The organism is Streptomyces sp. SKN60 (assembly GCF_026236535.1).
Lineage (GTDB): Bacteria > Actinomycetota > Actinomycetes > Streptomycetales > Streptomycetaceae > Streptomyces.
The window spans coordinates 1-57,671 of sequence record NZ_JAHTMW010000001.1 but is presented as its reverse complement, the minus strand read 5'-3'; the positions used below and the strand labels follow the sequence as shown (position 1 = coordinate 57,671).

Annotated in this window: 46 protein-coding genes, 2 tRNA genes, 1 pseudogene and 1 riboswitch (1 of these 50 running past the window's edge); of the genes and pseudogenes, 35 read left to right on the top strand and 14 right to left on the bottom strand. The window is 71.9% G+C overall.

Features of this window, described 5'->3' with window-relative positions; all coding sequences use genetic code 11:
• Positions 1-1,918, top strand: partial view of a DEAD/DEAH box helicase gene (locus tag KV205_RS00245; RefSeq protein WP_265861175.1) — the 3' portion only. The gene continues 293 nt to the left of window position 1, outside the view; 1,918 of the gene's 2,211 nt are visible here — the last part of the coding sequence; its start codon lies beyond the left edge, outside the window; the stop codon is at positions 1,916-1,918.
• Positions 1,919-2,069: 151 nt separating this feature from the next.
• Positions 2,070-2,142: transfer RNA gene (locus KV205_RS00240), tRNA-Lys, on the top strand.
• A gap of 147 nt (positions 2,143-2,289) precedes the next feature.
• On the opposite strand, the gene KV205_RS00235 is transcribed toward KV205_RS00240, so the two are convergent.
• From KV205_RS00235 to KV205_RS00225, 3 genes are all read right to left on the bottom strand, one after another.
• Positions 2,290-2,787, bottom strand: coding sequence for a hypothetical protein (locus KV205_RS00235; protein ID WP_265861174.1), 498 nt, complete (start codon positions 2,785-2,787; stop codon positions 2,290-2,292).
• A 100-nt stretch (positions 2,788-2,887) separates the two neighbouring features.
• Positions 2,888-4,411 carry a tyrosine-type recombinase/integrase gene (gene xerC, locus KV205_RS00230; protein ID WP_265861173.1) on the bottom strand — a complete coding sequence of 508 codons (1,524 nt, stop codon included), beginning with the start codon at positions 4,409-4,411 and terminating at the stop codon, positions 2,888-2,890.
• Positions 4,408-5,082 (bottom strand): helix-turn-helix domain-containing protein, encoded by a 675-nt coding sequence (locus tag KV205_RS00225; RefSeq protein ID WP_265861172.1) that lies wholly within the window; start codon positions 5,080-5,082, stop codon positions 4,408-4,410. Before KV205_RS00225 ends, xerC begins: the two co-directional genes overlap by 4 nt.
• A gap of 131 nt (positions 5,083-5,213) precedes the next feature.
• On the opposite strand from KV205_RS00225, the gene KV205_RS00220 reads away from it, so the two are divergent.
• The 5 genes and pseudogenes from KV205_RS00220 (at position 5,214) to KV205_RS00200 (ending at position 10,368) form a co-directional block, all read left to right on the top strand.
• Positions 5,214-5,408: a hypothetical protein gene (locus KV205_RS00220; RefSeq protein WP_265861869.1), complete on the top strand. Its 195-nt coding sequence runs from the start codon at positions 5,214-5,216 to the stop codon at positions 5,406-5,408.
• Positions 5,409-5,640: 232 nt separating this feature from the next.
• Positions 5,641-6,938, top strand: a pseudogene (locus KV205_RS00215) (DUF3631 domain-containing protein).
• Positions 6,939-7,148: 210 nt separating this feature from the next.
• A complete protein-coding gene (locus KV205_RS00210) occupies positions 7,149-7,994 on the top strand; it encodes a DUF2637 domain-containing protein (RefSeq protein ID WP_374214591.1) in 846 nt (281 codons plus the stop codon).
• A gap of 268 nt (positions 7,995-8,262) precedes the next feature.
• Entirely contained in the window at positions 8,263-8,709 is a 447-nt protein-coding gene (gene mobC, locus KV205_RS00205) for a plasmid mobilization relaxosome protein MobC (RefSeq protein ID WP_308404032.1), read from the top strand.
• Positions 8,710-10,368: a relaxase/mobilization nuclease domain-containing protein gene (locus tag KV205_RS00200; RefSeq protein WP_265861170.1), complete on the top strand. Its 1,659-nt coding sequence runs from the start codon at positions 8,710-8,712 to the stop codon at positions 10,366-10,368. It abuts the gene before it with no gap.
• Here KV205_RS00200 and KV205_RS00195 read toward each other — a convergent pair.
• Positions 10,320-10,556 (bottom strand): hypothetical protein, encoded by a 237-nt coding sequence (locus KV205_RS00195; protein ID WP_265861168.1) that lies wholly within the window; start codon positions 10,554-10,556, stop codon positions 10,320-10,322. The genes KV205_RS00200 and KV205_RS00195 overlap by 49 nt on opposite strands.
• 425 nt (positions 10,557-10,981) lie before the next feature.
• On the opposite strand from KV205_RS00195, the gene KV205_RS00190 reads away from it, so the two are divergent.
• Both KV205_RS00190 and KV205_RS00185 read left to right on the top strand, forming a co-directional pair.
• Positions 10,982-11,776, top strand: a complete 795-nt coding sequence (locus KV205_RS00190) for a hypothetical protein (protein WP_265861167.1) — start codon at positions 10,982-10,984, stop codon at positions 11,774-11,776.
• The gene (locus KV205_RS00185) at positions 11,763-12,932 is read left to right on the top strand and encodes an XRE family transcriptional regulator (protein ID WP_265861166.1); all 1,170 of its coding nucleotides are present in this window, start codon (positions 11,763-11,765) and stop codon (positions 12,930-12,932) included. Before KV205_RS00190 ends, KV205_RS00185 begins: the two co-directional genes overlap by 14 nt.
• 140 nt (positions 12,933-13,072) lie before the next feature.
• On the opposite strand, the gene KV205_RS00180 is transcribed toward KV205_RS00185, so the two are convergent.
• Entirely contained in the window at positions 13,073-13,234 is a 162-nt protein-coding gene (locus tag KV205_RS00180; RefSeq protein WP_265861165.1) for a hypothetical protein, read from the bottom strand.
• A 237-nt stretch (positions 13,235-13,471) separates the two neighbouring features.
• Between KV205_RS00180 and KV205_RS00175 the strand changes: the two genes are divergently transcribed.
• From KV205_RS00175 to KV205_RS00115, 13 genes are all read left to right on the top strand, one after another.
• Positions 13,472-14,608, top strand: coding sequence for a hypothetical protein (locus KV205_RS00175; protein WP_265861164.1), 1,137 nt, complete (start codon positions 13,472-13,474; stop codon positions 14,606-14,608).
• A 491-nt stretch (positions 14,609-15,099) separates the two neighbouring features.
• Complete coding sequence (locus KV205_RS00170; RefSeq protein ID WP_265861163.1) at positions 15,100-16,329, top strand: helix-turn-helix domain-containing protein; 1,230 nt, start codon at positions 15,100-15,102, stop codon at positions 16,327-16,329.
• A gap of 56 nt (positions 16,330-16,385) precedes the next feature.
• A complete protein-coding gene (locus tag KV205_RS00165; RefSeq protein ID WP_265861162.1) occupies positions 16,386-16,832 on the top strand; it encodes a hypothetical protein in 447 nt (148 codons plus the stop codon).
• Positions 16,829-17,044, top strand: coding sequence for a hypothetical protein (locus tag KV205_RS00160; RefSeq protein ID WP_265861161.1), 216 nt, complete (start codon positions 16,829-16,831; stop codon positions 17,042-17,044). Before KV205_RS00165 ends, KV205_RS00160 begins: the two co-directional genes overlap by 4 nt.
• A gap of 123 nt (positions 17,045-17,167) precedes the next feature.
• Positions 17,168-18,484: a UDP-N-acetylglucosamine 1-carboxyvinyltransferase gene (locus KV205_RS00155; protein ID WP_265861160.1), complete on the top strand. Its 1,317-nt coding sequence runs from the start codon at positions 17,168-17,170 to the stop codon at positions 18,482-18,484.
• Complete coding sequence (locus tag KV205_RS00150) at positions 18,481-19,707, top strand: metallophosphoesterase (RefSeq protein ID WP_265861159.1); 1,227 nt, start codon at positions 18,481-18,483, stop codon at positions 19,705-19,707. Before KV205_RS00155 ends, KV205_RS00150 begins: the two co-directional genes overlap by 4 nt.
• On the top strand, positions 19,704-20,243 hold the full coding sequence (dcd, locus tag KV205_RS00145; RefSeq protein WP_265861158.1) for a dCTP deaminase: 540 nt from the start codon (positions 19,704-19,706) through the stop codon (positions 20,241-20,243). The genes KV205_RS00150 and dcd overlap by 4 nt, the downstream gene beginning before the upstream one ends.
• Complete coding sequence (locus KV205_RS00140) at positions 20,240-20,776, top strand: deoxycytidine triphosphate deaminase (RefSeq protein ID WP_265861157.1); 537 nt, start codon at positions 20,240-20,242, stop codon at positions 20,774-20,776. Before dcd ends, KV205_RS00140 begins: the two co-directional genes overlap by 4 nt.
• Positions 20,773-21,894: a glycosyltransferase family 4 protein gene (locus KV205_RS00135; RefSeq protein ID WP_265861156.1), complete on the top strand. Its 1,122-nt coding sequence runs from the start codon at positions 20,773-20,775 to the stop codon at positions 21,892-21,894. The genes KV205_RS00140 and KV205_RS00135 overlap by 4 nt, the downstream gene beginning before the upstream one ends.
• A 107-nt stretch (positions 21,895-22,001) precedes the next feature.
• Complete coding sequence (locus tag KV205_RS00130; protein ID WP_265861867.1) at positions 22,002-23,045, top strand: serine hydrolase; 1,044 nt, start codon at positions 22,002-22,004, stop codon at positions 23,043-23,045.
• 94 nt (positions 23,046-23,139) lie between these two features.
• Positions 23,140-24,162: a hypothetical protein gene (locus KV205_RS00125; RefSeq protein WP_265861154.1), complete on the top strand. Its 1,023-nt coding sequence runs from the start codon at positions 23,140-23,142 to the stop codon at positions 24,160-24,162.
• A gap of 707 nt (positions 24,163-24,869) precedes the next feature.
• On the top strand, positions 24,870-25,178 hold the full coding sequence (locus KV205_RS00120; RefSeq protein WP_265861153.1) for a hypothetical protein: 309 nt from the start codon (positions 24,870-24,872) through the stop codon (positions 25,176-25,178).
• Positions 25,179-26,221: 1,043 nt separating this feature from the next.
• Positions 26,222-27,073 (top strand): HNH endonuclease, encoded by an 852-nt coding sequence (locus KV205_RS00115; RefSeq protein WP_265861151.1) that lies wholly within the window; start codon positions 26,222-26,224, stop codon positions 27,071-27,073.
• A 108-nt stretch (positions 27,074-27,181) separates the two neighbouring features.
• Here KV205_RS00115 and KV205_RS00110 read toward each other — a convergent pair whose 3' ends face one another.
• Positions 27,182-28,048 (bottom strand): hypothetical protein, encoded by an 867-nt coding sequence (locus KV205_RS00110; protein WP_265861150.1) that lies wholly within the window; start codon positions 28,046-28,048, stop codon positions 27,182-27,184.
• Positions 28,049-28,597: 549 nt separating this feature from the next.
• Positions 28,598-29,497: an RNA polymerase sigma factor SigJ gene (sigJ, locus tag KV205_RS00105; protein WP_265861149.1), complete on the bottom strand. Its 900-nt coding sequence runs from the start codon at positions 29,495-29,497 to the stop codon at positions 28,598-28,600.
• Between the two features lie 183 nt (positions 29,498-29,680).
• On the opposite strand from sigJ, the gene KV205_RS00100 reads away from it, so the two are divergent.
• From KV205_RS00100 to KV205_RS00065, 8 genes are all read left to right on the top strand, one after another.
• On the top strand, positions 29,681-30,211 hold the full coding sequence (locus KV205_RS00100) for a rhodanese-like domain-containing protein (RefSeq protein WP_265861148.1): 531 nt from the start codon (positions 29,681-29,683) through the stop codon (positions 30,209-30,211).
• Between the two features lie 64 nt (positions 30,212-30,275).
• Positions 30,276-30,349, top strand: a tRNA-Met gene (locus KV205_RS00095).
• A gap of 162 nt (positions 30,350-30,511) precedes the next feature.
• The gene (locus KV205_RS00090) at positions 30,512-30,937 is read left to right on the top strand and encodes a hypothetical protein (RefSeq protein ID WP_265861147.1); all 426 of its coding nucleotides are present in this window, start codon (positions 30,512-30,514) and stop codon (positions 30,935-30,937) included.
• 113 nt (positions 30,938-31,050) lie between these two features.
• Positions 31,051-32,121, top strand: a complete 1,071-nt coding sequence (locus tag KV205_RS00085) for a PLP-dependent cysteine synthase family protein (RefSeq protein WP_265861145.1) — start codon at positions 31,051-31,053, stop codon at positions 32,119-32,121.
• A complete protein-coding gene (locus tag KV205_RS00080; RefSeq protein WP_265861144.1) occupies positions 32,118-33,464 on the top strand; it encodes an MFS transporter in 1,347 nt (448 codons plus the stop codon). The genes KV205_RS00085 and KV205_RS00080 overlap by 4 nt, the downstream gene beginning before the upstream one ends.
• A 68-nt stretch (positions 33,465-33,532) precedes the next feature.
• Positions 33,533-34,735, top strand: a complete 1,203-nt coding sequence (locus KV205_RS00075; protein WP_374214590.1) for a PP2C family protein-serine/threonine phosphatase — start codon at positions 33,533-33,535, stop codon at positions 34,733-34,735.
• Positions 34,736-34,982: 247 nt separating this feature from the next.
• A riboswitch (cyclic di-AMP (ydaO/yuaA leader) is annotated at positions 34,983-35,128 on the top strand.
• 11 nt (positions 35,129-35,139) lie between these two features.
• Positions 35,140-36,231: a M23 family metallopeptidase gene (locus KV205_RS00070; protein ID WP_265861143.1), complete on the top strand. Its 1,092-nt coding sequence runs from the start codon at positions 35,140-35,142 to the stop codon at positions 36,229-36,231.
• Positions 36,232-36,286: 55 nt separating this feature from the next.
• Complete coding sequence (locus KV205_RS00065; protein WP_265861141.1) at positions 36,287-37,234, top strand: aldo/keto reductase; 948 nt, start codon at positions 36,287-36,289, stop codon at positions 37,232-37,234.
• 66 nt (positions 37,235-37,300) lie between these two features.
• Here KV205_RS00065 and KV205_RS00060 read toward each other — a convergent pair whose 3' ends face one another.
• The 4 genes from KV205_RS00060 to KV205_RS00045 form a co-directional block, all read right to left on the bottom strand.
• Positions 37,301-38,590 (bottom strand): PrsW family intramembrane metalloprotease, encoded by a 1,290-nt coding sequence (locus KV205_RS00060; RefSeq protein ID WP_265861864.1) that lies wholly within the window; start codon positions 38,588-38,590, stop codon positions 37,301-37,303.
• Between the two features lie 255 nt (positions 38,591-38,845).
• Entirely contained in the window at positions 38,846-39,682 is an 837-nt protein-coding gene (gene trmB, locus KV205_RS00055) for a tRNA (guanosine(46)-N7)-methyltransferase TrmB (RefSeq protein WP_265861140.1), read from the bottom strand.
• Positions 39,683-39,784: 102 nt separating this feature from the next.
• Positions 39,785-40,984 carry an L-2-hydroxyglutarate oxidase gene (gene lhgO, locus KV205_RS00050; protein ID WP_265861138.1) on the bottom strand — a complete coding sequence of 400 codons (1,200 nt, stop codon included), beginning with the start codon at positions 40,982-40,984 and terminating at the stop codon, positions 39,785-39,787.
• Between the two features lie 130 nt (positions 40,985-41,114).
• Positions 41,115-42,605 (bottom strand): MFS transporter, encoded by a 1,491-nt coding sequence (locus tag KV205_RS00045; RefSeq protein WP_265861136.1) that lies wholly within the window; start codon positions 42,603-42,605, stop codon positions 41,115-41,117.
• A gap of 543 nt (positions 42,606-43,148) precedes the next feature.
• On the opposite strand from KV205_RS00045, the gene KV205_RS00040 reads away from it, so the two are divergent.
• Together KV205_RS00040 and KV205_RS00035 are read left to right on the top strand one after the other, a co-directional pair.
• Complete coding sequence (locus tag KV205_RS00040) at positions 43,149-45,278, top strand: asparagine synthase-related protein (RefSeq protein ID WP_265861135.1); 2,130 nt, start codon at positions 43,149-43,151, stop codon at positions 45,276-45,278.
• Between the two features lie 248 nt (positions 45,279-45,526).
• Positions 45,527-48,763, top strand: a complete 3,237-nt coding sequence (locus tag KV205_RS00035; RefSeq protein WP_265861133.1) for a BTAD domain-containing putative transcriptional regulator — start codon at positions 45,527-45,529, stop codon at positions 48,761-48,763.
• Here KV205_RS00035 and KV205_RS00030 read toward each other — a convergent pair.
• Both KV205_RS00030 and KV205_RS00025 read right to left on the bottom strand, forming a co-directional pair.
• Positions 48,750-50,741: a sigma-70 family RNA polymerase sigma factor gene (locus tag KV205_RS00030; RefSeq protein WP_265861132.1), complete on the bottom strand. Its 1,992-nt coding sequence runs from the start codon at positions 50,739-50,741 to the stop codon at positions 48,750-48,752. The two genes, KV205_RS00035 and KV205_RS00030, sit on opposite strands and share 14 nt — an antisense overlap.
• Positions 50,742-50,949: 208 nt before the next feature.
• The gene (locus KV205_RS00025; RefSeq protein ID WP_265861131.1) at positions 50,950-51,735 is read right to left on the bottom strand and encodes a TetR/AcrR family transcriptional regulator; all 786 of its coding nucleotides are present in this window, start codon (positions 51,733-51,735) and stop codon (positions 50,950-50,952) included.
• 353 nt (positions 51,736-52,088) lie between these two features.
• On the opposite strand from KV205_RS00025, the gene KV205_RS00020 reads away from it, so the two are divergent.
• A complete protein-coding gene (locus tag KV205_RS00020; RefSeq protein WP_265861130.1) occupies positions 52,089-53,477 on the top strand; it encodes an NAD(P)/FAD-dependent oxidoreductase in 1,389 nt (462 codons plus the stop codon).
• Between the two features lie 106 nt (positions 53,478-53,583).
• Positions 53,584-55,227, top strand: coding sequence for a SpoIIE family protein phosphatase (locus KV205_RS00015; protein ID WP_265861128.1), 1,644 nt, complete (start codon positions 53,584-53,586; stop codon positions 55,225-55,227).
• A 5-nt stretch (positions 55,228-55,232) separates the two neighbouring features.
• Here the strand turns inward: KV205_RS00015 and KV205_RS00010 are convergent, their stop codons facing one another.
• On the bottom strand, positions 55,233-56,510 hold the full coding sequence (locus KV205_RS00010; protein ID WP_265861863.1) for an MFS transporter: 1,278 nt from the start codon (positions 56,508-56,510) through the stop codon (positions 55,233-55,235).
• Positions 56,511-56,652: 142 nt separating this feature from the next.
• On the opposite strand from KV205_RS00010, the gene KV205_RS00005 reads away from it, so the two are divergent.
• The gene (locus KV205_RS00005; protein ID WP_265861127.1) at positions 56,653-57,219 is read left to right on the top strand and encodes a MarR family winged helix-turn-helix transcriptional regulator; all 567 of its coding nucleotides are present in this window, start codon (positions 56,653-56,655) and stop codon (positions 57,217-57,219) included.
• Positions 57,220-57,671 lie beyond the last annotated feature (452 nt).

The following is a 57,671-nucleotide window of genomic DNA, read 5'->3' as shown; positions in this document are numbered from 1 at the left end:
GGCCGGCAAGGACATCCTCGGCCGCGGCCGTACCGGCTCCGGCAAGACCCTCTCCTTCGGCCTCCCGCTGCTCGCCACCCTGGCCGACGGCCAGACCGAGAAGAAGAAGCCCCGCGGCGTCATCCTCACCCCGACCCGTGAGCTCGCGATGCAGGTCGCGGACGCCCTCCAGCCGTACGGCGACGTGCTCGGCCTCCGTATGAAGGTCGTCTGCGGCGGTACGTCGATGGGCAACCAGATCTACGCCCTGGAGCGCGGCGTCGACATCCTCGTCGCCACCCCGGGCCGGCTGCGCGACATCATCAACCGCGGCGCCTGCTCCCTGGAGCAGGTCCAGGTCGCCGTCCTCGATGAGGCCGACCAGATGGCCGACCTGGGCTTCCTGCCCGAGGTCACCGAGCTGCTCGACCAGGTGCCGGCCGGCGGCCAGCGCCTGCTGTTCTCCGCCACGCTGGAGAACGAGATCGACAGCCTGGTCAAGCGCTACCTGGTGAACCCGATCACGCACGAGGTCGACCCGTCCGCCGGCGCCGTCACCACCATGACCCACCACGTCCTGGTCGTGAAGCCGAAGGACAAGGCCCCGGTCACCGCCGCCATCGCCGCCCGCAAGGGCCGCACCATCATCTTCGTCCGCACCCAGCTGGGCGCCGACCGCGTCGCCGAGCAGCTGCGCGAGTCGGGCGTGAAGGCCGACGCGCTGCACGGCGGCATGACCCAGGGTGCGCGTACCCGCACCCTGGCCGACTTCAAGGACGGTTACGTCAACGTCCTCGTCGCCACCGACGTCGCCGCGCGCGGTATCCACGTCGACGGCATCGACCTGGTCCTCAACGTGGACCCGGCCGGCGACCACAAGGACTACCTGCACCGCTCGGGCCGTACCGCCCGCGCCGGCCAGTCCGGCACGGTCGTCTCCCTGGCCCTGCCGCACCAGCGCCGCCAGATCTTCCGTCTGATGGAGGACGCGGGCGTCGACGCCTCGCGCCACATCGTCGGCGGCGCCGGCGCCTTCGACCCCGAGGTCGCCGAGATCACCGGCGCCCGTTCGCTGACCGAGGTCCAGGCCGACTCCGCGAACAACGCCGCCAAGCAGGCCGAGCGCGAGGTCGCCGACCTGACCAAGCAGCTGGAGCGCCTGCAGCGCCGCGCCGTCGAGCTCCGCGAGGAGGCCGACCGTCTGGTCGCCCGCGCCGCCCGCGAGCGCGGCGAGGACCCGGACGCCGCCGTCGCCGAGGTGGCCGAGGCCGCCGAGGCCGAGCTCGCCGCGGCCGCTGCCGCCGCCGAGGCCGAGCGCGCCCGCCAGGAGCGCCGCGACGCGGAGCGCCGCGAGGAGCGTCGCGATGAGCGCCCGCCGTTCCGCCGGGACAACGACCGTCGTGACGACCGTGGCGGCTTCCGCCGGGACAACGACCGTCCGTCGTTCAACCGCGACCGTCGTGACGACCGCGGTGGCGACCGTGGCGGCTTCCGTCGTGACAACGACCGCCCGTCGTTCCGCCGTGACGAGCGCCGGGACAACGACCGCGGTGGCTTCCGTCGCGACAACGACCGTCCGTCGTTCAACCGGGACCGTCGTGACAACGACCGCCCGTCGTTCAACCGCGACCGTCGTGACGACCGCGGTGGCGACCGTGGCGGCTTCCGCCGCGACAACGACCGCCCGTCCTTCAACCGCGACGAGCGCCGCGACTTCGACCGTCGCGACGACCGCGGCGGCTTCCGCCGCGACGACCGCCCCTCCGGCGGCCACCGCGGCAGCGACCGCCCCTTCAACCGCGACCGCCGCGACGAGCGCCCGTCGTTCAACCGCGACCGCCGCGACGAGCGCCCCTTCGGCCGCCGCGACGACCACCGCCGCGACGACCGCAACGGCTTCCGCCGCGACGACAAGCCTCGCTGGAAGCGCAACGGCTGACGCCTCGTAGCCCACGCCCGAACGCCCGCGTCCCCCACGAAGGGGGGACGCGGGCGTTCCGCTCTTCCGGCGCCGCACGGCGCTCCGGGGCCGATACCCGATCGGTTTCGGGAAGCTCTCCGGCTATGCTGCACGGGAGTGCCCGTGCCACGGGCCGTTAGCTCAATTGGCAGAGCAGTGGACTTTTAATCCATTGGTTGTGGGTTCGAGTCCCACACGGCCTACGCGAGGCAGGCGAGGGGATCCCCTCTGACCTGCTACGGAGCGCCCCGACCGGATTCTTCCGGGCGGGGCGCTCCGTCGTTCGGGGGCTCGTGCGTGAGCGATGCGTGAGCGGACGGGCCGGTACTCCGGGCAGAGGCCGAATACGTTCAGGACGTCAGGTCGAACTGCTTGAGCCAGTTCGGGTCCCCGTCGCCGACCGCGGCGACCAGACCGCCGGACAGCAGCACCATGGAGAGGACGAAGGCCATCGGGTCTCCGTAGTGCTCCACCGCCTGGTTCAGGGTCAGGTCGGGGGCGTCCGGGTGGCCGATGAACCCCGACACCTGGAGAAGGTCGGCGTGCTGGATTCCCAGGTTGTCCGACACCCAGAGGACGGTGTCCCGGGCCTGATCCTCGGTGATCTGCTCCCTTGCCCCGACGAGCCAGGCCATGAGGATCGCCATGACCATGGTGGGGTCGGAGGGATGCTCACCTTCGAGGAAGGACCCTCCGGGGCCCTTCGAGGGGTTCTCCATCCAGGTGGCGATGTCCGCCCGCAGGCGCTTCTGGGTTCGGACCCGGGAGATCTCGGAGAGGTCGGGCCTCAGGTCGTGTGCTGCCCGAGCGGCGCGTGCGCTCCGGCGGCGCTGGCTGTTTCTTCCCATGGCCCTGAGCATGCCGCTCGGGATCGTCAGGGGGAGGGAAAACAGCCAATCACCCCACCGCTCTTGGCGGTGAGGTGATTGGGCGCTACAGGAGTCCGATCTACCCTTTAGCGGGCGGCTCTTGGCGCCGACGGGGAATGAGCGCTGCCGCCGCCTCGGCCACCGCGCGGTCGACCTCCGGGAGGAGGCTCGTGTACGTGTCCGAGGTCAGGGTGATCGTGGAGTGGCGGAGGGTCTCCTTGATCGTGTGGATGTCGCCGCCCGCGCCGTGGGTGAGCGTGGCCGAGACGTGGCGGAGGTCCCGCAGGGTGATGGGCGGGAGGTCGGTGGTGGAGAGGATGCGGCGGAAGGTCTCCGAGACCGTCTCCGGATGGAGCCAGGAGCCGTCCTCCTTGGTGAAGACCTTGCCCGTGTCCTGCCAGGCGGCGCCGGCTTTCTTCCGCTCCTTCGCCTGACGGGCCTTCTGGGCGCGCAGGACCTCGATGTTCACGCTGTCGAGCGCGATCGTGCCCGCGCTTCCGTCGGTCTTCGGCTCGGACTCGTACGGGTCCCAGCCGTCGACGACGATCTCCTTGGCCGGGGTGATGAGGCCGGCGTCGAGGTCGGTCTCGTGCCAGTCCTGGCCGACCGCCTCGCCGCGCCGGAGTCCGCGGGTGCCCATGAGATGGAAGACGGCGTAGAGCCGGTCCTCCTCGGCGGCGTCGAGGAAGGCGCCGAACTGCTGCGGTGTCCAGACCATGACGGGCCCGGGAACCTCGCCGGTCTCCCGCCAGCGGCGGACGCGCTCGTCGGTCCAGAGCAGGGGCTTGGGGCGCTTGCCCGACTCCAGCTCGACGTGGGCGGCCGGGTTGAAGGTGATGAGCTGCTGGGCGATGGCGGAGTTCAGGGCCGCGCGGAGGGTGCGGCGTACGGCCTGCCGGGTCGCCGGGCCGGTGATCTTCCGGAACGGCTTCATCTCCGCCAGCTTCGCCCGCTCGGCGGCGATCCGGACACGTTCGGCGGCGACAGGGCGGCCGGGCCTGCGCGGCTTGCAGCGGGCCACCTGCTCGCGCCGGGCCCGGTTCTCGGCGGCGGTCACCTCGTTGTCGTCGGCGATCCCGTCGAACATCTCCACCAGGTGACCGACGTTGAGCCGGTCCAGGCGGATGTGCCCGATGCGGGGCTTCAGATGGACGCGAATGTGCGAGGAGTAGCCGTTGAGGGTGGTCTTGCGACGCTTCTTCGAGGCGAACCACGAGTCCAGCCACTCGCCGACGGTGAGGCTGCCCCGCAGCCCGAGCCCGGCCCGCAGGCGGCGTCGGGTCTCCTCGATCTCGGGCAACGGGGCCTTCTCGGCAGCGATCTCCTCCAAGAGCGCGACCAGACGCTGGAGGCTGTCGGGATCGTCCGCGTCGGCCAGCGCGAGGAGTGAGCGGACGTGGTCGAGGTCGGCCTGGGCTTCCTTGAGGGTCTCGTAGCCGGCGCGGCTGAAGGAGCGGCGGGTGCCGTCCTCGCGGGGCGGGAGCTCCTGACGGATGGAGTACGAGCCGTGCTTCCGGCCAGCGAGCTTGGGGCAGTTCTTGCCGAGCGGCTTCCCGGTGTGGGGGTCGCGGCAGTAACAGCGGCGGTGGGTGGAGCCCTTCAAAGGCGGTCCTCCTGGATGAGGTTGGTTTCCGGCGGGTCGACGTCGCTCAGCGCGGGGGGCAGGTCGGGCGGGACGGCACCCTCTTCGCGAAGCTCGCGGCGAAGGTGGCGGAGCCTGTACTTGGCGGAGATGGCCCGGTCGGCGTAGGCGGTCTGCTTGCGTTCGGCCTCCTCCCGCTGGGCGCGGCTGGTGGCCTGCTTGGCCGCGAAGCGGGCGTTCTCCTCCTCTTCGAGCGCGGCGAGTGCGGTGCGGACGAGGCTGGCGTGGAGCTCGAATTCGGGGACGAGGCCAGCGTCGTGTCCCGGGATTTCCGTCTCGCCGGTGAAGCGGCGCAAGGCGTCCCAGGTGGGCACGAGCATCTGGAAGGGGAGCTCCTGGGTCTCCTCGACATAGCCAACCGGGAAGATCAGGTGAGCCGGGTAGGTCTCCAGGGCGGCGGCCAGGACGATGACGTCCACCAGCGGGAGGACGGCGCGGCGGCCGGACTCCATGTTGGCGATCACGTTCCGCGGGATGGGATGCCCCAGCTCCTCGCAGCGGTCCGCCAGGTCCTGCGCGCTCCACCCCATCTCCTTCCTTCTCCGCCGGACCTCTCCGGCCACGTTGGCCTTCACCCGGTCCACCCACTCGGGGAAGTCGTCCGCTTCATCGTCCACATCGCGTTGTGTCATGCAGACACATTAGCTTCCCCATCATGGTTCTTGCTGGCCTGGAGCCGGACGCGAGAGTCGTGTTCGCCGAGGGCTGTGACGAGAGGGGGCGTCGCGTGCGCGACGACATCGTGGAAACCGGTTCGAAGGGCATGAGCCGGGAGGAGCTGATGGCTCTGCCAGTGGCCATTGACCTGGATACGGGCAATCGCGCGCTGGGTCTCGGGCGGAGCAAGGGCTACGAGCTGGCGAAGCGGGGCGAGTACCCCTGCAGGGTCCTGCGGCTGGGAAAGGCGTACCGCGTGGTGACGGCGGATTTGCTCAGCCTGTTGGGGCTGGCCGCATGAAGGCGGAGAAAGGTAGCAGACGGTTCTGCGCTGAGCTGACACAGAATCGCTGGACTGTTGCCCGACGTGGACGTACGGTCCGTGTTCCCTCGCCGGGCCTGCCGCCCGCGAGAAGGAGACGGGCCCCCGGCGGTGCGACGCCGGAGGCCCGAGCAACCCCGAACGGCCCTGGAAGAACCAACCCGGCGGCACGGGCGTGCGAGCCCGCCACCGCCAGACGAGGAGCTGCCCCGTGGAACACCCCGAAACCCAGACCTATTCCGCCCCCGACAAGCCCGAATGGCCACCGACTGCCGTGCCGGGCAAGCCCGGCGAGCACACCGGCCGGCCTTCTGCGGCCGACGGCATTGAGGACGCTCCGGTAGACGAGCCCGCAGCGGAGGAGGCCCCCGAGCCGACCGTCGGATCGGCCCTCCTGGACGAACTGCGTCGGCAGATAAAGAAGTTCGTGATCCTCCCTCGCCGGAGGCGCTGGACGCCGTCACGCTGTGGGTGGCGGCCACGCACCTGCAGACGGCATGGCAGCACGCCCCGCGTCTCGCGGTGGTCGCCCCGGCGAAGCGGTGCGGGAAGTCGCGGCTCCTGGACGTGGTCACCGAGACCGTCCACGACCCGCTGATCACGGTCAACGCGTCCGCCGCAGCCGTGTTCCGGTCGATCACCGAGAACCCGCCGACCCTGCTGGTCGACGAGGCCGACACCCTCTTCGGGTCCGCCAAGGTCGCGGAGAAGAACGAGGAGATGCGCGGCCTGCTCAACGCCGGCCACCAGCGCAACCGCCCGACCCTGCGGGTCTCAGGCCCGAACCACGAGGTGTCGAAGTTCCCCACCTTCGCGATGGCCGCCCTCGCCGGGATCGGGGACCTGCCCGACACGATCATGGACCGTTCGGTCGTGATCCGGATGCGACGGCGCAGGCCGGGTGAGAACGTCGCCGAGTTCCGGACCGTACGGGACACCACCACCCTGCACGCCGTACGAGACCGGCTCGTGGAGTGGCTGGCACCGCTGCATGCCACCGCGATGGACCTCACCCCGACGATGCCGGTCGAGGACCGCGCCGCCGACACCTGGGAGCCGCTGGTCGCCGTTGCCGACCTCGCCGGCGGTGGCTGGCCCGAGGCCGCCCGCGCCGCCTGCCTGGCGATGACGAAGCACGAGGCCGAGCAGGACCAGGACAACAGCGCCCTGAACCTCCGGCTCCTCGCCGACATCCGCCGCGCCTTCGCCGCCGAGGGCAACCCGCCGGCCATCCGCACCAGTCGTCTGCTCGGGATCCTGAACGAGGACGCGGAGTCCCCGTGGCCCGACTACACCGACAAGGGCCTCACCCCGCGCGGCCTGCAACTCCTGCTGAAGGACTACGGCATCGGCTCGGCCAACCGCCGCTTCCCCGACGGCTGCCAGGCCAAGGGCTTCACCCGCCTGCAGTTCGCCGACGCCTGGGCCCGCTACTGCCCCGAGCTCGCACCGGCCGCTTCCCTGGCTGCCGAGCCGCTGCTCCTGCCGGAACCGGCACCCGGCGCCTGACCCGGCACGACCCGTCCCGACCCGTCGCCGCGCAGGTCAGGGCCGGGACGGGTCACCGGCACGCAACGAGTCGACCCGACATCGCCACCCTGACCCGTACCCGCGCTGACCAGGCATGCGACGAGTCGGGACGGTTCCCACCCGTCACCCGCCACACGCCACCGGCCGTGCGGCCAACCCCGCCTCCCCGAGCTTCCGGAGCACCCTCCCTTGACCTCTCCCAGCACCACCGCACTGCCTTCCGCCCCTCCCATATCCCTCCCTGGCCTGATCCGCCGGGTCGCCGCCCTCCCCGTCCTGATCCCCGCGGGCGTCGCCCTTCTCGCCATGGCCGCCTTCGCGCTCTCGTACGACGCCCTGCGCCAGATGGCTGCCGCCAGCCACATCCACCAGGTGCTCACGTACGCCTTCCCCCTGGTGATCGACGGCTTCATCGCCATCGGCATAGGCGCGCTCCTCATCCTGCGCACCGCGCACTGGAGGTCCCGCCTGTACGTCTGGGCCCTCGTCAGCGTTGCCACCGCCACCAGCATCTGGGCCAACGTCCTGCACGCCGTCCGCCTCAACCAACAGACACGGCGAGGCGGCCTCGCCCTGGACGACATCACCGTCGGCGTCATCTCCGCCATCGCCCCACTCGCCCTCGCCGGCGCCGTCCACCTCTACCTTCTCGTCCAGCGACGCCCCGCTGACGCAGAGCCTCCCGCAGAGGCCCGCCACGTCCCGGCAGCCACGCCTCCGGAGCCCGGCACACCGGCAGCCACAAAAGACCCGGTTCCCGCCAAAGACGTGGCCGAGGGCGCCGACGAGCAAGTGGCTGATCCTGAACCGCCGCCCGCCGCTGAGGGCGGCCAGCGCCCGCTCGCCACCTACGAACAGGTGATCGCCATCGGACGCACCGCTCCCCTGGGACGCGACGGCCGCGTCTCCCGCCGCCACATGGAGAAGGCCATCCGCGCCGAGGGCCTCAGGCCCGGCCGACGCGAACGCCTCGAAAAGGCCAAGGGCGAGCTCCAGACCGAGCTCGACCAGCAGCTCACCAAGACCGCCGCGTAGCCGCGACCCCGACCACAGGCCACTCGCCTCGGAGCCCTCCGGGGCGAGTGCCACTCCCACCCTCCCCGCCGGATCAGAGAGCCCGCCCATGCACGCACAGACCACCCCCGATTCCCCACGCACAACCCAGCAGCCGACCACCCACCCTGCCCCGGGCGGAGCAAGGTATGGCGTTGGACCGTCCAAGGGCCGGTCCCACGCGGAAGCCTCCGCCCCGGGGGTGGCGGAGGCGGGTCCCCGGCGCGAGGGCGCACCGGGGACAAGGGAGGTGCGCGCGGCGGACGAGGCCGCTCTGCACCGTGTCGCTCGCCGTCGTGCCCGCCAGGACGTGCAGCGCAAGGAGCGTGTCGACGTCCGCTACAGCACGGCCGAGAAGCTGGCGATCCGCGCCGAGGCCCGTCGCCTCGGTCTGGCCGGCGCGCACTTCGTCGGCGCCGTCGTCATGGCCCACATCAACGGCGACCTCACCCTGCCCCCCGAGCGGACCGCCGTCGACGACCTGATCGACGAGTACGCGGCCCTGCGCGAGCAGGTCGCCAGGATCGGCACGAACGCGAACCAGATCGCCAAGCGCCTCAACTCCGGCGGCGACACACACCCTGTGGACGCCGCCGTCCTCGCCGAGGCCGGACGACTCGTCGCCCTCGTCCAGCAGACGGTCAAGGCCGTCGACGCCGCAGCCGATGTGGCGGCCACGAAGCAGTGGGCGGCCTAATTGATCGCGAAGATCGGCAAGCCCGGCCACAAGACCAGGGGCGTCCTGAACTACCTGTTCGGGCCCGGCCGTGCCAACGAGCACACCGACCCCCACCTCGTCGCCTCCTGGGACGGCTTCGCCCCCGACCCCGGCCGCGACCCCGACGCGACCGTTGCCCAGCTCTCCGCCGTCCTCGACCTGCGGGTCAAGCAGGCCGGCCACAAGGCACCGAAGAGCCACGTCTGGCACTGCTCGATCCGCGCCGCCCCCGAAGACCGCCACCTGACCGACGACGAGTGGGCCACCATCGCCCGCCGCGTCCTGGACGCCACCGGCATCGCCCCGGCCGGCGACCCCGACGCCTGCCGCTGGGTCGCAGTCCGCCACGCCGACGACCACATCCACATCGTCGCCACCAAGGTCCGTGGCGACCTCCGCCCGCCACGGAACTGGAACGACTTCCTGCGCGCTGACAAGGAACTCGTCGCCATCGAGAAGGAGTACGGGCTCCGCCAGGTCCCGCGCGGCGACCGCACCGCCGCCAAGCGCCCCACCCGAGCCGAACAGGAGAAGGCCCGCCGCACGGGGAACGCCCGGACCTTCCGCGAGCACCTGCGCACCATCGTCCGCACCGCCGTGTCAGCGGCCACGACCACCGAGGAGTTCTTCCGGATTGTCGAGGGAGCCGGCGCCCTCGTCGACGTCCAGTACTTCCCCTCCGGGGACATCCGCGGCTACAAGGTCGCCCTCGACGGCGACACCAACGCCCAGGGCGATCCGGTGTGGTTCTCCGGCTCTGCCCTCGCTCCCGATCTCTCCTACCCCAAGGTCGCCGAACGCCTGACGGCCACTGCGGCAACGCCGACGGAGCGAAGCGAGGCTGCGGCTTGGCGGCGACTCGCCCTCGCCATCGACCGGACACCCGACCACCTCACCCACGATGAGGACGATGCCGGACAGGCCCACATAACCGCCCTCGCCGAAACCCTCGACGCGCTTCCCCTGGTCGCTCCCGCCGGCCTCCGGCCTCAGCTCGTCCAGGCCGCCACCGTCTTCGAGCGGGCTAGCCGGTCCCGTATCCGCGCCAGACACCAGCAATCTCAGACCACCCGCCGGGCGGTGAAGGCGATCCTGCGTGAACCCGCTCCGAAAGACGGAATCCTCCTCACCACCGTCCTCGACGCCCTGCTGCTGGCGGTCATCGCCGCCCAGCACTGGCACCGCACCCGCAATCACACCCAGCAGGCCGATGCCGCCCGCCAGGCCGCCGACCATCTCCGCGCCGCCTATCAGGCCCAGGCCGCCGAGCCGCTGGCCGTGCTCCGGCAGCGAGGAACACGGCTGGCCGAGTCACTACGCCGACGGCAGGAGTTCACCCTGCGCCGAGCCCTTCCCGAACTGGCTGAACAGATCCTCGCGGAGCCCGGCTGGCCCGCTCTCGCCGCCACCCTCGCCCGAGCCGAAGCCGCCGGCCACAAACCCGCCGCTCTCCTCACCGAAGCCACCGCCCGACGGGAGACCGACACCGCCACCAGTGTCAGCGAAGTCCTCACCTGGCGACTCCACCGTCTTGCCGACCTGACCGCCGTCACCACCACCAGCAGCGCTCCGGCACCCCAGCCGGCCGCCTACCGCCCCACGAACACCGCCACCAGCCAGCAGCGCCGCACGCGCTGAACCACACCCTCAAGGAGCACCCTGAACTCCGTATCGCCGACGGCCACACCACCCCGCCTCTGACCCAGCTCGCAGAGCAGGGAGACATCACCTGGCACCAGGCCCACCAGCAGGCCGAGCAGTACCTCACCGACCGCCGGTCCGCGATCCACCACACCCAGCAGGCCATCGAACAGGCCGCCCAGCACTGGACCACGATCCGGCCCCCCCATGACCCGTCCCGACACCGCCTTCGCCCGTGAAGTCCACGCCGGCCTCTCACCCGAAGCCCAGGAGCTGGCCGCCCACCTCACCCGACGCACCTAGCGGTGAACTCCCCAGGCCCAGCCCCCTTGGGTCTGGGCCTGGGGAGCGTAGCCATCAGCTACCGGAGGGGAGTTCCGCCGCAGGTCATGTCCCCTGAGGAGCAGGGGGTTCTTGGGACGGGAAGCACGCCCCGGGAACATGCGTCCAGCAACTCCTGCACGGGCACAGCCTCTTGGGTGCCACGTGGTGGCGGCGAGCAGCAGACGCGCCGAACACCAAAGCAGTTGTGCAAAATCTCCGACATCAACTAAAGTCAGAGCCGCTCTGGAATGCTTCGATGCGTAGTCCGACCCAAGGAGTCGTCCGCATGAGTATGCCTTCGTCGTCGTGGACGACCGACGTGCTCGGCAAGCACGCAGCAGATGCCCGCCGCCGCGTCGGGCAGGGTCTTCGCAACATGCAGGCCAACGCGCAGGCCGCCCAGGAACAAGGCTCATCCCGCACCACCCGCGTCTACGGCACCAGCCGATACGAGAATCAATACGAGCGGCTTCAGGACGAGCTCAAGAAGGTGCCTGGCGCCCGTGCGGTCAAGCCGTTCGGCTTCTCGTACGAGCTGATGCTCATCGGCAACGGGCTGATCTATCCGTTCCGGTACTCCAAGACGAAGTCAGACGTCCGTAGCGCGCGCATCCCCAGTCAGTCCCGGCTGGTGCAGGAGCTCTTCACGTTCGCGCCGGCACCGAAGCACATCCAGGATCCGTTCGACCTCGACTTCGGGCCGACCGTCCCGATCGCCGAACCGCGCGGCGCTTTGGCAACGGTCCCGCAGGGCACCCAGCTGGTCCTGGTGCCCTTCGCCTGCAACGCCTCCGAGCTCCTCGAGGCGTACTGGGGCATCGCAGCGCTCGGAATGAACCGGCAGCTGGAATGGGCCACCGATCCCGAGCCCCTTCACCTGCCTCAGGAGGTCATCTCGTACACGCTGCGGCCGATCAGCATTCCGAACCAGGTCACGGCACACACCAGCTTCGCCGACGGAATCGAGCCCACCCTTACGCTGTCCTCTCGTACCGCCTCGGACCAGGCTCTGCACGTCCCCGTGCAGACCGAGGCAGAACCTGTCGAGGACCAGACCAGCGAAGACGATGCGACCCATTAAGCATGACCTCATCCCCGGTACGGAAGAACGAGGCACCACGCCGCGTGCTATCTCCGACGGCTTCGATCCCACACGGCTGACTCAAGCCCGTCGTCTGGCTGAGATGACGAAGAAGGACGTTGCTGTCCAGCTCGGGGTGACCCCTGCCGCTGTGGGTCAGTACGAGACGGGGGTGTCGAAGCCGCGGCCTGACTTGATCCCCCGGCTCGCGGAGATCCTCGGGGTTCCGGTGACGTTCTTCCTGTTGGGGAGGCCGGCCAATCGGCTTGACGCTTCCATGGCCCATTTCCGGAGCCTGCGCAGCACGCCGAAGTCTCAGCGAGAGCGTGCGCTCGCCTTCGCAGAGCAGATTTGGGAGCTCACGTACGCGCTGGAACAGCGGATCCAGTTGCCTCTCGTCGATCTTCCAGGCTTCGCTGGTGGGGAGGTCCATCCCGGCGAGGAGCTGTCCACCGACCCCGTATCCGCAGCCCGCGAGCTTCGCAGGCGCTGGGGTCTCGGCGACGGCCCTGTCACGCATCTGGTGAGGCGGATGGAGTCCCACGGGATCGTGGTGGTCATGCCGCCTGCCAGCGATCCCTCCGCCGCGAGCGTGGATGCTTTCTCCACCCGGGCAGCACGGCCGCTCGTCGTTCTCACCGCCAACCGGGCCGACGACATCTACCGGCACCGATTCACAGCTGCCCATGAGCTGGGCCACCTTGTGCTTCACGGTGATGCCACTGGTGACAGCCGTCAGGAGAAGGAGGCTGACGCCTTCGCGGCCGAGTTCCTGACCCCTCAGGACAGCATCCTTCCGTTCTTGCCGCGGCGAATGGATTTTGCACGCCTGGCCGAGCTCAGGGGGGTCTGGGGGGTCTCCCTTCATTCGCTCGTCTATCGCTGCCGCGAGCTGGGGCTGATCTCCGATGCCACTGCCAGCAGGACGTACCAGCGCCTACGTGCTCTCGACGGTCAGCCGGGCTTCACTGCGGAATCCGTCTCGAACTTCCCTGGTGAACAGCCTTCGCTGCTTGAACAAGCCTTTGCGCTGGCTGCCAAGGAAGCGGGCCTGTCAGTTTCCCAGCTGGCTCATGAGTTGGCGTGGACAAGCACGAGGGTGCAGGACCTGCTGGGCGTGCAGGAGCAGAGGCCGGTTCTCCGACTGGTCCAGTAGTAGCGCCGCTCGACCTGAGGAGCCGCGGGCGCGGTTCGCTGTGCGGCAGACACCCGCGGTGCCGCCCTGTCGTACAAGCTCCGCCAGGGGTACATAACGGCACAGGTGGAGGGTGCCAACAGCACCCTCCACCTGTTTCGCTACGCCATGAGCTTGTGCAGGGCGAGCACCGTCGCGCCTGCGGCACCGAGCCCGGGCAGCGGGCCTGCCAGGATCAGGACGATGGCGCCCGCCAGGACGCCGGCGAGCAGGATGATCGCCCAGCGCTGCGGCAGGGGCTCGGGGTTGTGGGAATCCGACACGTACCGTTCTCCTTGAAGAGGTCCTCGAGCAGGCGGGCCCCGGCTGGATCCGGGGGCCATTGGCGTCTGTGCGAACGACGTGGCGCCGAGCCCAGGTTGAGCGGGCCTGAATCCATGGTGAGGGGCCCGGAAGAGCCTTCAATCAGGACGTGATCAACGTTTTGATCCGGGTAAAGGCTCTCTATGAGAGCCTTTACCCGGATCAAAACTGCGGGATCAAAACGCTAACCTTCCTTCGTGGCTGATGCACGGGAGACGAACGAGCGCAGACTGCGCCGACTGCAGCAGATGCGGAAGACCGGCTCGGTCACGGAAGCGTCTGAGGCCCTGGGCGGAATCTGGAAGGCCGGGAAAAAACCCGAATCGATCGTCCTGCGCACCGCTTTGCTGCGGGCCGACGGGGAACGGTCGACTCTCACCAAGCTGGTCCTTCCGCGAGGGATAGCGGTGCGTTTCTACCTGCTGGCCCTCTTTGAGGCTCAGTGCCGACTGGACGCAGGAGACCTCTGGCAGAACGTTCGCCCGCTGAAGGGCGTCGAATCGTGGTCCACCCTCGTTGCCATCGACGGTGCGTACGACACCGCATTGGGTGCGTACGACGCTGCGTTGAAGAACATGCCTCCGGAGCTCCGCGGTAGTGCGCGCGCGGAGGGACGATGGCGCACGAGGAAGCTGGAGGACCTGCGGCTTCGGCAAGTCAAGGGCGCCCTGAGAACTCTGGAAGAACTCGGCCATGAAGACGCCTTGGTCTCCATGCCCCGGGGCGCGCGTGGACAGCGGTTGTACGAGGACTTCTCGCTCATGGAAGAAGGCGGGCGGGGTGATATGCCGAACCCGGACCTCTACACCGTCCCCGTCCGTAGCTGGACAGCCGCCAGGACGATCACGCTGCCCAAGGACTTCTTCCTGAAGGGCTGGATCCAGGTGCTCAATCCTTCCGAGATCGCCACCTGGCTCATCCTGAGATGGATGAGCCAGTGGGCGCCCAAGAAGCACCGCATGTCAGGGATCTTCCTCACCACGCGGCCCCGCATGCAGGCTTTCGGCCTGCGTGACGATGCATGGGAGGACGGGTGTCAGCGCCTTCTCGAATTCGGACTCACCCGCCACGCCGAACCGCCCGAAGGGCTAAAAGCTGCCGTGGACGCGATCGCCGACCCCGTGATCAAGGCGCTCTTCTCCCAGCCGACTCGCGTCCGTCAGGCTTACGAGCCGCACTATTGGCAGATGACTGACGATGGGCTCGCCAAGGACGCCGTGCAGACGCTCGACCGGGAACTCACTCATCGGCGAGAGGCACTCGCCGATGCTGCCCTGAAGCGCGTGCAGCACGATCCCGAGCGCCTCGCCGATCATGCGCCGGCCGACGAGTAAGGAGCGCCCCGCTGCCCCGGGCTCGGCCTGCTTTGCCGAGGCGGCCCCTCGAACCTCTGCCCAGCCGTCAGCGGTTCCCGGTCGACCGATCAGCCGTTGCTGTGATTGAGGACGTTGCCATTGGTGCAGTGGTTGACGGTGTTGCCATCCCACGCGCCGCCCACCGGGACGACCGCCAACTCCTGGAAGCAGACGGCTGCGGCGCTGAAGTTCCAGTCGTTGGCGGCGTTGATCCCCGGCCCGAAGTTGCTGTCGTTGTCAGCGTGGGCAGGGGGCAGCCAGCACCAGGCTCGTGAGAGCCAGGGCGGTCACAGAGATGATCTTCTTCATGGCCCGCCAACCGGCGACGATCGTCCGCGGTTACGGCGTCACCGCAACAATCCGCCTGACGCCTCTCACTCCGGCGTCCATCTGGGTACGGTGCTGGTGACGAACTCTGCACGGATACCCGGCGATCAGCTCGGCGGTCCGGCGGCTTGGGAGGTGTCCTGATGCTGGAGGAAGCCGAGGAGATCGGTCGGCGCGTCCGCAGGGCGAGGCTGCGCCTCGGGATGCCGCAGGCGGATCTGGCGACGGCCCTGGGGAAGTCGCAGGGCTGGGTGTCGAAGATGGAGCGCGGCCTGATAGAGCTGGACCGGGTCGGGTTGCTCAACCAGGTGGCCGCCGAGCTGCACGTCCACCCGAACGACCTGATCGGACGCCCGTACAGCAGCTCCCCGGGGGACAACCAATGGCAGGTCGCTGCCTCCTCGATCCTGCGCGAGCTGCGTCGCTACGACCTCGCCCCCGTCTTCGACGGGACGCCGAGGCCGGCCCCGCAGCTGTGGCGGGAGGTGACCCGGCTGCACCGGCTCCGGGACACCGCCTCGAACGTGGCGATCCTCCGTGTCCTGCCGGACCTGTTCCGCGAGGCACGGGCGCTGGCCGAGGTGTCGGAGGGGCACGAGCGGGAGGAGGCGTACGCGATTTACGCGGTGTGCTGCAAGTTCGCCCACACCGCCGCCCACTCCCTCGGTCACCCCGAGCTGGTGGCGATGGCGTGCGAGCGGGCCGCATGGTCGGCCCGTCTGTCCGGGGACCCGGTGCTGCCGGCGGTCGCGGACTGGATGCGGGTCTGGGACATGTGGGCGACGGCCGACTGGGCGGACGCGCTGACGCTCTCGGACAAGGCCATCGGGTCCGTGCAGCAGGCGTACGAGCACGGCGAGCCGCTGGCCGTACGGGCCTGGGGCACGCTCCAGCTCCGGGCGGCGGTCTCGGCCGCCCGCGCCGGCCGCGCCTCGGAGGCGGAGGACCGGATCGGCTACGCGAAGGACGCGGCCGAGCGGATGGACGCGTACGCGGGGGCGCCGGTGTACGACCGGCACTCGCTGACGTTCTCCGCCGGGAACGTGCAGATCCACGCGATCAGCGTCGCTCTGGAAATGGGCGAGCAGGGCAAGGCCCTGGAGATAGACCGCCGCACCAGCCCCGAGCTGGTCGGTGCTCTCCCCAACTCCCGTCAGGGGCACCACCACATGGACATCGCGCGCGCGTGGCTGTGGGACGGCAACCGGGACAAGGCTCTCGTCGAGCTGGAGACCGCCGAGCGGATCGCCCCCCAGCTCGTACGCAACCACCCCATCGCCCGCTCGACCCTCCGCAGCATCGTCTACGCCGAACGGGCAGCCACACGCGAGAAGTTGCGGCGCATGTCCGACCGCTTCCACCTGGACGGATAGGGGTCGTATTCCTCCGGCTCATATTCGGGGTCTTGTGCGTCCCTAACTTCGACGGCATGACCGGACGAAGCCTCCCCCATCTCCCCGCTCAAGGAGCCGAGTTAGGAACGGCGGCTCCTTTCCTCCCCCAGCTCGGCGACCTCGCCGCCGACACGGCCCGCGAGGGCCGGGTCGGTGTCGTGGTCACCCTCCCCGGTGAGGGCTCCGCCACCACCTACCACCTGAGCCCGCCCGGCGGCGGGCCCGCCTGGTCCGCGCCGGCGGACGGCACGACGCTGCGCCCGGTGCCGGCGCAGGCCACCCACACCACGCTCCTGCCCGGCCGCGACGCGGTCTACGACCCGCGCGCCCGCCAGGCATCGGTACCCGTGACGATCCACTTCGAGGACGGCTCCGCCTCCGAGGGGGCCCTCATCCTCACCTCGGCCGAGCTGGAACGGCTTTACGCGCAGACCTGCCGTCTCCTCGACCAGCACGAGAACGCACTCGGCGAAACCTCGTGAGCCGGGCCCGTCATCGCGTCCGCCGCCCCGCACCCTTCATGGGGCCGGACCGCAGCTGCCGGAACGCCCTGACGTTCCTCGCCATCGCCGGCCTGGCCGGGCCCGCCTGGGCGCTGCGTACACAGACCGGCCAGCTCCTCGACGCCACGGGCTACCGAGTAGCCGTGGCCGTGCCGGACACCGTCCTTCCGCCCCTCGCCACCGGCCGCTGAACGGCCCTCCGCCGAGGAGACCCGGAGCCTCCCCGCACCGCTCCCGCACCACTCGGCGGAGGGCGACCAGCCCCACCCCTTGGAACCCCACCTCCCCCGACCACATGCGACCAGGAGGTTCTGATGGACCTTGCCCCTGCCCGTACGAGAGACGTCGACGCCGTCACCGTCCGCCCCGGCCGCCCGCTCACCGGAACGGTCCGAGTGGACGGCTCGAAGAACGCTGCTCTGCCGCTGCTGGCCGCCGCCGCGTCCCTGGGGCGTGCTGTCCACCTGTCCGGTGTCCCGGCCAGCGCCGACGTGCAGAGGATGCTCGGTCTGCTGGAGCAGGCCGGCCACCGCGTCGCCCGCCCGGTCGCAGAGCCGGGAGCCGTCGTCATTACGCCCCAGGAACACCCCGCCGAGGCGCCCGACCTGTCCGACGCCGCCCGAATCCGAGCCTCGTACTACCTGGTGGCGCCGCTGCTTGCCGCCTACGGGCAGGCGGCTCTTCCCTGGCCCGGCGGCTGCCGGATCGGTGATCGCGGTATGGAGCTGCACTTCACCGTCTACGAGGCATTCGGCGACACCGTCCTGCTCGACGACGCCGGATACCGCGTCCTGGCCGCCGAGCAGGCCCGCGACAAGGTCGTCCTGGTGCTGCCGTTCCGCTCGCGAGGAGCGAGCATCGCCGCGATCTGCCGCGCCGTCGTGGCGCGCAGCCGGTTGGAACTGGGCAACCCCAACCTGTCCCCGGAGACCACAGGCGTACTCCGTGCCTTACGGTCCGCCGGATGGACGGCCAACGCCGACAGCGACGAGATCACGCTGACCCCGCCGCCGGGCATCCCGGCCGGGACCGTCGCCTGGGCGGTTCCCGGTGACAAGATCGAGGCGGGCACGCTGGCCTGCGCGATCGCCGCCACCGGCGGTGCAGGCCGCGTCGAAGGCGTCGCCGGATCAGACCTCAAGGTGCTGGCCGACCTGCTGGACCGGGCCGGTATCCCCATCTCCCTCGCCCCCGACGCGATCACCGTCCACCGGGCCCGCGCCGTGAGCGGACGACCGCTGCGGGCAATCGCCTCACTGTCCCCGGACGGTCTGGACGCCGACTTCGAGCCCGCGCTGATGGCCCTGGCCCTCACCCTCCCCGGCACCCACCTGTTCGCCGACGACATCAACCCCGGCCGCCACGGCAACCTCCTCCCCCAGCTCGCAAGGCTCGGGGCCGTGATCGAGGAGCTCTCGCCCACCCGCTGCCGCCTGTCCGGCCCGCAGCGCCTGAACGGCACCACGGTGAAGGCCACCGACATCCGCACCGGCTCCGCCCTCCTGATCGCCGGCCTCGGCGCCCGGGGCACCACCACCGTCAGCGGCCTCGACCAGCTTCGCCGTGGTTACGCCGACCTGCCCGCCAAGCTCCGCGCCCTCGGCGCCGACCTCACCGACGTACCGCGATGAGCAGGACGTACGGCCAGATCGTGGCCACCACCGACCTGCACTCCGCCCTCGACCAGGCCCACAGCCTCCTGCCGCACCTGCACGACCTGAAGGCGACCTCGCTCATCGCCGACTGCGGCGACTTCTTCGAGGGCACCGGTTACTACCGGCTGGGCAAGGGCACCATCGAGCGGGAGATCCTCACGACGCTGTACGACGTGCTGGCGCCCGGCAACCACGGCTGGCCCCACTACTTCGAGCCCGGCCTGCGCAAGATGACCGTCTGCGCCAACGCCCTCGACGACACCACCAGACAACCGCTGTTCGACCGTCTCCGCGTCGTCGAGGTACACGGCCGCCGGGTCGCCGTCACCTCGGTCATCGGCGTGAGTGCGTTCCACACCATCCCCGCCGGCCAGCGGGCCGGACACCACGTCACCGACCCCCTGACCGCGCTGCGCGAGCTGATGCTGGAACACCACCATCACGTGGACTCGTGGATCGTGCTGTCCCACTCCGGCTTCGACGAGGACCTCAAGCTCGCCCGTTCCTGCCCGTTCGTGGACGTCATCTTCGCCGGCCACTGCCACAGCGAAACCTACGGACCGGTGCACGTCGGCGACACCCTCGTGGTCAAGGGCCGGGAGCTGGCCGCCGGATACGCCGCCGCCGAACCCGTAGGGTCCGGATGGGCCGCCCGTACCGCCGTCTTCCCCGCCCCTACGCCGGTCCCGGACGAACTCGCTGCCGTGGACGAGCAGATCGCTTCCACCTGCCGGATGCTCGCCACTCCCCTCGGCACCGTCAACGAGCCCTACCGCGACACCGTCCTCGACCGCCACCGGCTCCTCCAGGACATCGCCTCCCGGCTCCACACCGGCCTCGGCGCCGACGCCGTCATCCTCAACGAAACCGCCCTACGGCCTACCCACCTCGGCGACGTCCTGACGCTCGGAGACCTGCTGGCCATCGAGCCGTTCGACAACCAGCTCGTCCACGCCTTCCTCCCCGACAGGTACGTGGATTCCCCGGACACCTTGCTCAAGCACCTCACCGAGCAGACCGGCCCACTGGCCGTCGCTCCCTGGCCTCTACCCCAGGGCATCCGGTCCGTCCTGACCACCGACTACCTCGCCGACACGTACCTCGGCGGACGCACCCACCAGGCCGGCCTCCGCCTCAGCGAGGCCGTCCGCCGCACCCTCGCCACCCCGCTGCCCGACCAGGAGGAAGGCACACGATGATCCTCACCGGCCCCGAGATCACCGCCGCCGCCCACGACGGCCGCCTGACGATCAGCCCGTTCGAACCCGAGCAGGTCAACCCCAACAGCTACAACGTCCGCCTCGGCCCCACCCTGCTCACCTACACCACCCCGGTCATCGACGCCCACCAGCCCAACCCGACCGCCACGGTCGAGATCGGCGAGGACGGGTACGTCCTCCAGCCCGGCGAGCTCTACCTCGGCCACACCCTCGAACAGGTCGGCTCCGACACCTTCGTCCCGCTGCTGTTCGGCCGCTCCTCCGTCGGCCGGCTCGGCCTGTTCGTCGAGATCACCGCCCCCATCGGCGACATCGGCTTCCACGGCCAGTGGACTCTGATGCTCTCCCCGATCCGGCCCCTGCGCGTGTACGCGGGCATGAAGATCGGGCAGATCATGTTCTTCGTCTCCGCCGGCCGCATCGACCTGTACACGGGCAAGTACCAGGCCGCCGACGGCCCGCAGCCCTCCCGCTACTGGCGGGACGCCGCCCGCATCGGGGCGGTCGCCTCGTGATCCTCACCGGACCCGCGATCACCGCCGCCGTCCGTACCGGCGCGATCACCATCGACCCGTACGACCCCAACCGCGTCTCCCCGAACGCCTACGACTGGCGCCTCGGCGACACCCTCCGCGTATGCGCCGGCGACCTCGACGCCGCCGCCCCCACCACGTACACCGAGCAGACGATCCCCACCACCGGCCTGGTCCTCCGGCCCGGGCTGCTCTACCTCGGCGTCACCCACGAGCGCACCGGATCGGAGACGTACGCGCAGATGCTCAACGGCGACCGCACCATCGGAGCCCTCGGCATCTGGGTCCACGTCTCCGCCCCGCTCGGCCACCAAGGCCACGCGATCCGCTGGACCCTGGAGATCCGGGCCGCCCGCCCCGTCCGCGTCTACCCGGGCATGACGTTCGGCAAGCTGGTCTTCCTGGCCGCCCAGGGCACACCGGCCAGCTACCAGCGGCAGCTGGCGAAGTACGCGGCCACCGACGGCATCGACATCTCCCGCCTCTACGAGGAGATCGCCGGAGGCAGCCGATGAACTCCCTCGCCAGTCCTGCCCCGGGGCCTCTGGCCGCCACCTTCCTGGACCTGCCCGCCGGTAGCCCCGGCGGCAGCGTCGAACTCTTCCTGGACCTCTACACCGGCGAGAAGCCCCTCATCCCCGCGAGGGCCTTCATGCTCGCCCCGGCCGGACCCCGTCCCCGGACACCAACCGGCCTCGACCTGCTCAGCGCGGGCGGCAAGTGCCTGGAGGGACCGGCCTTCGGCCGCTACGTCGCCGCCCTGCGCAGAGCCCTGACGACGGCGATCAACCCTTCCCAGATCGACGTCCTGCACCTGCACCACCTCGCCTTCGGCGCCACCCCCGCCCTGATGAGGGCGCTGCCCGCGCATCCCCGCATCGCTCTGGTCCACGGCACCGACCTGCTCTTCGCCGAAGCCCACCGCGACCAGCTTCAGGTCCTGCGGGCGACCGCCCGGGCCGCCGACACCATCGTCGTCCCCACCGGTGCCATGGCCGACCATCTCCTCAAGCTGGCCCCGCAGACCGACCGCCGCAAGATCACCCACATCCCCTGGGGCATCCCCGACCGACTCCTCACTCACCCGCCCACCCGCACCGCCCACCGGTCCAAGAGCCATCTCCGCCTGCTGTACGCGGGCCGGCTGACCGCAGAGAAGGGCGTCGAGGCCCTGATCCGGAGCGTGGCCCCGCTCCAGGGCGTCGAGCTGTCGATCGCCGCTCCCAGCGCCCAGTTCCGCGCGCTGGCCCCACGGCTGCAACGGGCCGGGGTGAGGGCCCGCTATCTCGGCTGGCTCCGCCGTCCCCAGCTGTGGAAAACGTTCGCCGAGCACGACGTGCTCGTCATGCCCTCCACGACCCTGGAGGCCATGGGCCTGGTCGCCCTGGAAGCCCAAGCCTGCCGCCTCCCCGTCCTCTACCAGCCCGTCCCCGGCCTCAGCGAAGCCCTCGCCCGCTCCGGTATGGCCACCGACTTCACCCGCCCCTCCGCGCTCACCCGGGATCTGGACCGCCTGCGGACCGAGCCGGGTCTCCTGCCTGCCTTGCGGGAGGCGGGATACGCCAACGCCGCCCGCTACCCGCTTTCGAAGACCGCCCGAGACCTGGCCGACCTCGGCCATCAGCTCACCTGAAGAACGGGTCGGGCAACGCCTAGGCGACCACCGACACGCCGTTGCCCGACCTCCCCGGCCGACGTCACTACGCTGGCCGCTGGGATGCCCAGATGAAGAGGGAGACCATGCCGTACCGCACCGACCGCATCAAGAACCTGCTGAGCGAAGGCGTCCCCGACAAGGTCTACCCAGGCGCGGTGTGGGCCGTCGGCGACTCCGGCGGAGTCCGGGCAACGGGCGCCACCGGCGTCCTCGACCCCGACGAACCGAACGTAAGGATGCGGCCGGACACAGTCTTCGATGCCGCCAGCCTCACCAAGATCCTCGCTGTCTGGGCCTCCGTGGGAGCCCTGTGGGAGGACGGCGTCCTCGACCTGGACGCCCCGCTCGGCACCTTCTGGGACGAGGTCACCGGCCACCCCCTCGGCGCCGTGACCGCCCGGCAGCTCCTGACCCACACCGCCGGCCTCCCCCTCCGGGCCCAGCTGAAGAACCTCTACGGCACCCACCCCGCCGGCATCCGCCGCGGAGTCCTGCAGGAAGCCCTCAACCGGCCGCCCGGCGAGGCCGTCGAGTACACCGACCGGGCCGCCCTCATCCTCGGCTACCTCGCCGAACACCTCTCCGGCCAGCCCCTCGACCAGCTCTGCGAGACAAGGACCTGGCGTCCGCTGGGCATGAACTCCACCCGCTTCGGCCCGCTACCCGCCGATGCTGCGTCCCAATGCGCCCCCACCGAACTCGACCAGGACACCGGCACCCACCTCAAGGGCACCGCCCACGACTTCTCCGCCCGACTCCTCGGCGGAGTGTGCGGCATCGCCGGCACCTTCACCGTCCTCGACGACCTGGCTGTCTTCCTCCGCTACATGCTCGACCACACCACGGCCCCCGTCGAGGCCGGCTTCGGCGACAAGTGGAGCGCCTACTCCCTCACCGTGCAGACCGGCGGTCTCCAGCCCGAGCGCGGCCTGTTCTGGCACCCGGCGCCCGGCACCACCGACGAGCAGGGCGTCTGGGTCCACTACGGCTTCACCGGCACCGGCATGTGGATCTCCCTCACCCAGGACAGGTGGGCAGTGCTGCTGACCAACAAGCTCTACTACACCCGCGACCGCCAGCCTTTGACCGACGTCCGCAACGCCTTCCGAGAGCTGGCGTTCGCCTGACGCACCTGGCCTCCTTCATCACTCACTGCTCAGGGGACCTCACTATCTGCCTATCCGCGGTCCTCTTGTCAGTGCGCTCGTCCACAATCAACTCATGTGGGACAACTCTCCGTTCCCCATGCCGGATGGTGTGAAAATCACCGACCGCCAGGGAGACCAGTACAAGGTGAACGTCAGCATCCCGCTCGACGTGGACGGGTTCTTCGGACGCCAGTGCCCCGAGTGCTCGATGCTCTTCCGCATCCACGGTGACGACTACGTGGCTCTGCCCGACGAGCTTCGGCTCTGGTGCGTGTACTGCGGCCACCACGCTGACCACGGGGACTTCTGGACCGACCAGCAACGTGCGCGAGCCATGGAAGCGGCGCGGGCTCTGGGCACGCAGATCGTGCAGCAGGGGCTCGCAAGGATGGCGCGCAAGGCACGAAACTCCTCACGGCGTGGCCATGTCTCGGTGTCGTTCCGCAGCCGCTCCCGTTACCCCCGCCCCCTCCCCGAGATCGACGAAGAACGGCTCGCTCGTACGCGGACATGCGCGGGGTGCGAGATCCGCTACGGCGTCTTCGGCGAGCACCGCTACTGCCCTTCGTGCGGTCGGCTGCCTGCGGCCACCGTCGCCTTCGACGCCCTGCAGGCGGAGACGGCCCGGCTCGACGCACTGTCCTCGCTGCCCGACGAGATCCGGGCCGCGCTGCGCGAGCAGGGGGTGTTCACCCGCAGTTGGGTCGACACGATCGAGAACGTCGTGGGTGTCGTGGAGGCACTCGGCTCCTCGGTGTTCCACGAGCACGTCCCGGACGCGGAAGAGTGGCTACGTGGCAAGGGGAGCATCTTCCAGCGACTCGACGACATGGCAGACCTCTTCGTCTCGGCCGGCTTCCCCGACGTACGCGGTTCGGTGGAGTCGCCCGCCTGGCAGCGACTGCTCCGGACCTGGGCTGCGCGCCACGCCTTCACCCACAACGACGGGGTTGTCGACGAGAAGTACCTGCGCCGGGTGCCGACTTCTAGAACTCCCCTCGGCCAACGGCTCGTGATCTCGGACGCAGACTGCAGGCAGGCGGTTGGCGACGCCACCGCGCTATGCCGGGCCCTGGTGGACGTCAGGCCACAGTAGATCCCGGTCTCAGATCCTTGGCCTTCGGGACGGCGATACGCGTCGGGGGCAAGCGCTGGCTCCCCAGGGGGCGTCGCTCGGACTGTCGAAATGGGGACGCCGCCGAGGCTGGCTGCCCCGGCGGCGGCTTGGTCACTCCTCGGCGGCAGCCTCCTCTTGGCCCCGGAGACGGTCCCGTCGCCGGATGTAGAGGCGGCGGGCAACGTAGACCGTGGCAGCCGCGAGTACGCTCGCGAGGTAGTTGCCCAGGACGTCATCCCTGGCGAAGGCCGCGAGAGCCTTCAGTACCTCGGCGACCGAGTTTTCCCTATTCATCTGTCCCTTGGGCGCGCCCGAGGGGCCGATCAGCGCGCCTCGCCGTCCGTGGGAGGTGAGCTGGTCCGGTTCGGCCCTACCGGACCGACGGAGCTCGCGGGTGGCGTGTGACCCCTCTCGGCCAGGACGGCGGACCGGTCGAGTGGGCTCCTCAGTTGCTTCCTTGAAGCGCCTGCAGTGCGAGCTACGCACTGATTATTTCAGGCAACAAGGCTCACCCGTAGTGGAGTTGCCTACGTTCAGGTAGTTGCGATAATGCGGCTCGCAGCACATCTTCAGCGGGCCTCTGTCAAGCGGTGCACGGGATTCCCCCAATACCCGTTCGCCAGGCACCGGAAGCAGGCACGATCACAGGCACACCACCCGAACGCGACTGCAGGGACGAGATCACCTTGAACACATCAACGCTCCAGCAAGCGCGGAAACTGATCGCCCTGCTGGCCTCAGAGGACCCCAACCTGACGGCGGCCGAACTGCTTGAACGCATCGATGAGCTCGTCGAGGGGGTTGATGCCGCCACTGAACGGTCGACGTGTCGGAACTGCGGGAAGCCCATCGAGCAGCGCCCTAACGAAGACGGCTGGGTTCACTGCAACCCGGCGCGCAACCGCGGTTGCCGAGCAGCATCGTTCGACTATGAGGCTGAAGAGGCATGGGACAGCTCCTTGGCCCGACACTGGAAGGCTCGACCGATGGCCTGACACACCCCTCCGTCCCGATACCCGGCATCAACGTTGCGGCACCAGGGGAGGGAAGAAGACGCAACTCCATCGGCGATGTCAGTACCTCCCCCTAGTCTGCGGCCCCAGAGGATGCATAGACCTACAGCCAGACGGGGAGCCGGAGGATGGCAACCACCTGTGCGTGGTGCGGCGGCATTATTGGGCCAGACCGGGGCGTTCAGGCCAAATACTGCGGAGTTGCGTGCCGCGACCGACAGGGCGCCGCAAACAAGAGGGGCACCCGGCGCCCGCCACAGAAGCACTTTATCTGCGTGGTGTGTACCAGCCCGATCCCCTCCACTCGGCATCGCGCCTGCCAAACCTGCTCCGACGAGTGCGCCGCTGAACGACGCCGCGAGCTAGGCAACGAGAACCGCAGAGCCCAGACGCGGCGCAAACTCGCAAACCTCACCAAGACGTGCACATACTGCCAACAGGCATTCTCTCCGCAGGCCATGCCGTGGCAGAGGTACTGCTCCAAACAGTGCGCCCAGCGGGCAGGCGGAGAACGCGCTGAGCTCAAGCGGCAGGCATTGCTCTCATCAGGAGACTTCACGGAATGCGCTGTCGAGGGATGCAGCGACCCGGTCGTCGCGCGCGGATACTGCCGCAGTCACTATGCGCGCTGGCACAAGTACGGGGACCCTCTGTACCAAACCGTCCCCCGGCAGGCTCCACAATGTGCTGTCGAGGAGTGCACGAAGGCAGCCGCTGCCTTGGGGCTTTGCCCACGACACCGACGCCTGCAGAAGCTCTACGGGGATGTGGCAGGAGCCAAATGCACCCAGTGCAAGACCAGATACACAGCCTCTGGGCGACCTGGCTGGTGCGGGCGCTGCGCCGCAGAGGTGTTCGCCAACAACGGCTACCGTCCGCTGGAGCCCTTCCAAGGTAGTAACCAGCCTGTGAAGGTTGCCTGCCTGAGTTGCGGTGAGCTGTCGGCAGTGCTGCTGAGCAACGCAGTCCGAGGTAGTTCCTGCGTCCATTGCTTCCGACGGCTCCGAGCCGGCCGGGACCGAGCTATGCCCAAGTCCGAGGCGATCAAAGCCCTGGCGAGTCTCCGTCTGGCGCTGGCGGGCCCCTACGCCCGAGCCACGCTCGCAGTAGCTGCTGAATGCCTCGATTGCGGTACCGGCACAACCGTCAAGATCTCCGACATCACGCGTGGGCAGCGCCTCATCGGATGCCGCAACTGCGCAAGGGACTCCGCTGCCAAGATGACCACCTACTGCGCGGCCGGCTGCGGCCGGTCGTTCGGACAGCCGGTCGCCGGGGCACGGCGCAAGTGGTGCAGCCAGGCATGCATGGAGTACTTCAAGCAGTACGGGAAGCCCTATCCGAAGCATGTGGAAACCCGACGCTGCAAGGACTGCGAAGCAGATATCACGGCCAAACAACTGCTGGCAGTCCGCTGTGACGCCTGCCTCCCGGCCTGGAAGAACGAAGCTCGCCGCCAACGCTGGGCAGAGAATCCGGAACTGCGCCGCCGCCAGCAGGCAGACGCGGCAAACCGGCGCCGGGCCCGGATCCGGGGCAATGGCCGCGAGCGATACGAGCGACTCGACGTGTTCGAACGCGACCGTTGGCGATGCCGACTCTGCTTCTACCCGGTGGACCAGGCAGCACAGTGGCCGGACCCTCTGTCCGCCGCCATCGACCACGTGGTACCCATCGCTGCTGGCGGACCCGATACCTCCGCCAATGTTCAGCTGGCCCATCAGGGCTGCAACTGGCGCAAGTCGAGCAAAGACTCGATCGGGATCGGCCCAGAAGAGTTCATCCACCCGGCCGTGGCTGCCCGATTCCTCGGCGAGGGGGCCCCGCCCGATCGCACTGATCCGTCCGTGCCCCATCCGTGCCCTTCGGAGCGGTGAACAGCGGTCATCACGGGTGCGAGCGGAACTTCTCGGCAGGCTCGACGGAGGGGCTTGTCCGCAGGTCAGAAGCCATATCGGCAGTCAGAGCGGCGGTGATTCCCAAGCTCATAGCTCTTCGTCGTGCAGATACAACTCGGCCTCTTCGAGTCGGATGAGCCAACTGTGGGACGACGCGCGGTCCACCGTGACGCCTTCGACGCCAGCGGTGGGGTGGGTGAGGGCCGCGATGAGGTCGGTAGGGAAGGGATAGCCCCGCCATTCAAGGTCCCATCGCCCCTGGTGGCCCCACAACCGGCTCGCGGGCGCACAGCGTGCTCGCTCAGGGGCGCGGTCGAGCGGATCGATGCACCAGCCTCCCAGGTCGAAGGAGCGATCTGGATCTCTCAGGGACATGCGCACCCAGATGCCGGCAAGGAGTCGCTTCATGGAGGGGCTGATCTCGGGGATGGCGGCGAGCTTGTCGCGTTCGTCGGCAGTCAGTGGCTCCTTCCCGTCAAGACGACGGCGCAGATTTGGTAGGCGCCGCGCGCGGCCCCGACCGGCCGTGAGGGTGTCTCGCTCGGAGACGTACATCTGAGCACCGCTGGGCAGGTGCCGTAGGCGCCACACGTGGTAGCCCAAGCGCTCCTCAACCCGCATTCCTGGGATGTGGGGGTCGGTCTGGCTGCCGACGAGGCGGAGGGCGACGTTGTCGCAGGCGTTGACGATCAGCACGAGGTGATCGAATCGCGGAGAGATGACTGGGTCGTACGCGCTGATCTGCCCCACCCGCCAGCGCAGTCGAGGCGCGGCCAGCTCTCCGTGGTTGAAGCAGGCGAGGGCCAGCAGAGCGCGCAGTTCGGTCTGCTCCGGGGTGCAGTGATCCAGCCCCAGCCCGCCGGATCGAGCGATTCCCGGGAGGGCGGTGGCGGGAACCTCTCCCGTGAAGCCGGCTCGGATACGTGCGGCAGCTTTGGCCGTGGTGTGTGGCATGGCGCGATGTCCTTCGTCGCTGCCGGGTCAGCGAGGGTCGCGTCTGTGTTCGCACATCGGGAGACACGTGAGGGGACTCGCAGAGTGGGCACGCCGCACCCTGGACGAGCCAGGAAACCCGGGTGCCCCGCTACGTCCTCCCGGGCCTCCGCAGACCGGGTGCAGCCGACGGTACCGGTGAGATCGGTGGAAGAGGTGGGCTCCACACACTGAATTCATCCGATGGGGTGTTGCTCTGGAGCTGTGTTGGCCGTGGGCCGCGGCACCCCTTGTGCGTGAGCGATGCGTGAGCGGACGTTCCGGCACGTTCCAGTTTCGGTTGGATCGGGCGGTACCGTTCACCCTGCCCGACCAGGCATCCCCGGACAGAGCAGCACCGCCCGGCATCACCCGGCCGGACCCGGCCAGGACTTTTAATCCATTGGTTGTGGGTTCGAGTCCCACACGGCCTACCCGTGAGCCCCCTGTGTCGGTCCGTCAGACCGGCACGGGGGGGCTTTTGCGTTCCACCCGCGGGTGACACGGGTGAGCTCCACCGGCGCCCGGGGCTCAGTGCACGCCGAGCGCCGCCAGGCGCTCCGGGTCGGCCACGATGTCGATGGTGACGATGCGGTCCTCGACGATGGTGAAGGCCATGAGGCCGACCGGGACGCCGTTCGTCAGGGAGACGAGGCCGGCGGCGCCGTTGACGGTGACCGGGCGGGCGGAGTGGCGGAACTTGGAGAAGGTGAGGGCCTGGGCGGTGACCGCCTCGGCGCCGCGGATCAGCTTGGTGGCGGCCGCGGTCAGGACGCCGCCGTCGACGCGCAGCAGGACGTCCGGGTCGAGGACGGCGAGCAGGCCCTCGAAGTCGCCGGCCTGGGAGGCGGCGAGGAAGGCGTTCACGACCTCGCGCTGCTTGGCCGCGTCCGGCGCCGGGGCGGGGGTGGCGCCCTGGACGCGGCGGCGGGCGCGGCTGGCGAGCTGGCGGGTGGCGGCCGGGGTGCGGTCGACGATGGGGGCGATCTCGTCGAAGGAGACCGCGAACATGTCGTGCAGGACGAAGGCGAGGCGCTCGGCCGGGGCCAGGGTCTCCAGGACGACAAGGAGCGCGAGCCCGACGGAGTCCGCGAGCAGCGCCTCCTGCTCGGGGTCGGCGGCGCCCTCCTCCCGTACGACCGGGTCGGGGATGTAGTGCTCGAGCGGATCCTCGCGCCGGGCGGCGCGGGAGCGCAGCAGGTCCAGGCAGACCCGGCCGACGACGGTGGTCAGCCAGCCGCTGAGGTTGTGCACCTCGCTCACGTCGGAGCGGCTGAGCCTGAACCAGGCCTCCTGGACGGCGTCCTCCGCCTCGCTGAGCGAGCCGAGCATCCGGTACGCGACCGCCCGCAGATGCCCGCGGTCCGCCTCGAACCGTGCCGCCAGCGCATCCTGATCCAGGTCTTTCCGATCCAGGTCCTTCTCCGTCACCAGCGCTTCCCCTTCGTCGTGGTCCACACCGACATGACGGACCGGCGTCCGGGAATGTGACGGGTTCCGGTACGTGAGATCCGCGCCGCACGTCGCCGAACACCCGGGAATCCCCGGCCGAGGCCCCCGACCGCCGTGGATGATCCCTTCAGAACGATGATCACCGTCCCTAGATTGATGACCATGACGACGACAACGCCCCAGGTCAACCCCGTGAACCCCGTGAACCCCGTGAACCCCGTGAACCCCGTGCTCCGGACGCCGCCCGCCTCCCCGGCCGCCGCCGCTGCCTACTTCTCCGCCAGCCTCGCCTTCCACGCCGACGTCTCCGACGTGGCCTCCGCCCTCGCCGAGGCCCGCGCCACCGGCGGCGACCCCGGCTTCGTCGTCCTCGACTCCCGGTCCACCGCCTCCTGGGACCAGGGCCATGTGCCCGGCGCCGTCCACCTGCCGACCGCGCTCATCGCCGAGCAGGCCGAGCAGCTCCTCGACAAGGACGTCCCCGTCGTCACGTACTGCTGGGGCCCCGGCTGCAACGGCGCCACGCGCGCCGCGCTCGCCCTCGCCGAGCTCGGGTTCCAGGTGAAGGAGATGCTGGGCGGCTTCGAGTACTGGGCGCGCGAGGGCTTCGCGTACGAGACGTGGGAAGGCCCCGCTCAGCAGGCGGCGGACCCGCTGACGGCGCCGGTCGACTCCGAGGACTGCGGCTGCTGAGAGCGGCGGCCCGGATATGGATTTCCGATTCGGGGTGACCATGCCGTAAGGTTGGGTTCACCGACGCGGGGTGGAGCAGCTCGGTAGCTCGCTGGGCTCATAACCCAGAGGTCGCAGGTTCAAATCCTGTCCCCGCTACTCAGTAGCACGAAGGCCCGGATCCAGATGATGGATCCGGGCCTTCGTCGTGCGCACAGCCACAGCGCGTCCGAAGTGGAGCGCGTCCGAAGTAAACGGTGGCCAAAACCGTGCCCGTCCCTTTGCCGGTCGGCGAGCGCGCCGCGTAACCTCGCGCACACCATGAGTGACCGACGAGTGACCGTGCGCGAAGCCGGGCGTGAGGCAGGACGTGAGGCAGGACGGCGGGCTTCCGCCGTGCTCCTGCTGTTCGCGCTCTTCGCGCTGGTCGCGGGCGTCTGTCACGGCGCCCACGGGCACTCCCTGCCGCTCGCCGGCGGGCCCGGCGGTCCCGGTGTCACCGCCGCCACCGCGCCCGCGCTGCCGCACGGCTGCGAGCGACCCGGTGAGGGCTGGTCATTCGACGCGCATCTGCCCGCGCAGTCCACCGGAACCCAGCTGTCGGCGCCGGATGCCGCGGGCGCCGTCCTCCTCGCGTACGACGAGGTGTTCCCCGAGGCCCCGCACACGCGCTGCGTCCACGGGCGGGCCGGGCCCGGCCCCGAGCCGGGCGGTCTGCTCATCGCCCTCGGAGTGAACCGGAACTGAGCCGGGCCGCGCCTCCCCACGCGACCACGGCCCACCTTCCGCATGCCCGCGCGCCCGACCCGCCCCCACGCGGCGAGACGGCCCGGGACCTCACCCCTAGGGACGCAACCCCCATGACGCACCCCGCCCACCCCGCCCACCCCCTCTCCGTCGCCGGTCAGACCGTCGGCAACACGCCCGTGCTGTGGATGGACGACGGCTACTGGGCCAAGCTCGAAGGCTTCAACTTCGGCGGCATCAAGGACCGCGCCGCGCTCCACATGGTCGAGGCGGCCCGCCGCCGCGGCGAGCTGCGGCCCGGCGCGCCGATCGTCGAGTCCACCTCCGGGACGCTCGGGCTCGGCCTCGCGCTCGCCGGGATCCTGCACGGGCACCCGGTGCACGTCGTCACCGACCCCGGGCTCGAACCGATCGTGGAGCGGATGCTGACCGCCCACGGCGCGCACGTCCACGTCGTGCCGGAGCCCAGCCCGCACGGCGGCTGGCAGCAGGCCCGGATGGACCGGGTGGCCGAGCTGCTGCTCGCCCTCCCCGAGGCCTGGTGGCCCAACCAGTACGGGAACCCCGACAACCCCGAGGCGTACGCCGGGCTCGCCGCCGAGCTCGCCGAGCAGCTCGACCGGATCGACGTGCTGGTCTGCGCGGTCGGCACCGGCGGCCACTCGGCCGGCATCTCCCGTGCGCTGCGGGCCGGTTCGAGTCCGGCCCTGGAGCTCGTCGGGGTCGACTCGATCGCCTCGACCGTCTTCGGACTGCCCGCCGGACCCCGTCTGATGCGCGGTCTCGGCTCCTCCATCCACCCGGGCAACGTGGACCACGGCGCCTTCGACGAGGTGCACTGGGTGGGTCCGGCCGAGGCGGTACGGGCGGCCCGCCGCCTGGCCGCCCGGCAGTTCGCGACCGGCGGCTGGAGCGTCGGCGCGGTCGCGCTGGTGGCGGGCTGGCTGGCCCGTACCCGGCCGCGCGGCACCCGGATCGCCGCCGTCTTCCCCGACGGGCCGCAGCGCTATTTCGACACGGTCTTCAACGACGAGTACTGCGCGGCGCACGGACTGCTCGACGGTCCCGTACGGGAGGAGCCGGCCGTCTTCGCCGACGGCGAGCCGGTCAGCGGCTGGACCCGGCGGGTGCTGGAGCGTACCCGTACCCGTACCCGTACGGGCCGCGAGGAGTCGGTCCGATGAGCGAGCCGACGGACAGCGCCACGACTCGGCCCGCCCAGGGCGGGACCAAGGGCGGGATCTGGAAGCAGACGCGCACCTTCGACCCGGCCGTGCGGCTGCTCTTCCTCAACCAGCTCACCATCAACCTCGGCTTCTACATGCTGATGCCGTATCTGGCCGCCCATCTCGCCGACGGCCTCGGCATGGCGGCCTGGGCGGTCGGGCTCGTGCTCGGTGCCCGGAACCTGTCCCAGCAGGGCATGTTCCTGGTCGGCGGCGCGCTCGCGGACCGGCTCGGCTTCAAGCCGCTGATCGTGGCCGGGTGCGCGCTGCGGACGGTCGGTTTCGGCGCGCTCGCCTTCGCGCAGTCGCTGCCGGCGCTGCTCGCCGCCTCGCTCGCGACCGGCCTCGCCGGGGCGCTGTTCAACCCGGCGGTGCGGGCCTATCTGGCGGCGGAGGCCGGGGAGGAGCGGCGCGTCCAGGCGTTCGCCCTGTTCAACGCGTACTACCAGGCGGGCATTCTGCTCGGGCCGCTCGTCGGGGTGGCCCTGACAGGGGTGTCGTTCCGGCTGACGTGCGTGGTGGCGGCGTTGCTGTTCGCCGCGCTCACCGCCGTACAGCTGCGGCATCTGCCCGTACGGAGGAAGGCGGCGGAGGACCCGGAGGGGGAGGCCCTTCCGGGGGAGGCGCGCGGGCAGTTCCGTACGGTGCTCGGCAACCGCACCTTCTGGCTGTTCTCGCTGGCCATGACCGGCTCGTACGTGCTGTCCTTCCAGGTCTATCTGGCGCTGCCGCTGGCCGCGGACGGCACGGCGGCGACCACCGCGCTGTTCGTGGTGTCGGCCCTGGTGGCGCTTGCCGGGCAGCTGCGGATCACCGCGTGGTGCCGGGCGCGGCTGTCGCGGGAGCGGTGTCTGGTGCTCGGCCTCGGGCTGATGGGGGCGGCGTTCCTGGTGCCGGCCGGGCTCGGGCGGCCGCTCGCGGCGCTGCTGCTGTGCGCGGCGGTGCTCGCCGTGGCGAACGCCGTGCTCTACCCGTACGAGATGGACACCGTGGTCGCGCTGTCCCGGGGGCGCTGGGTGGCCACCCACTACGGGCTCTACAACACGGTCTGCGGGATCGGCATCACCCTGGGGAACCTGGGGACGGGCGTGCTGCTCGACGCGAACGGCTGGTCGAACGGCTCGTCGGCCGACCGGTCGACCGGCTGGTCGGCGGTGCCCTGGCTGGTGCTGTGCGCGGTCGGGCTCGGCTGCGCGGCGGCCATGGCGGCGCTGGCGCGGGGCGGGCGGCTCGCGGAGCGCCCCGCCGTGACCGCCGTACGCCAGTCGGCCGAGGAGGAGTCGCCGACCCCTACGGGCTGACGGACCCTGGGGTGGTCCCGGTGCGGTTCTCGGCCGGGCGCAGCGCATCCAGGTCAGGGAGAGCACAGGTGGGGCGAGCAGCGGGAGCGCCGGGCGGGCCCGGTGGTGTGCCGGGGGTCTGGCCGGGGGGCGACGGCGCCCCCGGCTCGTACCGCGGTGCCCGGCGCTTCCTGCGGGCCCTGCCCCCGCTGGTGATCGTCGGCGGGATCGTCTACGACCTGACCACCCCGCCGGTGTACACCGCGGCGCCGCTGTTCTCGGCGGCGCCGCTGATCGCCGCCCCGTTCTTCTCCACCCTGACGACGCTGCTCACCGGGATCGCGGCGGTCGTGGCCAGTGTCGGGCTGCACCACTACGACTCCACGGCCCACACGATCCAGTCGCTCACGGAGACCTTCACGGTCCTCACGGTCGCGGCGCTCGCGGTGTTCATCAGCCGGGTGGTGCGGCGCAGCGGGGAACGGCTTGCGTCGGCGCGGGTGATCGCCGAGACGGCGCAGCGGGCGGTGCTGCCGGCGCCGGCCGAGCGGATCGGCGGGCTGCAGATCGCGGCGCGGTACGAGGCGGCGCAGGCCGACGCGTTCATCGGCGGCGATCTGTTCGCGGTCCAGGACACGCCCTTCGGGGTACGTCTGGTGGTCGGCGACGTACGGGGCAAGGGGCTCGGCGCGGTCGAGGCGGTGGCGGTGGTCATCGGCGCCTTCCGGGAGGCGGCCGAGCAGGAGGCGACCCTGGAGGGCGTGGCGGAGCGGCTCGAACGGGCGCTGGCCCGGGAGGCCACGCGGCGGACCGGGTTCGACGCCTTCGAGGGGTTCACGACGGCGGTGCTCGCCGAGATCCCGGGGGGCGACCGGGTGGTCCGGGTGGTCAACCGGGGGCATCCGGAGCCGCTGCTGCTGCACGCGGACGGCGGGGTCGAGCCCTTGCTGCCGAGCGAGGCCGCGCTGCCGCTGGGCATGGGGGAGTTGGCGGTGTGGCCGGACCGGGTGGACGTGACCCCGTACCCGCCGGGCGCGACGCTGCTGTTCTACACGGACGGTCTCTCGGAGGCGCGGGACGAGACGGGCGCGTTCTACGACCCGAAGGGGCGGCTCGCGGGGCGGATCTTCCCCGGGCCGGAGGAGGTGCTCGACGCGCTGGTGGCGGATGTGCGCCGGTATACGGGCGGGGCCACGACGGACGACATGGCGCTGCTCGCGGTGAGCCGCCCGGCGGCCGGCCAGCCGGAGCGGCGCCGCACGATGCCGGTGGTGCCGGGCGATGACGGGTGAGGACGGCTGACACCCGGGTGATGCGCGGGGCGATGACGGGGGGTAGTCGGAGGGTCTCCCTGCGATAACAATTGACGTAACGTCAGATTCCTTCTGTGAACGGCTTGCTTTCTGAGGGGCGTTCAACTCGGGCGATTCCCTCCCAATTCAGCTAATGATCAAGAGGAACAGCTTGGAATCGAGGGGCCGTGTCTATTAACGTTCGATAACGCAGCGCGGTCGTCCCAGCCGTCGCAAGAGACGGCACCGTGCGCGTGCGCCGAATTCCGCAAGGGAACCGGGGAACCACCACTTGGGGTGAATCGGGCCCACCGCACTCGTGCGGCAGGCCCGTAGGAGACCTTCCTGCTCCGAACCCGTCAGCTAACCCGGTAGGCGAGAAGGAAGGAAAGGAGAGCGCCTCCGTGGCGTCCAACACCCCTGCTCCGCAAACCCCCTTCGCCTCCTACGACGCCGCCGGTGCGGCGGGCGCCCTGGACGGGGGCGCGGAGGAGTGGAACCCCACCGAGGACTCCCTGCGGGCGCAGAACCGATCCGGCGGACGCCACCGTGTCGTGAAGCAGCGCTCCAACTTCGCGCGTTCCTCCACCGTTCTGGGTGTCGGCGTCATCGCCGCGGTCGGTGCCGGCGGTCTGGCCACCGCGCAGCAGAAGCCCCCGGTCTCGATCGCCCTCCCGGACGTCGACCTGCCCGACGCCTCGGACCTGCCCGGTGTCGGCGCTCTGATCGGCTCCGACGACCACAAGTCCGCCGACACCGCGGGCAACACCACCCAGCCGCTCACCGCGCTGACCTACACCACCACCGAGACCGCCGCGCAGGGCGCCGCCGGCGGCGAGGCGGTGACCGGGACGAAGACGACCGCCGACGCCGGCGAGGCGCTGCGCGCCCGCATCCTCCAGCAGGCCGAGCAGCAGCAGGCCGCCGCCGACGCCGCCGAGCGGGAGGCGGCGGAGAAGGCCGCGGCCGAGAAGGCGGCGGCGGAGGCCCAGGCCCAGGCCGACGCGGCGGAGAAGGCGGCCGCCGAGGCGAAGAAGAAGGCCGAGGAGGAGGCCGCGGCGAAGGCCGAGGCCGAGCGCCTGGCGAAGCTCGCCGCCAGCTACGCGCTGCCGACCTCCTCGTACACGCTGACCTCCACCTTCGGTCAGGCCGGCTCCATGTGGTCCTCCGGCTACCACACCGGTCTGGACTTCGCCGCCCCCACCGGCACCCCGGTCAAGGCCGTGCACGGCGCCACCGTGAAGTCGGCCGGCTGGTCCGGCGCGTACGGCTACCGGATCGTCCTGGAGCTCGAGGACGGCACCGAAGTCTGGTACTGCCACCTCTCCTCCATGACCGTCGGCGTCGGCCAGTCCGTCGGCACCGGCGAGACCATCGGCCGCGTCGGCGCCACCGGCAACGTCACGGGCCCCCACCTCCACCTGGAGGTGCACACCCCGTCCGGAACCGGCATCGACCCGATGGGCTGGCTGCAGGACAAGGGCCTGTCCGTCTGAGTCCCGCGGGTCGGAATGCGGAATAGCGGCGGCGGCGCCGGGAGTTGATCTCCGTATGACTTCTCTGCGCCGACTCGGCACCTCCGACCTGCACGTCTTCCCGCTCGCCCTCGGCGGCAACGTCTTCGGCTGGAGCGCGGACGAGGCGCAGTCCTTCGCCGTGCTCGACGCCTACGCCGCCGCCGGCGGCAACTTCATCGACACCGCCGACGTCTACTCGGCGTGGGCGGAGGGCAACGAGGGCGGCGAGTCCGAGACGGTCATCGGCCGCTGGCTGGCCTCCCGCGGCAACCGCTCCGACATCCTCGTCGCCACCAAGGTCGGCGCCCACCCCGGCTTCAAGGGCCTGGGCGCGCCCACCATCAAGGCCGCCGCCGAGGAGTCGCTGCGCCGGCTCGGCACGGACCACATCGACCTCTACTACACCCACTTCGACGACGAGTCCGTCCCGGTGGAGGAGATCGTCACCGCCCTGGACCAGCTGGTGAAGGACGGCAAGGTGCGCGCCGTCGCCGCCTCCAACATCTCCCCGGAGCGGCTGCGGGCCTCGCTCGACTTCGCCCAGGCCGAGGGCCTGACCCGTTACGTGGCGCTCCAGCCGCAGTACAACCTGGTCTCCCGCGACACGTACGAGGGCCCGCTCCTCGACGTCGTCGAGCAGGGCGGCCTCGCGGCCGTGCCGTACTACGGGCTCGCGGCCGGCTTCCTCACCGGCAAGTACCGCGCGGGCAGCACCGTGGACAGTGTCCGCGCCGCCGGTGCCGGCCGGCACCTGGAGACCGAGCGCGGCCGGCGGGTGCTCGCCGCCCTCGACACGGTCGCCGAGGCCCGCGGCGCCGAGCTCGCCACCGTCGCCCTCGCCTGGCTCGCCTCCCGCCCCACCGTCGCCGCCCCGATCGCCTCGGCCCGTACGGTCGAGCAGCTCCCGGCCCTCGTCGCGGTCGCCGACCTGGAACTCACGGAGGCGGAGCTCGCCACCCTGACGGAGGCGTCGGCGGCCTGAGGGCCGGCCCATCCCCGCCCGTAGCCGCTAGGCCGTGTCTTCCGGCCCTGATCCGGAAGACACGGCCTAGCTCCGGTACGGGTTGAAGCCGCCGTAGTCCAGGTACTGCGGCGGCGACCACACCCGGCCCGTCGCGCGGGCTGCGTACGTCAGCGCGGGTGAGGCCACTTGCCGGCGCTGCCACAGGTGGTGCAGCAGCTCCTGCTCGCGGGCGGTGAAGTCCTGCGGGACCTGGCCGCGGCGGGCCCGGTGGCGCAGGAAGGCCAGGGTGGTGGCGAAGGCCTCGTACTCGCCGACCGCCTGCGCGCCCGGCTTGCCGAAGGTGCGGGCCGCATAGCCGCGGGCCAGCGAGCGGGCCCGCATCGAGGAGAGCGCGAGCGGTTCGTCGAGAGCGAGCCAGCCGGCCGTCGCGTAGGCCGGGAGCTCGCCGGATATCGTCCGCAGCTCCTTCTGCCGGCTCCATATCGCGAGCCAGGTCAGCAGGCCGAAGACCGGCACCATGAACATGCCGTAGACCAGGACGAAGGCCAGCGGGTGGAAGGTCGCCGAGCCGTTCCACATGGCGTGCAGGCCCATCGCGAGGACCAGGCCGGCCAGCGGCAGCAGCCACAGCCGGGTGCGGCGGAAGCGGGCGCCGGCCGGAAGGAGCGCGGCGAAGCCGAGGCCGAGGCCGGTGAGCGAGGTGAACAGCGGGTGCGCGAACGGGGACATGATGACCCGCGCGAAGAACGTGGCCATCGTGGTGCCGAGACCGCCCGAGCCGAGGTCCTGGTCCTCACCGAACGCGTTGCCCAGATAGAGGATGTTCTCCGTGAACGCGAAGCCGGTGGCCGTGAAGCCCGCGTAGACCAGGCCGTCGACCGGGCCCGTGAAGTCCCGGCGGCGGAAGAGGAAGAGCAGCAGCACCGCCGCGCCCTTGGCGGTCTCCTCCACGACGGGTGCGACGGCGGTCGCGCCGAGGGACTCGGCGGAGCCGGGATCGGCGGTGGCGCTGCTGATCCACTCCACGGCGAAAGAGTTCGCGAAGATCGCGACCAGCGTCGAGGCGAACGCGCCCCAGGCGAGCGCGAACAGCAGGTTCTTCCACGGGGCCGGCTCGACCCGGTCGAGCCAGCGGAACGCGAAGACGAGCAGCGGCACCGGCAGCACGGCGAGGCCCAGGCCCACCAGGAAGCCCTCGGTGCCGGTCTCCTTGCGCACGATCGCCAGGATCACCAGCGCGCACAGCGCGAGCACGGTGATCAGGGCGATCGCCCGGACCAGCCGGCTGCGCCAGACCCTGCGCGGCTTGTAGCGCCACTTGGACCGCTCCGGCACGGCGGCGAAGTCCGGTTGCTCGCTCTCGAGCTCGGGCACGGGAGCGGGCGCGGGGACGAACGCCCGGGCGGGGGCGCCCGCCTGCGCGGGGACGGATGCAGGCTCGGCGACCGGACCCGTGGCGGGTCCGGTGGCAGGTCCTGCGATGCGATTCGACGACACGCAACGACCCTAACCAGCGGCACCGACAGCGGCGAGGGGGTTCTTCCAGCCTGTGGATAACTCGATACCATCCTCGACGACGGGCCGGTGCCGTGCCTGGTGCCGTGCCCCGGGCCGTGCCCGGTGCCGGGGCTACCGGCGGTGGAACAGCAGGTCGTGGACGACGTGCCCCTTGTCCAGGCCCTGGCCCTCGAAGCGGGTCAGCGGCCGGAAACCGGGCCGGGGTGCGTAGCCGCCGTCGGCCTGGCTGTTCTCGAAGTCGGGGTGCGCGGTCAGCACCTCCAGCATCTGCTCCGCGTACGGCTCCCAGTCCGTGGCGCAGTGCAGCAGCCCGCCCTTGGCGAGCCGGGGCGCGAGCAGCGTGAGGAAGTCGGGCTGGATCAGGCGCCGCTTGTGGTGGCGGCTCTTCGGCCAGGGGTCCGGGAAGTAGACCCGGCAGCCGGTGAGGGACTCCGGCGGGAGCATCTCGCGCAGCAGGATGATCGCGTCGCCGTTGGCGACCCGGACGTTGGTGAGCCCGTTCCGGTCGGCGAGGCCGAGCAGATTGCCCTGGCCGGGGGTGTGGACGTCCACGGCGAGGATGCCGGTGCCGGGGTCGGCGGCGGCCATCTGCGCGGTGGCCTCGCCCATGCCGAAGCCGATCTCCAGGACGACCGGCAGCCCGCCGAACATCTCGTCCAGGTCGAGCACCCGCTTGCCGTCGATGTCGAGGCCCCAGTCGGGCCAGCGCTTCAGCATGGCCTCGGCCTGGCCGGCGGTGACCCGGCTGCGGCGCGGCTGGAAGCTGCGGATCCGCCGCTCGTAGTGCGAGCCCGCCGGGTCCGGCAGGGGGCCCTCGCCGGGCGCGAACCGCTGGCTGCCGAGCCGTACGACGCGCTGCTTGGCGCGCTGCTCGCGTTCTCCAGCGGAGTCGGGGGCAGGGGCCGGGACCGGGGCGGTGTGCGGGGTGTTCTCAGGCTGCTCAGACACAATGCCCCGATTCTACGGGGCGGGGCGCGGGTCCTGCCGGGCCGAAGGCTCCGGCGGGACGGGCCCAGCCGGCCGCATCCGCTGGTCGAGCGCCCGCGCGCCCTACAGCTGGGCCAGCGCCCGGCCCGCGACCTCGCGGCCGATCGGCAGCGAGGCGGTCGCCGCCGGGGATGGCGCGTTGAGCACGTGCACGGTGCGGGTGGACTCCCGGATCAGGAAGTCGTCGACCAGGGTGCCGTCCTTGAGGACGGCCTGGGCCCGCACGCCCGGGGTGGTCCGGCGCAGGTCGCGCTCCTCGACGAGCGGCAGCATCCGCCGTACCGCCTCGGTGAAGGCGCGCTTGGACAGGGAGCGGTGCAGCTCGCCCGCCCCGTAGCGCCAGTGTTCCCGGGCGATGGCCCAGCTGCCGGGCCAGGCCAGGGTGCCGGCGAGGTCGCGGGGCCGGACGACCGTCCAGCCGTAGCCCTCGCGGGCGAGTGCCGGGACCGCGTTCGGCCCGACGTGGACGCCGCCGTCGATGCCGCGGGTCAGATGGACGCCGAGGAAGGGGAAGGCGGGGTCGGGCACCGGATAGACCAGGCCGCGGACGAGGGAGGGGTCGGTCAGCTCGTAGTACTCCCCGCGGAAGGGGACGATCCGCATCTCCGGGTCGTCACCCGCGAGCCGCGCGACCCGGTCGCAGTGCAGGCCCGCGCAGTTCACCAGGACCCGGCCGCGCACCACCCGCCCGGCCGCGGTGCGCACCGCCACGCCCCAGGGGCGGCGGTCGATCTGCTCGACGGGCGAGCCGTAGAGGATGCGGGCGCCGGAGGCCTCGGCGAGCCGGGCCGCCACCTGTCCGTAGTCGACGATGCCGGTGCTGCCGACGTGGATCGCGGCCAGGCCGCGCACCCGCGGCTCGTACTCGGTGATCTGCGCGGGGCCGAGCTCGCGGACCGGGATCCCGTTCTCCCGGCCGCGCTGCACGAGCGCGTGCAGGCGGGGCAGCTCCTCGCGGTCGGTGGCGACGATCAGCTTGCCGGTGACCTCGTGGGGGATGCCGTACTCCGCGCAGAACTTGACCATCTCGGCCGCGCCCTCGACCGCGAAGCGGGCCTTGAGCGAGCCGGGCCGGTAATAGATCCCGCTGTGGATCACGCCGCTGTTCCGCCCGGTCTGGTGGCGGGCCGGGGCGTGCTCCTTCTCCAGGACGGTGACCCGGGTGCCGGGCGCGGCGCGCGTGATCGCGTACGCGGTCGACAGACCGACGATCCCGCCGCCGATCACGAGCACGTCACAGTCGTAGCGGTCCGACCTGGACACCAGCGCCACCTCCCACCCCTGATAGTGCACTGGCCCACTGACATCCCGGCTAAACCGACCGCACCGTGGGACGAGTGTCACGCCGGTGCGGGCCGGACGCGGCCCGGCCGCCGCGACGGTGTCGGGCCGGTCATGCGGGGGCCACGAGCAGCGGGCGGGCCCGCTCGCGGAGCTCCATGACGCGGGGCTCGTCCCCGTACGGTTCGAGCCGGTGCAGCAGGTCCCGTACGTACTCGGTGGTGCGGGCGGAGGAGATGCGTCCGGCCACCTCCACCGCGCGCGTGCCGGCGGCGCAGGCGGCGTCCAGGTTGCCGGACTCCAGCTCGGCGACGGCCGACACCACGAGCCGCAGGCCGTGCGAGCGCACGTACTCCTCGGTGGGCCGGGACAGCGCCTGTTCGGTGAAGCGGCGCACCTGCCGGGGCAGCTTCAGGTCGCGGTAGCACTCGGCGGCGTCGGCGCAGAACCGGTCGTACGTGTAGAAGCCGAGCCAGCTCGGGTCGGGATCGCCCTCGCGGGAGCGCTCCAGCCAGCCCTCGGCGGCCTTGAGCGCGGCGGCGGCCGCGGTGCCGTCGCCGGCCTTGGCGTGCGCGCGGGCCTCGACGAGCCGGAAGAAGGACATGGTGCGGGCGGTGGCCAGGCCCCGGTTGCGTTCGAGGGCGGCCTGGGCGAGGTCGACGCCCTCGTCGGCGAAGCCCCGGTAGGTGGCCTGGAGCGACATGGAGGCCAGGACGTAGCCGCCGAGCGGCACGTCGGCGGCGGCGCGGGCGAGCCGCAGTGCCTGGATGTAGTAGCGCTGGGCGGCCTCCTGCTGGCCGGTGTCGAAGGCCATCCAGCCGGCGAGCCGGGTCAGCTCGGCGGTGGCGCCGAACAGGGCGCGGCCGACCTCGTCGGAGTACGAGCCGAGCAGCAGGGGTGCGGCGTCCACGCGTAAGCACTCGGGGACCATGGAGGAGCGCCAGTCGCCGCCGCCGTACTTGGAGTCCCAGCGGCGGGCGTCCTCGGCGGCCTCGCGCAGTTTGGCGACGTCGCTGTGTCCCACGCGCGCGTGCTCCGCGATCTCGGCCGCCGCAGCCGCCGCAGCCGCCGCGGCTACAGCGGCGACGGCCGGGCCCGGGCCGGGGGCCACGGGTGCGGGACGCGGGGCCGGGCGCTCGACCGACGGGTCGGCGGGGGTGATCAGCCAGCGGGAGGCGGGCGTCGCGTAGGCGCTCACCGAGAAGGAGCCCGCGAGGGACTGCCATATGCCGCTGCCGCCGCGTCGGCCGGCGAGATCCAGCCGGTAAAGGTCGGTGGCGGAGCGGACCGCCTCGCCGACGTCGCGCGGGAAGGCGAGGCCCACCTCGGGCGCCGGGTCGGCGTCGGCGAGCCCGATCTCGTGCAGCGGGACGGGCCGGCCGAGCTTCTGGCCGATGGCGGCGGCGATCAGATGGGGGGCGGCGCCCTGCGGCACCATCCCCTTGGAGACCCACCGGGCCACCGAGGTCTTGTCGTAGCGGAGCGTCAGGCCCCGCTGCGCACCGAGATCGTTGACGCGCCGGGCGAGCCCGGCATTGCTGATTCCCGCGAGGGCGAGAACCGTGCCGAGCTTTTCGTTCGGCCCGCGTTGCTCCCTGGACATGACGCCACCCCTCGACAACGACACCCGGACGCCGCCACGACGCCGGGCATAGGCGTGCGGCATTCGTAAGCACAGCGTAGTTCGCCGGATCCCGACCGTTAAGGGGCGGTGTTCCGTATGGCGAGATTGTTGTGGGATGGAATGAGCGGCGGTCCGCGCCGGGTTCCTCGTGCTCCCGCCGTGTGGCCGTGCGCCCGCCCGTGCGCTCTCGTCCGTGACCCGGGGGAGCGCTTCCATGAGTGCTGCGTGGGTCGGCCCACTTGGCCGAGGACCGATGTCCCGGACCGGGTGGGCTGGGGGACACCGTCGCCCCAATCCCCGCGGGCGGCGGACGGCTCCGGGAGGCGTTCGCCTCCCGGACTGCCGTGCAAACCCCCGCCCCGCCGGGCAGTTGAGATTGGCCGAATTCCGATGGTTCGGTGAGTCGTCTCAACTGGCCCATGCCAGGGGCGCATTCGCGCTTGTCGCGATGCGACCCGTGATACCCCCTGTGCGCCGTCGGCATGGCAGCATGTCCTCCACTCGACCTTTGTGGAGGCGGCGATGCGGTGGCTGGTGGGCTGGAGCAGTGTCGCCGCGCGCTTCGGTGCCGCGCCCACCGCGCCGCCCGGCTCCCCGGGATCCGCCGGCGCGGTCGGCGACCCGGGCGAGGGGCGCACGGTGCACCCGGTGGGCGCGCAACTCCTGTGGGGCGACCCCGATCCGCTGTGGGCGGTCGGCGACTGGCGGCCCGACGAGGTGCGCCTGGTGGACGTCGACGCGCAGACCCGGCTCGCCGTCCTCGGCTGCTGCGCCGCGAGCGACGACGAGCTGCGGCGCGGACTGCTGACCGCGCGCGGGGGCGCACTGCGGCATCTGACCGCCTGGGCGGGCAGTTACACCGCCGTGGTGAAGACCGGCCGCCGGATCACCGTCACCGGTGATCTCGCGGGCGCCCGGCCGGTGTTCCACACCCCGTGGGCGGGCGGCACCGCCTTCGGCACCGCCGCACTGCCGCTCGCCGACCTCACCGAGGCGCAGCTCGACATCGGGCACCTGGCGGCGCTGCTCGCCTGCCCCGAGACCCCGGAGGCGCTGCGCGACTCCACCCCGTACGAGGGCGTGCGCCGGGTGCCGCCGGGGCACGCGCTGATCCTGCGCGAGGGCTCCCGCGAGATCACCGGTTACGAGACGGTCGCGTCGCTCGCCGTCGCCGCGCCCGAGGCCGATCCGCGGCAGGCCGTGGAGGCGGTGCGGGACGCGCTGGTCGACGCGGTACGGGCCCGGCTCACCGCTCCCCGGCACGCGCCCGAGGTGCCGCTGCCCGACCCGGGCCCGGTGCCCGGCATGGGGCCCGCCGACCGGCGCGCGGCCCGCGGCGGCGCGCCCGCGCCCGGCATCGGCGCCGATCTGTCCGGCGGCAGCGCGTCGGGCACCCTGGCGCTGCTCGCGGCCGGGCTGCCGGGGGTGCCCGGCACGGTCCTCGGGCACGGTACGGGTGCGGGGGAGCGGCTGCTGGCCGTCACCTTCAACGACCTGACCGGGCCCGGCAGTCAGGAGGAGCTGGGCCGGGCCCGCGAGATCGCCGCCAACCCGCGGCTGCACCACGTGGTCGTCGCGGCGGGCGAGGAGGCCCTGCCGTACGCCGAGCTCGAAGGGCCGCTGACGGACGAACCCGGCCCCTCTTTGGTGACGGCCGAACGGCACCGGCGGCGGCTGGCGGGCGGCAGCGCCGACCACTTCACCGGCTTCGGCGCCCGGCAGGTCCTGGACGCCCACCCGGCGCGCCTCGCCGACCTCCTGATGGACCGCCGGCGCCGCTCCCTGGTGCGGCCCGTGACCGCGCTCGCCAAGGCCACCGGGCCCTCGGCGGGCGCGCTGCTGGTGCCGCTGCAGGTCTACCGGGCGGCGCGCCGGCTCGCCCGTACGCCGTACCGGACCGGTCTTGAGGCCGCCGCCACGCGCGTGCTCGAGGCCAACCGGGCGCCCGCCGGGGCGCACGGCCCCCTGGAGGCCTCGCTGTCCGCGCTCGCCTGGTCCCGGCCGGGGCCCGCGGCGCGCTGGCTGACCGGGGAGGCGCTGGCCGAGGTGTCGGTCCGGCTCAACCGGGCGGCCACCCTGCCGGCCTCCGTGCAGCGCCCGGGCGAGGCACGCGCGCGTGCCGCCCTCGCGCGGTCCGCCGCCGACCTGCGGGTCCTGGAGCAGGCGGCGGAGATCCGCAGCCAGCGCCTGCACGCCCCCTTCCTGGACAACCAGGTGGTACGGGCCTGCCGCGACCTGCCGGAATCGCTGCGGGTCCAGCCCGACGCGCGCGCGGGCGTGCTGCGCACCGTCCTCGCCGGCGCCGGCATCCACGACCTCCCGCCCGGCTGGGGCGCCCCGCACCCCGCCGTCCCGGCGGCCGCCACCCGCGCGGGCCTGCGCGCCGCGCTCCCCCACCTGATGGCCCTCTTCGACGCGCCGCTCCTCGCCGACGCGGGCCTGATCGAGGCCCGCGTGGTCCGCCGCGCCCTGCGCGCCGCCACCGACGGCGAACCCGTCCCCCTCGACGGCCTCGCCGACCTGATCTCCACCGAACTCTGGCTCCGCCGCCTCCTCGCCCGCCGCGGCTCCTGCTGGACGGGCACCGCCGCCCCCCGGCACCGCGCGGTGCCGGGGCCGCTGATCCCGACGGCGCGGTCGCTGCCGGCGTAGGGGAGGCCCCCGAGGGGCGGGGCCGGTGACGGTGCCGGCCGGTGCCTGCACGCCCCCTTTCCCGTACGGCCAGGAGGTACGGGCCTGCCGCGACCTGCCGGAGTCGCCGCGATGTCGGCTGGAAGCCCGCGCGGGCGTCCGGCGCCCCGTCCACAGCCTGGGGACAAGCCGGCGGCGCGCGCGACCCGCGCGCCCCTGTCCGGGGAAACCCCGAGGCGATCGGCGGGGGCAGCCGCGAGAATGGGGCGGTGCGGTATCTGATCCTCGGGACCACCGATGTCCTCGACGTCCACGGCGCGCCCCTTCCCCTCGGCGGCGCCCGGCTGCGGGCGCTGCTCGCCGCGCTCGCGTTGCGGGGCGGGCGGACGGTGTCCGTGGGGGAGTTGGTCGACGACGTGTACGGGGACGAGCCGCCGCTCGACGCGCAGGCCGCGGTGCAGGCGCTCGTCGGGCGGCTGCGGCGGGCGCTCGGCAAGGAGGCCGTGGGGTCGGGGCCCGGGGGGTACCGGCTGGCGGCCGGGCCCGAGGACATCGACCTGTACGTGTTCGAGCGGCACGCGCGCGAGGCGGGCGCCCGGCTGGACGCGGGGGATCCGGAGGGCGCGGCCGCGCTGCTGCGCACCGCCCTCGCCCTGTTCCGCGGCCCCGCGCTCGCCGACCTGCCCGAGCCCGCCGGCGTCCGCCCCGAGGCCCAGCGGCTCGCCGCGCTCCGGCAGCGCGTCGAGGCCGACCTGCGGCGCGGCGCCACGACGGGCCTCGTCCCGGAGCTGACCGAGCTGACCGGCGCGTACCCCTACGACGAGACCTTCCACGCCCAGCTGATCCGCGCCCTGCGCGCGGAGGGCCGCCCGGCCGACGCGCTCGCCGCGTACGAGAGCGCCCGCCGCACCCTCGCCGACGGCCTCGGCACCGACCCGGGGCCCGAACTCGCCGCCCTGCACGCCGAACTCCTCGCCGGCGAGGTCCCAGTACCCGCACCCGCACCGGCGCCCGGACCCGCGCCCGCCCCCGTGTCCGAGACCGGCAACATCCGCCCCCGCCTCACCTCCTTCGTCGGCCGCGAGCCCGACCTCGCCGCGCTCCGCACCGACCTCGACCGCTCCCGGCTCGTCACCCTCACCGGCCCCGGCGGCTCCGGAAAGACCCGGCTCGCCGAGGAAGCCGCCCTTCAAGCCGCCGGCCCCGCCGCCTGGATCGCCGAACTCGCCCCGCTCGACACCCCCGAGGCAGTACCCGGAGCCGTCCTCTCCGCCCTCCGGCTGCGCGAGACCAATCTGATCGCCCGCGACGGCGTCCCCCTCCAGGACGACCCCACCGCCCAGCTCGTCGAGCACCTCTCCCGCCGCCCGCTGCTCCTCGTCCTCGACAACTGCGAGCACGTCATCGACGGCGCGGCCGCCCTCGCCGAGACGCTCCTCACCCACTGCCCCGGGCTGCGCATCCTCGCCACCAGCAGGGAGCCGCTCGGCGTCCCCGGCGAAGCCGTCCGCCCCGTCGAACCGCTCCCGCCGACCCCCGCCCACCGCCTCTTCGCCGAACGCGCCCGCGCCGTCCGCCCCGGCTTCCGCGCCGAGGACGACCTCCCGGCCGTCGACGAGATCTGCCGCCGCCTCGACGGCCTGCCCCTCGCCATCGAACTCGCCGCCGCCCGGCTGCGGCTGCTCACCCCGCGCCAGATCGCCGACCGCCTCGACGACCGCTTCCAGCTCCTCACCTCCGGCTCCCGCACCGTGCTGCCCCGCCAGCAGACCCTCCGCGCCGTCGTCGACTGGTCCTGGGAGCTCCTCGACCGTGCCGAACGCGACCTGCTGCGCCAGGTCTCCGTCTTCGCCGGCGGCTGGGACCTCGCCGCCGCCGAGGCCCTGAACCCGGCCGCACCCGGCGCCCCCGCGCCCGCCCCCGACACCGTCGGCGTGCTCGGCAGCCTCGTCGAGAAGTCCCTCGTGGTGGCCAGCCCCACCGAGGACGGCGAGATGCGCTACCGCCTCCTGGAGACCATCCACGAGTACGCGGCGGAGCGCGCCGCCGAGACCCCCGCCCTGCGCGCCGCCGCCGAAGCCGCCCACACCGCCCACTTCACCGCCTTCGCCGAGACCGCCGACCCCCTGCTCCGCTCCGGCGAACAGCTCCCCTGGATCGCCAGGATCGAGCGCGACCTCGACAACCTCCGGGCCGCCCTGCACCGCACCGTCGTCACCGCCCCCGACGAGGCCGCCGCCGTCCGGCTCGTCTTCGCCATCGGCTGGTTCTGGTGGCTGCGCAACTACCGCCCCGAGGCCATGAGCTGGGTCGAGCGCGCCCTGAGCCTCGGAGAGGACCCCACGGACCCGGACGACCCCCGCTACTGGCCCCGCATGCAGCTGCGCATGCTCCAGTTCTTCCTCGCCTCGGAGAGCGCGAACGCCCCCTCGCTCCGCGACGACCCGGAGGCCGCCGCCCTCGTCACCCGGGTGCGGGCCGCGTTCTCCGATCACCCCGGCCCCGAGTCCGCGCGCTTCCCGGGCATGCTCTGGCCGCTCACCAGCTTCCTCACCGACACCCCGTCCGACGTCCGGGCCCTCCTCGACCTGGCCGTCGCCAACTGCCGCCGGTACGGCGGTGAATGGGAGATCGGGGTCGCGCTGATGTTCCGCACCCACATGATCGTCGACATGCCCGGCGGCATGCCCGGCATCGACGAGGACCTCGCCGAACTGCGCGCCCTCTCCCGCCGGGTCGGCGACCGCTGGATGCGAGCCCAGGTCGCCAGCGCCGCCGGCGAGGCCAACATGATGCGCGGCCGGCTCGCGGAGGCCCGGGAGGCATACGTGGAGGGGCTGACCTTCGCCCGCGAGGTGGGCGCGCACGCCGAGGCCCCGTTCCTCCTCGCCCGGCTCGCCGAACTCGACTTCCGCGCGGGCGACCGCGCCGTCGCCCTCAAGGGACTCGACGAGGCGACGGCCGAGGCCGACCGCTATCACGTCCACGACGCCCGGACCTATGTCGGCTTCCTGCGCGCCGAGATCGCCCTGTCCGACGGAGACGTCCCCGCCGCCCGCCGCCATGTCGAGGTGGCCGGCGCGACGGTCGGCGTGGGCACCCCGCCACCGCACTTCGAGGCCGCCGTGCACGGCCTCGCCGCCCGTATCGAGGCGCACGAGGGGGCGGGGATCCCGGCCGTCGTCCACGCCGTCGCGGCGCTGCGGCTCGCCGTCGACGCGGGCAGCGCCGAGTTCGTCACCACGGGCCTGACCGAGGGCGTGGCCAGCGCCTTGTCCCTTGCCGGCGAGCCGGCACTGGCGCTCCGCCTGCTCGGCGCCACCGACGGCTGGCGCTCCGCCGTCCCGCGCGCCCTCCCCGAAGTCCAGGAGGCGACCGCCCTGGTGGAGCGAGCCGCCGCGACCCTCGACGGCCCGGCCCGCGAAGCCGCCCGCACCTCGGGCCACGGCCTCACCCTGGACGAGGTCCTGTCCCTGCTGGAGCCCTACGCCGCTACCGGCAGCTGATCTTCGACTCCGCCCAGTCCGCCATCGCCGCCTGGCCGAACGGAGTGTGCTCCTCCACCACCAGGCGCAGGGTGCGGCGGCCGGCCAGGCTGACGTGCACCGGGATCGGGGTGTCGCCGCGGCGCAGGACCGGGGAGCGCCAGAGGCGTTCGCCGTCGCCGTACACGGAGAAGCGGACGCCGCCGGGGCCGATGGGCACGGTGATGTCGTCGATGCCGACGATCGCGTCGTAGCTCGTGCACTGGCGGTTGAGGTCGATGAGCAGCGAGGACGGGGCGTGCATGCTGACGCCGTGGGCGTAGCGGGTGCCGTCCATCGTCAGGCCGGAGCGCTGCCACACGAGGCTGCTCTGGGCGAGGTTGACCTCCGGCTTGGTGCCGTCGCCGAAGACCCCGTACTGCAGCGTGTCGATCCGGTAGACCGCCGGGCCGGGCTTCGGCGGCTTCGGCTTCGGCTTCGCCTTGGGCTTCACGACCGGCCGGAGCGTCGGCTTCGGTGTGGGGCTCGCCGTCGGCGTCGGGCTCGGCGGCGGGGTCTTCCGCGGCGTCGGCTTGGGCGCGGGCGGCGGCGCCGGTACGGGGGGAGGCGCCGGCTTCGGGGTGGGCTTCGGGCTCGGCGGCGGGGGCGGCGTTTCGGCGGGCGCGGCCACCGTCGGCGTGGGGGCGGGCTGGGCGACCGGCTCCGGTTCGGCACCGGTCAGCGCCCACACCAGGCCCGCGGTCGCGGCGACCGCGGCCACCGCGGCGATGCCTGCCTTGGCGGGGATGCCCAGGCCCTCGGAGGCGGCGGCCGACGCGCCGGCGGTGGAGCCGGTCGTGGTGCCGCCCGTCGCGGCGGCCGCGGCACCGGCCGCGCCCGCCCCGGCGGCTCCGCCGGCCACCACGCCGGCGGCCTTGAGCGAGTACCCGGCGGCGAACCAGCCGATGACGGCGACCGGCAGCAGCGCGGGGATCCCGGCGTTCACATGGGCCAGCTCACCGGCGGCGAGCCGGCACTTGGCGCACTCCTCGATGTGCTTGCGCAGTCCGCGCTCGGCCCGCATCCGCAGCCCGCCGCGCGCGTACGCGCCGAGCCGGTCGGCGTAGCGGGCGCAGTCGCCGCCCGCGGTGAGCGACTGGCTGACGTGCGCCTGCAGATAGGCCTGCTTGAGGCCCTCGCGGGCGCGGCTGGCGAGGACGGCGGTCGCGTTGGCGGTGAGCCCGAACAGCGGGGCGACCTCGCTGGGCGACTCCTCCTCGACCGTGGTGTGCCACAGCACGGCCTGCCAGCGCTCGGGCAGCGAACGGAACGCCTGCATGGCCAGGGACTGTTCGGCCTCGTGCATGGCGAGGACGTCCGCGCCCAGGTCGAGCCCGGCGCCGAAGGTCGCCGACTGGTCGGAGACCTCGGCGGCCCGGGCGGCCTCCTCGGCGAACACCGCGAAGTCCTCGACCAGGTGCTCGCGCTTCTGGGTGCGGATCCAGGTCGCGGCGACCCGGCGCACGGAGGTCAGCAGATAGGCGCGCACCGCCTGCTCGGGCCCGGCCCCGCCGCGTACCGCCTGCAGGGTGCGGGCGAAGACCTCGGCCGTCAGGTCGTCGGCGGTGTCGGCGTCCCGGCAGCAGGAGCGGGCGTAGCGGCGGACGGCGGCGGAGTGCCGGCGGAACAGCTCCTCGTACGCGCTGTCGTCGCCGTCCCGCATGCGCTGGATCAGCTCGGCGTCGGACGGCGGCAGATCGAGCGGCGGCGGCAGGACGGAGCCGGATCCGGAGTCGGTGTCGGCATCGGCGCTGCCGTGGTCGAACGCCTCGGCGGCCGACGGCGGGACGCCACCGCCCTCGCGCTGCTGCGGCACGCTCGCCTCGGGAGCCGGCGCGCTCGGCGCGGAGCCGTGGGCTGCGCCCGGGCCGCCCTGGCTCGGCACCTGCCGGGACGGCAGCCCGCCCGCCTCCGCCGTGCCGGCGGCGGCCGGCGTCTCGTCCCGACTGTCACCGCTCATCGCGGAAGCCCCCGTATACACGCTCGGACCCGAACGCGGCCAAGCCTGCCACAGAGCGCGGGCATGCCGAAGCCCCGCGTCCACTTACCACCCGTCCGGGGCGACTTCCCGTCTCCGGGCGTAACCGCTCATCCGTTCGTGTCATGCTCGACGGTCCACTCGGAGCATCGAGCGAACCATCGAGAACCGCGCTCCCCCAGGGGTCGGCCTACCGCGAGCGCAGACCCTCGAGAAGGATGTCGAGGAGCCGTGCCGAGGCCGCCGCCTGCTGCGCCGCGTCCGGCAGCGCGGGAGCGGCGGTGGCTATCACCAGGAGCACGTCGGACACCGTCACGTCGGTGCGCAGCTCGCCCGCCTCCCGGGCCCGGTCCACCAGCCGGCCGACGACCTCCAGGAGCTCGGCCGCCCCCGCGTCGTCCTGCTCGGCCGCCGGCACCGCGCGCGGCGCCACGATCCGCTGCTCGCCCTGCTCACCGTAGGCAGCCGGTCCCGACGGTCCCGCGTGCCCGTTCACACCCGGAGCGGCGCCCGGCACCGAGACCCGCTGCTGCGGCACCCGCGCCTCGTCGTCCGCCGCACTGGTGGGCAGCACCACCTCGTCCACGCCCACCCGCAGTACCTGCGGCGGCAGCAGTCGACCGGCGCCCGAGGCAACCGAGGTGCGCAGGAAGCGGGAGAGCGCCGACCACGGCTCGTCCTCCTGCCCGAGCGCGGTGCGCGCCTGCTCGGTGAGCCGCGCGGTCTCCTCCTCGGCTATCCGCCGGACCAGCACGTCCTTGCTGGGAAAGCGCCGGTACACGGTGCCGACACCGACCCGGGCGCGCCGCGCCACGTCCTCCATCGGCGCCCCGTACCCGAGCTCGCCGAACACCTCGCGCGCCGCCCGGAGCACATGCTCCAGATTCCGCTGCGCGTCCACCCGCAGCGGCGCGGACCGCCCGTTCGGCGCCGACTGCGCCGTACGCACCTGCCCGTAAGAATCCTGAATCTGCATAAGCGTTCCCCCGCTCATGATGTCTCCCCCCGGAGACTCCCCGCCCTGACACGGGGGTCCGACCGGGCCGCGCCCTTGGTCCACGCACGGCGATCCGACACCCCGACGAAGTACGAACATAGTTGAGTCGGGGTCAATTCAGAAGGGGCAGTTCCGTACGGTGCGCCCCCCGATCGGAGCAAGGACCCGGACCCTCCCGATTCCGGCCCCGGACCCCACCCGGCATCCCCACCCTGACCTGCGCACTTCCCGTCCCGCCCGACCCATTCGCCACCCCACGCCTCCGCACCCCTCCGGTCACACAATTTGCCGGGCCTGTGGACAAACCCCGGACGGCGTTGCGTCATGGGACAGTGACCGAACCTGTGCGCATCCTCGTCGTCGGCGGCGGCTACGTCGGCATGTACACCGCGCTGCGCCTCCAGCGGCAGCTCAAGGCGGAGCTGAAGAGCCGCACGGCCGAGATCACGGTGGTCACCCCCGAGCCGTACATGACGTACCAGCCGTTCCTGCCCGAGGCCGCCGCCGGCTCGATCTCGCCCCGCCATGTCGTCGTCCCGCTGCGCCGGGTCCTGGACCGCTGCCGCATCGTCATCGGCGAGGTCCACTCCGTCGACCACGCCAAGCGCACCGCGACCCTCTCCACCCTCGCCACCGAGGAGGAGGGCACCGGACGGATCCGGCTCGGCTACGACGAGCTGGTCATCGCGCCCGGCTCGGTCTCCCGCACCCTCCCGGTCCCCGGCCTCGCCGACCACGGCATCGGCTTCAAGACCGTCGAGGAGGCCATCGGCCTGCGCAACCACGTCATCGAGCAGATGGACATCGCCTCCTCCACCCGCGATCCCGCGATCCGCGACGCCGCCCTCACCTTCGTCTTCGTCGGCGGCGGCTACGCGGGCGTCGAGGCCCTCGCCGAACTCGAGGACATGGCCCGCTACACCGCGCGGTACTACCACAACCTCAAGCCCGAGGACCTGCGCTGGGTGCTCGTCGAGGCCTCCGACCGGATCCTCCCCGAGGTCGGCGCGGAGATGGGCCGCTACGCCATCCGCGAGCTGCGCGGCCGCAACATCGACGTACGCCTCGGCACCCGCCTCGACTCCTGCGAGAACCGCGTCGCCGTGCTCAGCGACGGCACCCGCCTGCCCACCCGTACCGTCGTGTGGACCGCCGGCGTGAAACCCGCGCCGGTCGTCGCCGCCACCGACCTTCCGCTCGACGCACGCGGCCGGATCGTCTGCACCGCGCAGCTGGCCGTCGCCGGCACCGAACACGCCTGGGCCGCAGGCGACGCCGCCGCCGTCCCCGACGTGACGGCCGGGGAGCCGGGCAAGGAATGCGCCCCCAACGCCCAGCACGCCGTCCGCCAGACGAAGGTGCTCGCCGAGAACATCGCCGCCGCCCTGCGCGGGCAGCCCCTCAAGGAGTACGCCCACGCCTACGCCGGCTCCGTCGCGTCGCTCGGGCTCCACAAAGGAGTCGCCCACGTCTACGGCCGCAAACTCAAGGGCTACCCGGCCTGGTTCATGCACCGCGCCTACCACCTCAGCCGGGTCCCCACGTTCAACCGCAAGGCCCGCGTCCTGGCCGAATGGACCCTGTCCGGCCTGTTCAAACGCGAGATCGTCTCCCTCGGCTCCCTGGAACACCCACGCGCCGAATTCGAACTCGCCGCCGCACCACCACCCGCACCGAAGGACCCGTCCCCCGACAAGTCCCCGGACGATCCCGCGGGCTGACATCACTGTCAGTGCACTCGTCCACACTGGACGTGTGACCATAGGTGGGCTCACACCTGCACAGAGTGACTCTGCACGGCAACGACACCACGAGGCATACAGATCCGTGAACTTCACCCGTTGGAGCGCCCGGCTCCCCGGTACGCAGCGCCGCGCGGCGTCCCGCGGGACCGAAGGCTCCGTGCCCGCCGCCCGCGGTGAGTACGGGCCCCGGCCGGACCACCCCGCCGACGAGTCCGGCACACCCGAGGGCGTCCCCGCGCTCGAGGACTTCACCGTGCGGGAGATCATCGGCCGCCTCCCCGGCCTGGTCGCCCTCGTGTACGGACCGGAGCACCGCATCGCATACGTCAACGAGGCGTACGCGGCGGCGTTCGGCCCCCGCCCGGCCGGCGCCACCGTCGCCGACACCTGCCCCGAGGCGGAGGAGCTCGGCCTCCTCCCGCTCCTCGACCAGGTGCTCCGCAGCGGCAAGCCCCGCACCGTGAAGTCCCGCCGCACCCAGGACGGCGGCTCCTACACCGTCACCTGCCTCCCGGTGGACAGCCCGCAGCTCGCCGACGGCGGCGTCCTCGTCCACGCCGCCGACGTCACCGACCACGCCGAGGCCGCCGAGCGGCTCCGCGCCAGCGAGCGCCGGCACCGCGAGACCGCCGTCACCCTCCAGCGCTCCCTGCTCCCGCAGGAGCTGGAACAGCCCGACGACCTCCGCATCGCCGCCACCTACCAGCCCGGCGGCACCGACGCCGCCGTCGGCGGCGACTGGTACGACGTCATCACCCTCGGCGCCGGCCGCACCGCCCTCGTCATCGGCGACGTCATGGGCCGCGGGGTGCGCGCCGCCGCCGTCATGGGCCAGCTGCGCACCGCCGTCCGCGCCTACGCGCGCCTGGACCTGCCCCCGCACGAGGTGCTCCAGCTGCTCGACGGCCTCGCCGCCGAGATCGACGCCAGCCAGATCGCCACCTGCGTCTACGCGGTCCACGACCCCAACGAGGGCAAGCTCGTCTACGCCTCCGCAGGCCACCTCCCGATCCTCGTACGGGACGAGGACGGCACCGTCCGCCGCGCCGAGGACCCCACCGGCCCGCCGCTCGGCACCGGTGGCTGGCTCCACACCTCCGGCAGCATCGCCCTGCCGCCCGGCTCCACCGCCGTCCTCTACACCGACGGCCTGGTCGAGCGCCGCCGCGAGGACATCGACGAGGGCGTCTCCGCCCTGGAGCGCGCCCTCTCCGGCGCCACCGGCACCCCGCAGGTCGTCTGCGACCGACTGCTCCGCTCCCTCGGCGTCACCGCCGACCACGACGACGACGTCGCCGTCCTCGTCGTCCAGCACCCCGCCCGCAAGGGCTCCGACGCCGAGCTCTTCCACAACGCCGCCCTGGAACTGCTCGGCGGCATCGAGGCGGCCCCACGCGCGCGTGCCTTCGCCTCCGGCGTCCTCGCCAGCTGGCGCTTCCCCGTCGAACTGTGCGACCTCGGCGTCCTCGCCACCAGCGAGCTGGTGGCGAACTCCCTGCAGCACGGCACCCCGCCCATGCGCCTGCGGCTGCGCCGCACCGACCGGCGCCTGATCATCGAGGTCACCGACGGGGACGACCATCTGCCGCGCCGCCGCCGGGCGGAAACGGAGGACGAGGCGGGTCGCGGAATCTCGATCATCGCGACGATCGCCTCGTCCTGGGGGAGCCGCCGCACTCCGGGCGGCGGCAAAGCGGTGTGGTGCGAGTTCGCCCTGCCTGACTAGCAGCCTCAGGCGGCGGCGGTCTCCTTCGCGGGCTGGTGCTGAGCCACCACCCGCGAGGGCCGGGCCGCCAGCGCCGGCTGGTTCTGCACCGGGGTGAGCTGCCTGCCGAGCCGGACCGCAAGGAAGGTGATCCCGAGCGAGAACAGCACGAAGGTCAGGATGTACGGGCCGTGCAGCGACGCCCCCATCGGACCGCCGACCGCCGGGCCGACCGCGAGCGCCAGCTGCTTCACCAGGGCGAAGGCCGAGTTGTACGTACCGACCATCGACTCCGGCGCCAGATCGGCCACCAGCGGCGCGACCGTCGGCGACAGCATCGCCTCGCCGAGCCCGAACAGCGCGTACGTGGAGACGAACGCCGCCGTCGCCATCGTCTGGCTGCCGTGCCCCAGGCCCGCGTACCCGGCGAACAGCCACGCCACGGTCCAGATCAGACCGACGGCCGCGATCACCCGGGTGCGCTTGCGGCGCTCGACGAACTTCAGCACCAGGAACTGGGCCACCACGATGACCGCGGTGTTCGCGGCAAGGGCGATGCCGAGCGCCGACGGGTCGATTCCGGCCGCCTCGGTGCCGTACGCCGCGAGACCCGACTCGAACTGCCCGTAACAGGCGAAGAAGAGCACGAAGCCCAGGACGCACAGCTGCACCATCGCCTTGTGGGCGAACAGTGCGCGGACCCCGCCGCCCCGGCCGGAGGCCGGACGGGCGGCCGGCAGGACGGCCGACTCCGGCATCCGCACGGTCAGCACGATGCCCGCGAGCACCAGGAACATCGCCGCCTCGATCGAGAACAGCAGCAGGAAGCTGTCGGGACGGCTGGCGTCGACCAGCTGGCCGCCGATCAGACCGCCGACGCCCAGACCGAGGTTCTGCAGGAAGAACTGCATCGCGAACGACCGGGTCCGGCCCGCCGGCGTCGAGGACCAGACGATCATCGTCGCAAGCGCCGGCTGCATCACGGCCGTACCGGCACCCAGGAGCGCCGCGGCACCGATCGCCGCGGGCACGGACGCCGCCAGGCCCATCCCCACCGCGCCGAGCGCGGCGAGCAGCGAGGCCACGAGCAGCACGGGGACCGGCCCGCGCCGGTCGATCGCGCGCCCGCTGAAGGGGAGCACCAGGAGTGCGGCCATGGCGAAGACGGCCAGTACGACACCCGCGGTGCTCGCGCCCAGATCCCGCACCTGAGCCACGTACACATAGAGGTACGGCACGGTGAAGCCGAGTCCGAACGCGCTCAGCGCGCTGCCTGCCTGAATCCGGCGCATCGCTGCGCCCATCGCCTTGGTCACACTCACCCACTTCGGTCGCGGGTTCAGTGCTGTAGCCCTGAACCCTGAAGACTTCAATCCTAAAGTTCGATCCTTAACGATACACATAGAAGGACTTCAACGCCAACGAACCCCATGGGATACTCGCCGCATGTCCGACACCACCGAGCAGTCCGGCGCCACGGGCCCCCAGGAACCGAGCCTCGACGAGCAGATCGCCGCCTATCAGCGCGAGTTCCGCGACCTCGACCCCCAGGTCGAGAAGGTGGTCTCCGCCCTGGGCCGGCTGAACCGCCGGATGAACGTGGCGAACGGCCGCCAGGTCGCCGACCTCGGCATCAGCAACGCCGAGTGGGAGGTCCTCAAGACCCTCGTCCTCTCCGGCGCCCCGTACCGCCTGGGCCCCGGCGAGCTCGCCAAGCGCCTCGGACTCACCCCGGCCGCCATGACCCACCGCATCGACCGCATGGCCGGCGAGGGCCTGGTGACCCGCGACCGCGACGAGACCAACCGCGTGCGCGTGATCGTCGAGCTGACGGACGAGGGCCGCCAGAAGTGGCTGGACGCCATGCGCATGGCCACCGCCTTCGAGGAGGAGCTCCTCCAGGACCTCTCCGGGGAAGAGCGCGGCGCCCTCGGCGAGATGCTGATCCGCCTGCTGCGCCGGGTGGAGCTCACTCAGCCTGACGCCGGCGGCCGGCTGACGGACCTGGACTAGCGGACCCGGGCGGGGCCCCTGGGGGAGCCTTGACACGACCCCCGGGGATGCGTAGTGTTCTCCGAGTTGTCACGGAGCCGGAACGGTTCTTCGACAGCCATCCCGCCGCAGTAGCGGCACCTCAACTCCGCACGATCTCCCCACCGGGAAGAATTTCGGCATGCCGAAATTCATTTCGATTGACTCGATTAACGGGTCGCCGGGGAAATCCGCTAGGGTTCAGGGCGTCGGAACGGCTCAACGGCCGGGAAGACAAACCCCGCTGACTGGGAATCAGACGCCGAAAGGATCTGATAGAGTCGGAACCGCCGGAAGGGCCCGGAACGACGAAAGTCGAAAAGGGACCGGAAAGCACCGAGGAAATCGGATCGGAAAGATCTGATAGAGTCGGAAACGAAGGAAGCGCCCGGAGGAAAGCCCGCGAGGGTGAGTACAAAGGAAGCGTCCGCACC

What these genes read in the sequence shown, in the direction of transcription:
- KV205_RS00190 (WP_265861167.1), top strand. Translation starts at nt 10,982, where the DNA reads ATGAGTATGCCTTCGTCGTCGTGGACGACCGACGTGCTCGGCAAGCAC.
- KV205_RS00100 (WP_265861148.1), top strand. Translation starts at nt 29,681, where the DNA reads ATGACGACGACAACGCCCCAGGTCAACCCCGTGAACCCCGTGAACCCC.
- KV205_RS00225 (WP_265861172.1), bottom strand. Translation starts at nt 5,082, where the DNA reads ATGACACAACGCGATGTGGACGATGAAGCGGACGACTTCCCCGAGTGG.
- KV205_RS00130 (WP_265861867.1), top strand. Translation starts at nt 22,002, where the DNA reads ATGCCGTACCGCACCGACCGCATCAAGAACCTGCTGAGCGAAGGCGTC.
- KV205_RS00065 (WP_265861141.1), top strand. Translation starts at nt 36,287, where the DNA reads ATGACTTCTCTGCGCCGACTCGGCACCTCCGACCTGCACGTCTTCCCG.
- dcd (WP_265861158.1), top strand. Translation starts at nt 19,704, where the DNA reads ATGATCCTCACCGGCCCCGAGATCACCGCCGCCGCCCACGACGGCCGC.
- KV205_RS00235 (WP_265861174.1), bottom strand. Translation starts at nt 2,787, where the DNA reads ATGGGAAGAAACAGCCAGCGCCGCCGGAGCGCACGCGCCGCTCGGGCA.
- KV205_RS00220 (WP_265861869.1), top strand. Translation starts at nt 5,214, where the DNA reads ATGAGCCGGGAGGAGCTGATGGCTCTGCCAGTGGCCATTGACCTGGAT.
- KV205_RS00005 (WP_265861127.1), top strand. Translation starts at nt 56,653, where the DNA reads ATGTCCGACACCACCGAGCAGTCCGGCGCCACGGGCCCCCAGGAACCG.
- KV205_RS00085 (WP_265861145.1), top strand. Translation starts at nt 31,051, where the DNA reads ATGACGCACCCCGCCCACCCCGCCCACCCCCTCTCCGTCGCCGGTCAG.
- KV205_RS00155 (WP_265861160.1), top strand. Translation starts at nt 17,168, where the DNA reads ATGGACCTTGCCCCTGCCCGTACGAGAGACGTCGACGCCGTCACCGTC.
- KV205_RS00040 (WP_265861135.1), top strand. Translation starts at nt 43,149, where the DNA reads ATGCGGTGGCTGGTGGGCTGGAGCAGTGTCGCCGCGCGCTTCGGTGCC.
- KV205_RS00025 (WP_265861131.1), bottom strand. Translation starts at nt 51,735, where the DNA reads ATGCAGATTCAGGATTCTTACGGGCAGGTGCGTACGGCGCAGTCGGCG.
- KV205_RS00110 (WP_265861150.1), bottom strand. Translation starts at nt 28,048, where the DNA reads ATGCCACACACCACGGCCAAAGCTGCCGCACGTATCCGAGCCGGCTTC.
- KV205_RS00185 (WP_265861166.1), top strand. Translation starts at nt 11,763, where the DNA reads ATGCGACCCATTAAGCATGACCTCATCCCCGGTACGGAAGAACGAGGC.
- KV205_RS00135 (WP_265861156.1), top strand. Translation starts at nt 20,773, where the DNA reads ATGAACTCCCTCGCCAGTCCTGCCCCGGGGCCTCTGGCCGCCACCTTC.
- KV205_RS00150 (WP_265861159.1), top strand. Translation starts at nt 18,481, where the DNA reads ATGAGCAGGACGTACGGCCAGATCGTGGCCACCACCGACCTGCACTCC.
- KV205_RS00115 (WP_265861151.1), top strand. Translation starts at nt 26,222, where the DNA reads ATGCCCAAGTCCGAGGCGATCAAAGCCCTGGCGAGTCTCCGTCTGGCG.
- KV205_RS00045 (WP_265861136.1), bottom strand. Translation starts at nt 42,605, where the DNA reads ATGTCCAGGGAGCAACGCGGGCCGAACGAAAAGCTCGGCACGGTTCTC.
- KV205_RS00125 (WP_265861154.1), top strand. Translation starts at nt 23,140, where the DNA reads ATGTGGGACAACTCTCCGTTCCCCATGCCGGATGGTGTGAAAATCACC.
- KV205_RS00090 (WP_265861147.1), top strand. Translation starts at nt 30,512, where the DNA reads ATGAGTGACCGACGAGTGACCGTGCGCGAAGCCGGGCGTGAGGCAGGA.
- KV205_RS00165 (WP_265861162.1), top strand. Translation starts at nt 16,386, where the DNA reads ATGACCGGACGAAGCCTCCCCCATCTCCCCGCTCAAGGAGCCGAGTTA.
- KV205_RS00080 (WP_265861144.1), top strand. Translation starts at nt 32,118, where the DNA reads ATGAGCGAGCCGACGGACAGCGCCACGACTCGGCCCGCCCAGGGCGGG.
- KV205_RS00170 (WP_265861163.1), top strand. Translation starts at nt 15,100, where the DNA reads ATGCTGGAGGAAGCCGAGGAGATCGGTCGGCGCGTCCGCAGGGCGAGG.
- KV205_RS00030 (WP_265861132.1), bottom strand. Translation starts at nt 50,741, where the DNA reads ATGAGCGGTGACAGTCGGGACGAGACGCCGGCCGCCGCCGGCACGGCG.
- KV205_RS00010 (WP_265861863.1), bottom strand. Translation starts at nt 56,510, where the DNA reads ATGGGCGCAGCGATGCGCCGGATTCAGGCAGGCAGCGCGCTGAGCGCG.